General features: G+C 73.2%; 52 protein-coding genes, 1 pseudogene and 1 riboswitch (1 of these 54 cut by a window edge). Of the genes and pseudogenes, 24 read left to right on the forward strand and 29 right to left on the reverse strand.

Translation table 11 applies throughout. The features are described from left to right. A pseudogene (locus ABD901_RS41525) lies at window positions 1-301 on the forward strand (discoidin domain-containing protein); the annotation flags it as partial. A gap of 49 nt (window positions 302-350) precedes the next feature. On the opposite strand, the gene ABD901_RS41530 reads toward ABD901_RS41525, so the two are convergent. Genes ABD901_RS41530 through ABD901_RS41550 form a run of 5 tightly spaced genes read right to left on the reverse strand, consistent with a single transcriptional unit; the run spans window position 351 to window position 5,047 of the window. Further along, a complete protein-coding gene (locus tag ABD901_RS41530) occupies window positions 351-1,373 on the reverse strand; it encodes a M36 family metallopeptidase (RefSeq protein ID WP_345136177.1) in 1,023 nt (340 codons plus the stop codon). 38 nt (window positions 1,374-1,411) lie between these two features. Next, on the reverse strand, window positions 1,412-2,005 hold the full coding sequence (locus ABD901_RS41535) for a hypothetical protein (protein WP_345136179.1): 594 nt from the start codon (window positions 2,003-2,005) through the stop codon (window positions 1,412-1,414). Beyond that, window positions 1,995-2,591, reverse strand: coding sequence for an RNA polymerase sigma factor (locus ABD901_RS41540; protein ID WP_345136181.1), 597 nt, complete (start codon window positions 2,589-2,591; stop codon window positions 1,995-1,997). Before ABD901_RS41540 ends, ABD901_RS41535 begins: the two co-directional genes overlap by 11 nt. Before the next feature lie 8 nt (window positions 2,592-2,599). Further along, entirely contained in the window at window positions 2,600-4,705 is a 2,106-nt protein-coding gene (locus ABD901_RS41545) for a bifunctional polysaccharide deacetylase/glycosyltransferase family 2 protein (protein WP_345136183.1), read from the reverse strand. Window positions 4,706-4,708: 3 nt separating this feature from the next. Then, window positions 4,709-5,047 carry a hypothetical protein gene (locus tag ABD901_RS41550; RefSeq protein WP_345136185.1) on the reverse strand — a complete coding sequence of 113 codons (339 nt, stop codon included), beginning with the start codon at window positions 5,045-5,047 and terminating at the stop codon, window positions 4,709-4,711. Between the two features lie 132 nt (window positions 5,048-5,179). On the opposite strand from ABD901_RS41550, the gene ABD901_RS41555 reads away from it, so the two are divergent. Both ABD901_RS41555 and ABD901_RS41560 read left to right on the forward strand, forming a co-directional pair. Next, complete coding sequence (locus ABD901_RS41555) at window positions 5,180-5,608, forward strand: cupin domain-containing protein (protein WP_345136187.1); 429 nt, start codon at window positions 5,180-5,182, stop codon at window positions 5,606-5,608. A 17-nt stretch (window positions 5,609-5,625) separates the two neighbouring features. Then, the gene (locus ABD901_RS41560; protein ID WP_345136189.1) at window positions 5,626-6,363 is read left to right on the forward strand and encodes an SDR family oxidoreductase; all 738 of its coding nucleotides are present in this window, start codon (window positions 5,626-5,628) and stop codon (window positions 6,361-6,363) included. Between the two features lie 44 nt (window positions 6,364-6,407). Here the strand turns inward: ABD901_RS41560 and ABD901_RS41565 are convergent, their stop codons facing one another. Beyond that, window positions 6,408-7,277: an RNA polymerase sigma-70 factor gene (locus ABD901_RS41565; protein WP_345136191.1), complete on the reverse strand. Its 870-nt coding sequence runs from the start codon at window positions 7,275-7,277 to the stop codon at window positions 6,408-6,410. Window positions 7,278-7,355: 78 nt separating this feature from the next. Here ABD901_RS41565 and ABD901_RS41570 point away from each other — a divergent pair, with 78 nt between their 5' ends. Both ABD901_RS41570 and ABD901_RS41575 read left to right on the forward strand, forming a co-directional pair. Beyond that, a complete protein-coding gene (locus ABD901_RS41570) occupies window positions 7,356-7,808 on the forward strand; it encodes a hypothetical protein (RefSeq protein ID WP_345136193.1) in 453 nt (150 codons plus the stop codon). A gap of 48 nt (window positions 7,809-7,856) precedes the next feature. Continuing rightward, window positions 7,857-8,924 (forward strand): DUF2855 family protein, encoded by a 1,068-nt coding sequence (locus ABD901_RS41575; RefSeq protein WP_345136195.1) that lies wholly within the window; start codon window positions 7,857-7,859, stop codon window positions 8,922-8,924. On the opposite strand, the gene ABD901_RS41580 is transcribed toward ABD901_RS41575, so the two are convergent. Then, entirely contained in the window at window positions 8,921-9,940 is a 1,020-nt protein-coding gene (locus ABD901_RS41580) for a zinc ribbon domain-containing protein (protein ID WP_345136197.1), read from the reverse strand. The genes ABD901_RS41575 and ABD901_RS41580 overlap by 4 nt on opposite strands. A 574-nt stretch (window positions 9,941-10,514) precedes the next feature. Next, window positions 10,515-11,141 (reverse strand): hypothetical protein, encoded by a 627-nt coding sequence (locus ABD901_RS41585; RefSeq protein WP_345136199.1) that lies wholly within the window; start codon window positions 11,139-11,141, stop codon window positions 10,515-10,517. A gap of 202 nt (window positions 11,142-11,343) precedes the next feature. Here ABD901_RS41585 and ABD901_RS41590 point away from each other — a divergent pair, with 202 nt between their 5' ends. The 7 genes from ABD901_RS41590 to ABD901_RS41620 all read left to right on the forward strand — a co-directional run bounded on the left by ABD901_RS41590 (window position 11,344) and on the right by ABD901_RS41620 (window position 17,103). Next, complete coding sequence (locus tag ABD901_RS41590) at window positions 11,344-11,985, forward strand: helix-turn-helix domain-containing protein (RefSeq protein ID WP_345136201.1); 642 nt, start codon at window positions 11,344-11,346, stop codon at window positions 11,983-11,985. Beyond that, window positions 11,982-12,191, forward strand: a complete 210-nt coding sequence (locus ABD901_RS41595) for a transposase (protein WP_345136203.1) — start codon at window positions 11,982-11,984, stop codon at window positions 12,189-12,191. The genes ABD901_RS41590 and ABD901_RS41595 overlap by 4 nt, the downstream gene beginning before the upstream one ends. A gap of 248 nt (window positions 12,192-12,439) precedes the next feature. Further along, window positions 12,440-12,805, forward strand: coding sequence for a hypothetical protein (locus ABD901_RS41600; protein ID WP_345136205.1), 366 nt, complete (start codon window positions 12,440-12,442; stop codon window positions 12,803-12,805). A 57-nt stretch (window positions 12,806-12,862) separates the two neighbouring features. Then, complete coding sequence (locus tag ABD901_RS41605; protein ID WP_345136207.1) at window positions 12,863-13,396, forward strand: PadR family transcriptional regulator; 534 nt, start codon at window positions 12,863-12,865, stop codon at window positions 13,394-13,396. Then, window positions 13,393-14,160: an ABC transporter ATP-binding protein gene (locus ABD901_RS41610; protein WP_345136209.1), complete on the forward strand. Its 768-nt coding sequence runs from the start codon at window positions 13,393-13,395 to the stop codon at window positions 14,158-14,160. The genes ABD901_RS41605 and ABD901_RS41610 overlap by 4 nt, the downstream gene beginning before the upstream one ends. A 4-nt stretch (window positions 14,161-14,164) precedes the next feature. After that, a complete protein-coding gene (locus tag ABD901_RS41615) occupies window positions 14,165-15,979 on the forward strand; it encodes an FtsX-like permease family protein (protein WP_345136211.1) in 1,815 nt (604 codons plus the stop codon). A gap of 545 nt (window positions 15,980-16,524) precedes the next feature. Next, on the forward strand, window positions 16,525-17,103 hold the full coding sequence (locus tag ABD901_RS41620; protein WP_345136213.1) for a hypothetical protein: 579 nt from the start codon (window positions 16,525-16,527) through the stop codon (window positions 17,101-17,103). A gap of 158 nt (window positions 17,104-17,261) precedes the next feature. Here the strand turns inward: ABD901_RS41620 and ABD901_RS41625 are convergent, their stop codons facing one another. Then, window positions 17,262-18,590, reverse strand: coding sequence for an MFS transporter (locus ABD901_RS41625; RefSeq protein WP_345136214.1), 1,329 nt, complete (start codon window positions 18,588-18,590; stop codon window positions 17,262-17,264). An 84-nt stretch (window positions 18,591-18,674) separates the two neighbouring features. Here ABD901_RS41625 and ABD901_RS41630 point away from each other — a divergent pair, with 84 nt between their 5' ends. Next, complete coding sequence (locus ABD901_RS41630) at window positions 18,675-19,598, forward strand: LysR family transcriptional regulator (RefSeq protein WP_345136216.1); 924 nt, start codon at window positions 18,675-18,677, stop codon at window positions 19,596-19,598. 503 nt (window positions 19,599-20,101) lie between these two features. Here ABD901_RS41630 and ABD901_RS41635 read toward each other — a convergent pair. The 4 genes from ABD901_RS41635 to ABD901_RS41650 form a co-directional block, all read right to left on the reverse strand. Further along, window positions 20,102-21,853: a hypothetical protein gene (locus ABD901_RS41635; RefSeq protein WP_345136218.1), complete on the reverse strand. Its 1,752-nt coding sequence runs from the start codon at window positions 21,851-21,853 to the stop codon at window positions 20,102-20,104. A gap of 91 nt (window positions 21,854-21,944) precedes the next feature. Continuing rightward, complete coding sequence (locus ABD901_RS41640) at window positions 21,945-22,304, reverse strand: helix-turn-helix domain-containing protein (protein WP_345136219.1); 360 nt, start codon at window positions 22,302-22,304, stop codon at window positions 21,945-21,947. A gap of 91 nt (window positions 22,305-22,395) precedes the next feature. After that, window positions 22,396-23,319 carry an alpha-amylase family glycosyl hydrolase gene (locus ABD901_RS41645; protein ID WP_345136220.1) on the reverse strand — a complete coding sequence of 308 codons (924 nt, stop codon included), beginning with the start codon at window positions 23,317-23,319 and terminating at the stop codon, window positions 22,396-22,398. Window positions 23,320-23,381: 62 nt separating this feature from the next. Then, window positions 23,382-23,579: an alpha-amylase family glycosyl hydrolase gene (locus ABD901_RS41650; protein WP_345136221.1), complete on the reverse strand. Its 198-nt coding sequence runs from the start codon at window positions 23,577-23,579 to the stop codon at window positions 23,382-23,384. 32 nt (window positions 23,580-23,611) lie between these two features. Between ABD901_RS41650 and ABD901_RS41655 the strand changes: the two genes are divergently transcribed. Next, complete coding sequence (locus ABD901_RS41655; RefSeq protein WP_345136223.1) at window positions 23,612-24,457, forward strand: alpha/beta fold hydrolase; 846 nt, start codon at window positions 23,612-23,614, stop codon at window positions 24,455-24,457. On the opposite strand, the gene ABD901_RS41660 is transcribed toward ABD901_RS41655, so the two are convergent. Then, window positions 24,452-25,534: an ROK family transcriptional regulator gene (locus ABD901_RS41660; RefSeq protein ID WP_345136225.1), complete on the reverse strand. Its 1,083-nt coding sequence runs from the start codon at window positions 25,532-25,534 to the stop codon at window positions 24,452-24,454. The genes ABD901_RS41655 and ABD901_RS41660 overlap by 6 nt on opposite strands. 91 nt (window positions 25,535-25,625) lie before the next feature. Here ABD901_RS41660 and ABD901_RS41665 point away from each other — a divergent pair, with 91 nt between their 5' ends. Both ABD901_RS41665 and ABD901_RS41670 read left to right on the forward strand, forming a co-directional pair. Beyond that, window positions 25,626-26,903, forward strand: a complete 1,278-nt coding sequence (locus ABD901_RS41665) for a YbiU family protein (RefSeq protein ID WP_345136226.1) — start codon at window positions 25,626-25,628, stop codon at window positions 26,901-26,903. Window positions 26,904-27,095: 192 nt separating this feature from the next. After that, complete coding sequence (locus ABD901_RS41670) at window positions 27,096-27,761, forward strand: hypothetical protein (RefSeq protein WP_345136228.1); 666 nt, start codon at window positions 27,096-27,098, stop codon at window positions 27,759-27,761. Here ABD901_RS41670 and ABD901_RS41675 read toward each other — a convergent pair. Continuing rightward, window positions 27,714-28,595: a class I SAM-dependent methyltransferase gene (locus ABD901_RS41675; RefSeq protein WP_345136230.1), complete on the reverse strand. Its 882-nt coding sequence runs from the start codon at window positions 28,593-28,595 to the stop codon at window positions 27,714-27,716. The genes ABD901_RS41670 and ABD901_RS41675 overlap by 48 nt on opposite strands. A 41-nt stretch (window positions 28,596-28,636) precedes the next feature. Further along, entirely contained in the window at window positions 28,637-29,149 is a 513-nt protein-coding gene (locus ABD901_RS41680; protein WP_345136232.1) for a hypothetical protein, read from the reverse strand. 40 nt (window positions 29,150-29,189) lie between these two features. Here ABD901_RS41680 and ABD901_RS41685 point away from each other — a divergent pair, with 40 nt between their 5' ends. Further along, window positions 29,190-30,182, forward strand: coding sequence for a protein kinase family protein (locus ABD901_RS41685; RefSeq protein ID WP_345136234.1), 993 nt, complete (start codon window positions 29,190-29,192; stop codon window positions 30,180-30,182). Here ABD901_RS41685 and ABD901_RS41690 read toward each other — a convergent pair. Further along, window positions 30,171-31,067, reverse strand: coding sequence for an SDR family oxidoreductase (locus ABD901_RS41690; protein WP_345136236.1), 897 nt, complete (start codon window positions 31,065-31,067; stop codon window positions 30,171-30,173). The genes ABD901_RS41685 and ABD901_RS41690 overlap by 12 nt on opposite strands. A gap of 86 nt (window positions 31,068-31,153) precedes the next feature. On the opposite strand from ABD901_RS41690, the gene ABD901_RS41695 reads away from it, so the two are divergent. Next, window positions 31,154-31,717, forward strand: coding sequence for a TetR family transcriptional regulator (locus ABD901_RS41695; RefSeq protein WP_345136239.1), 564 nt, complete (start codon window positions 31,154-31,156; stop codon window positions 31,715-31,717). Here the strand turns inward: ABD901_RS41695 and ABD901_RS41700 are convergent. Beyond that, window positions 31,714-32,712 carry a C40 family peptidase gene (locus ABD901_RS41700; protein WP_345136242.1) on the reverse strand — a complete coding sequence of 333 codons (999 nt, stop codon included), beginning with the start codon at window positions 32,710-32,712 and terminating at the stop codon, window positions 31,714-31,716. The genes ABD901_RS41695 and ABD901_RS41700 overlap by 4 nt on opposite strands. Before the next feature lie 7 nt (window positions 32,713-32,719). After that, window positions 32,720-32,867: riboswitch (cyclic di-AMP (ydaO/yuaA leader) on the reverse strand. Between the two features lie 118 nt (window positions 32,868-32,985). Then, entirely contained in the window at window positions 32,986-33,429 is a 444-nt protein-coding gene (locus ABD901_RS41705; RefSeq protein ID WP_345136244.1) for a MarR family winged helix-turn-helix transcriptional regulator, read from the reverse strand. A 76-nt stretch (window positions 33,430-33,505) separates the two neighbouring features. On the opposite strand from ABD901_RS41705, the gene wrbA reads away from it, so the two are divergent. Beyond that, window positions 33,506-34,117: an NAD(P)H:quinone oxidoreductase gene (gene wrbA / locus ABD901_RS41710; protein WP_345136246.1), complete on the forward strand. Its 612-nt coding sequence runs from the start codon at window positions 33,506-33,508 to the stop codon at window positions 34,115-34,117. After that, window positions 34,114-35,490 (forward strand): MFS transporter, encoded by a 1,377-nt coding sequence (locus ABD901_RS41715; RefSeq protein WP_345136248.1) that lies wholly within the window; start codon window positions 34,114-34,116, stop codon window positions 35,488-35,490. The genes wrbA and ABD901_RS41715 overlap by 4 nt, the downstream gene beginning before the upstream one ends. On the opposite strand, the gene ABD901_RS41720 is transcribed toward ABD901_RS41715, so the two are convergent. The 3 genes from ABD901_RS41720 to ABD901_RS41730 are packed head-to-tail and all read right to left on the reverse strand — an operon-like array spanning window position 35,459 to window position 42,354. Beyond that, complete coding sequence (locus ABD901_RS41720; RefSeq protein WP_345136250.1) at window positions 35,459-36,187, reverse strand: class I SAM-dependent methyltransferase; 729 nt, start codon at window positions 36,185-36,187, stop codon at window positions 35,459-35,461. The genes ABD901_RS41715 and ABD901_RS41720 overlap by 32 nt on opposite strands. Next, on the reverse strand, window positions 36,168-37,364 hold the full coding sequence (locus ABD901_RS41725; protein ID WP_345136252.1) for a hypothetical protein: 1,197 nt from the start codon (window positions 37,362-37,364) through the stop codon (window positions 36,168-36,170). The genes ABD901_RS41720 and ABD901_RS41725 overlap by 20 nt, the downstream gene beginning before the upstream one ends. Before the next feature lies 1 nt (window position 37,365). Next, the gene (locus ABD901_RS41730) at window positions 37,366-42,354 is read right to left on the reverse strand and encodes a hypothetical protein (RefSeq protein ID WP_345136254.1); all 4,989 of its coding nucleotides are present in this window, start codon (window positions 42,352-42,354) and stop codon (window positions 37,366-37,368) included. 181 nt (window positions 42,355-42,535) lie between these two features. Here ABD901_RS41730 and ABD901_RS41735 point away from each other — a divergent pair, with 181 nt between their 5' ends. After that, window positions 42,536-42,922, forward strand: a complete 387-nt coding sequence (locus tag ABD901_RS41735) for a hypothetical protein (protein ID WP_345136256.1) — start codon at window positions 42,536-42,538, stop codon at window positions 42,920-42,922. Further along, a complete protein-coding gene (locus tag ABD901_RS41740; RefSeq protein ID WP_345136258.1) occupies window positions 42,919-43,470 on the forward strand; it encodes a hypothetical protein in 552 nt (183 codons plus the stop codon). The genes ABD901_RS41735 and ABD901_RS41740 overlap by 4 nt, the downstream gene beginning before the upstream one ends. A gap of 15 nt (window positions 43,471-43,485) precedes the next feature. Here ABD901_RS41740 and ABD901_RS41745 read toward each other — a convergent pair whose 3' ends face one another. From ABD901_RS41745 to ABD901_RS41770, 6 genes are all read right to left on the reverse strand, one after another. After that, window positions 43,486-45,312 carry a caspase family protein gene (locus ABD901_RS41745; protein ID WP_345136260.1) on the reverse strand — a complete coding sequence of 609 codons (1,827 nt, stop codon included), beginning with the start codon at window positions 45,310-45,312 and terminating at the stop codon, window positions 43,486-43,488. A gap of 3 nt (window positions 45,313-45,315) precedes the next feature. Further along, on the reverse strand, window positions 45,316-46,680 hold the full coding sequence (locus ABD901_RS41750; protein WP_345136262.1) for a hypothetical protein: 1,365 nt from the start codon (window positions 46,678-46,680) through the stop codon (window positions 45,316-45,318). 52 nt (window positions 46,681-46,732) lie between these two features. Beyond that, the gene (locus tag ABD901_RS41755; RefSeq protein ID WP_345136264.1) at window positions 46,733-49,132 is read right to left on the reverse strand and encodes a CHAT domain-containing protein; all 2,400 of its coding nucleotides are present in this window, start codon (window positions 49,130-49,132) and stop codon (window positions 46,733-46,735) included. Further along, window positions 49,129-50,217 carry a VWA domain-containing protein gene (locus tag ABD901_RS41760; RefSeq protein ID WP_345136265.1) on the reverse strand — a complete coding sequence of 363 codons (1,089 nt, stop codon included), beginning with the start codon at window positions 50,215-50,217 and terminating at the stop codon, window positions 49,129-49,131. Before ABD901_RS41760 ends, ABD901_RS41755 begins: the two co-directional genes overlap by 4 nt. A gap of 83 nt (window positions 50,218-50,300) precedes the next feature. Continuing rightward, the gene (locus tag ABD901_RS41765) at window positions 50,301-50,792 is read right to left on the reverse strand and encodes an O-acetyl-ADP-ribose deacetylase (RefSeq protein ID WP_425556792.1); all 492 of its coding nucleotides are present in this window, start codon (window positions 50,790-50,792) and stop codon (window positions 50,301-50,303) included. After that, complete coding sequence (locus tag ABD901_RS41770) at window positions 50,785-51,495, reverse strand: endonuclease/exonuclease/phosphatase family protein (protein WP_345136266.1); 711 nt, start codon at window positions 51,493-51,495, stop codon at window positions 50,785-50,787. Before ABD901_RS41770 ends, ABD901_RS41765 begins: the two co-directional genes overlap by 8 nt. A gap of 27 nt (window positions 51,496-51,522) precedes the next feature. Between ABD901_RS41770 and ABD901_RS41775 the strand changes: the two genes are divergently transcribed. Beyond that, window positions 51,523-52,461 (forward strand): GNAT family N-acetyltransferase, encoded by a 939-nt coding sequence (locus ABD901_RS41775; RefSeq protein ID WP_345136267.1) that lies wholly within the window; start codon window positions 51,523-51,525, stop codon window positions 52,459-52,461. Window positions 52,462-53,798: 1,337 nt separating this feature from the next. On the opposite strand, the gene ABD901_RS41780 is transcribed toward ABD901_RS41775, so the two are convergent. Continuing rightward, complete coding sequence (locus tag ABD901_RS41780; RefSeq protein ID WP_345136268.1) at window positions 53,799-54,992, reverse strand: hypothetical protein; 1,194 nt, start codon at window positions 54,990-54,992, stop codon at window positions 53,799-53,801. A gap of 74 nt (window positions 54,993-55,066) precedes the next feature. Between ABD901_RS41780 and ABD901_RS41785 the strand changes: the two genes are divergently transcribed. Next, window positions 55,067-56,191: the 5' portion of a CoA transferase gene (locus ABD901_RS41785; RefSeq protein WP_345136269.1), read on the forward strand. It continues 243 nt past the right edge of the window; only the first 1,125 of its 1,368 coding nucleotides appear in the window; the start codon lies at window positions 55,067-55,069; its stop codon lies off the right edge, out of view.

Below are 56,191 nucleotides of genomic sequence, written 5' to 3' on the forward strand. Positions count from 1 at the left end.
CGACCCGCCGTCCGCCGCCGCCTGGTCCCACGACGGGATCACCGGCTACGCCGCCTACAAGGTGTCCAACAACGTCACCTCCCACGAAGCGTGGGGCATGGGCAGCTACTGCGTCTTCACCACCGACCCGTCGATCGCGGCGTACCACAGCTACGAGGCGCCGGTGAACAGCAACGTGAAGTTCCACGACATCCTCACCGTGTCGCTCGGCAAGGGCTCGATCACCCACGTCATCAACGACACCGGGGACGCCGCCCTGCCCAGCAAGGTCACCCCGCACAACGTGGTCAGCTACCCGTAGCCGGCAGGTGCCCGGCGGCGGTCCGCCGCCGGGCACCGTCCCGAAGGAACTACAGGATGCCCCGGGCCGCGAAGGCGGCCCGGGCGGTGTTGGCGGCGGCGGTGCCGTAGAGCCGCTGCGCGGTGTCGACCGTGGCCTGCGCCGCGGCCGCGAACGTGATGTCGGGCGTGAACGAGAACTGCGCCTCGACGATGAGCGTGGTGGCGCGGGTGTCGCCCAGGCCGGTGCGGATGTCCCACAGCGCCCGCGACCAGATCTCGCCGTCGGCGTGGACCTCGCCGATGACGTCGGCCGGGTAGTGCTTGTTGCCGTCGAGGCGGCGCAGGCAGTGCGGGGCCGTGCTGGTGTACGAGGTCGAGTCCCAGTCGGCGACGCACGCCTCCGGGGTCAGCGTCGGTGTGCCCGTCGCCCAGCTGGTGACGGCGACGGCGAGGTAGTCGCCGAACGCCTCGCCGATGGAGCCGGACTCCAGCGTGGTGCCGAAGCCGGGCACCTGGCCGTCCTGCACCGAGTGGCCGTACTCGTGCACGATGACCTCGGCATCCTCGGCGTCGTCGACGCCGCCCTTGCCGAGGCTGATGTTCGCCTTGTCGTCGCGGAAGAACGAGTTGTCGCCGCCGTACTGGTCGATGCGCAGCTCGATCTGGCGCTGGTTGACCGGGCGCAGCGCGGAGCCGAACCCGAGATGCTGCAGGTACAGCTGGGCGGTGGTGACCCAGTAGTACCCCATGACCTGCTCGAACTGGTCGGCGTCGCGGTGCCAGGCGGGGAAGGCGCCGTCGACGGTCGTGGCGGCCTTGCCGGTGGAGCTCTTCACGATCACGTACCGCCCGGCCAGCCGGCCGGTGCCGTCGAGGTCGGTGAGGGTCACGCGGCGATACGCGCCCGCGAAGACCGGCAGGTCGGCGTCTTTGGCGTCGGTGAGGTCCTGCCGGCCGAGCGTCTGCACGGGGTTGGGGGCGAAGACGGTGGCGGCGGCGGTCCCGGCCGTGGTGCCGGCGGAGGCCGCTGGGGTCGTCGAGATCAGGGCGGCGGTGACCGCCACCCCGATCAGCGTAAGGCTTCGTCGCATGTCGAAGCAGCGGCGCAGGGTCCCGCCGGGTTACGCCCTTACTTGCGCGACGGATGTGCGGGATGGCTGGGTTTGGGCTTGTCGGGCTCCTTCGTCGCCGTGACGGTCACGCCGAGCAACCGTTGGCAGTAGGCCTCTATCACCGGCTCGCCCGAGCCCCCGGCCAGGCGGGCGAGCTCCTTACGCTCGTCGGCGGTGACCTTCCGGGCGTGCGGGTCCGCCTGGGAGGCCAGGAACGCCCGGCAGGCCGCGGCCGGTGAGATCGCCGCAGGTGAGCCGGTCGCCGTCGTGGCGGTGGCCTGCCCCGGCGGCTGCACGCTGCGCGGCCCGGACGGTAGGCTCGGCGCGGCCGCCGCCGTGGTCGGGTCGGGCGCGCTGTCGAACCAGGACCTGATCGGGGCGGGCAGGTGGCCGGTCTCGGCCGCGAAGGCGGTCCCGCCGATCGACGCCGCGGTGAACACGGCGACGGCGGTGGCGACGATGCGGCGGCGCAGCCGTTTCGCCGGCCGGTACGCCCGGGTGAAGGCGGCGACGGCGGCCACCTCGCCGGCCAGCTCGTGCGGCCGGCCCGGCGCGGCGGCCGCGCGCAGCAGCTCGCCCAGCCGGCCGTGCGGGAGTTCGTCAGGATTCATCTCGACCGTCCTCGGCGGCGGCGTTGCGGTAGTCACGAATCTGGGGGTGCTCGGCCAGCCTCCGCAGCCCGCGCATGGTGGCGATGCGGATCGCGCCCGAGCGCTTGCCGAGCACCCGGGCCGTGCCGGCCACGTCGAGGCCGGCCACGACGCGCAGCATGACGGCCTCCGCCTGCTCGCGCGGCAGGCTGGCGATCAGCCCGACGGCTCGGTCGGTGTCGGCGATCTCCAGCACCTCGGCCGCCACGTCCGGCACGACGGCGGAGGCCTGTAACCGGTCGACGGCGTCGTGCGGCTCCTCGTGGCGGCGCCAGGCGCGCCGGTTCTCGTCGATGCCGCGATGCCGGGCGACGCGAAACAGCCAGACCCGGAACGCCGTCGAGGTGCCGCGGAACCGCGACAGGTCGCGCGAGACCTGCAGCCACGTCTCCGAGGCGACGTCCTCGGCGGCGTCGCCGCACACCACCCGCAGGTACCGCAGCACGAGCGGGTGCAGCGCTCGCCACAGCACGGCGAACGATGCCGGATCGCCCTCGATGGCGGCGGCGAGCGCCGGAGCGAGGTCCTCGTCGAGTGCGCGCTGCATCGACACCGTCATCGGCGCGCCGCGGCCAGGCCGGCGCGCGCTATGGGCCGCCATCGCTGCCGACCGCCGAGCAACGCCGCTACCGTTCCCTGCACCACCACAAGGTAGAGCAGCTGCCGGTACACGATCTGCTGCAGGGGCACGCTCCACACGGACGAGACCGGCTCGCCGTCCAGGTGCAGCGCGTATGCGGTCGTGGCCATCTGCAGCGCGGTGAACCCGAACCACACGGCGGCGACCTGGGTCCAGGGCAGGAACAGCGCGCCGTAGAGCGCGTAGACGTCGACGAGCGGCGCGAACAGCGGCAGCAGCATCTGGAAGAGCACCAGGTACAGCAGGCCCCGCCGGCCGAAACGCCCTGCGGCGCCGCGCTCGAACACGGCGGCCCGGTGCTTCCAGGCGGCCTGCATGGTGCCGAAGCACCAGCGGTACCGCTGCCGCCACCACTGCCGCACGGTGCCCGGCGCCTCCGTCCAGGCCACCGCACCATCGGCGTAGACCGCGCGCCACCCGCAGCGCAGCACGGCCATGGTCAGGTCGGTGTCCTCGGCGAGGGTGTCGGCCGGCACGCCGCCGGCGTCGCGCAGCGCCGAGCGCCGGAAGGCGCCGATGGCACCGGGGATGGTCGGCATGCACTCGCCGAGGTCGAACATGCGCCGGTCGAGGTTGAAGCCGACGACGTACTCCAGGTGCTGCCACCGCCCGAGCAGCCCGTCGCGGTTGGCCACCTTGGTGTTGCCGCTGACCGCTCCGACCTCCGGGTCGGCGAAGGGCTGCACGAGCCGGCCGAGCGCGTCGGGCTCGAAGACCGTGTCGCCGTCGACCAGCACCAGCAGCTCGCCGTGCGAGGCGGCGATGCCGGCGTTGAGCGCGGCCGGCTTGCCGGCGTTGGCCTGGCGCACCAGCAGCAGCGCGGGCATGTGCAGGCGCAGCCGCTGGACGATGTCGGCGGTCGTGTCCGTCGAGCCGTCGTCGACGACGACGATCTCGACGTGCGGATAGTCGGAGGCGGCCAGCGAGCGGATCGTCTGCGCGATGTTGGCCGCCTCGTTGTACGCCGGGACGATGACCGAGACCGAGCCGAGGTAGCGGCGCTGGCCCGCGCGCTGCCGTGAGCGGCGGGCGTGCGTGCGCGCGGCGACGAGCTGCACGGCGAGCCGCACGAGGGCCAGGGCGAGGGCCGCGGCGACGATCCACCGGATCGCGATGGCGAGCACGTGGCCGGCCGACTGGCTCCAGCGCAGCGCGGTGCCGTACACGACCGCGCGGCGCCCGGCCGCCGGCGCCTGCGGCAGGTCCAGCCCCGCCGGCACGGTGATGAAGCGGGTGGCCTGCCCGCCCGCGAGGATCCGGCGGGTGGCCTCCACGGTCTGCGACCGCTCGCCGCCGCCGTCGTGCAGCATGACGACCGATCCGGCGCCGGGCGGACCCGCGAGCGCGGCCCGCACGATCGCGTCCGCGCCCGGGCGCTCCCAGTCGCGGGTGTCGCGGTCGGCCAGGACGGCGAGGTAGCCCTGCCCCGCCGCCGTGCGCAGCACCGCGGTCGAGGCGGTGTCGAGCGCGTCCGGCGTCGAGGAGTACGGCGGGCGCATCAGCCGCGGCGCGCGCCCGGTCGCCGACGCGATCGCGTTTGCGGTCAGGGTCAGCTCGAGGCGCTGCCGCCATTCGGGCTCGGCGGACAGGTCCGGGTGGGTGAACGTGTGCACGCCGACCTCGTGGCCCTCCGCCACCATCCGGCGCACGAGCTCCGGATAGCGGTTGACCTGCGCACCGATGACGAAGAACGTGGCGTGCGCGTGGTACTGGCGCAGCAGGTCGAGCAGCTGCGGCGTCCACCGCGGGTCCGGCCCGTCGTCGAACGTCAGCGCCATGGTGCCGGCCGGCATCCCGGCCGCGCCGACGCCGCCGTCCGGCGCGATGCGCAGGACCGGGGCGTCGGCGCCGACGGGTGCCTGCCCGGACGTCGGCGCCGACGCGTGCGGTGCCTCGCCGCCCGCTCCGGCGGCGTAGCCGTCGAGGCAGAGCTCGCCCAGGAGCACGAGGACGGCGAGGAGCAGCAGTAACCAGTGCGCCCGGGGTTCGCGGCGGGCGCGGCGGGTTCCGTGTGGTGCCATCGGCTACTTCGTCCGGCTCGGCTTGCCGTTGCCGGGGTGCACCGTCGGGCGGTTGCCCGGCTTGTCGGTGGTCGGCGTCGCCGCCGCAGCGGGGGTCGTAGCGCCGGCCCGCGGCCGTGCGGAGGTGGTCCGCGCGGCGGGCACCGGGGCCGTGCCGAGGCCGTCACCGTCGGTGTTGCCGCGCTGCAACACGCCGCGGCCGTTGTTCGGCAGGCCGGGCAGCGGGACGGGTGAGGAACCCAGCAGGCCGGCGATGAGCAGTCCGCCGACGGCGATCAGCAATATGCCGGCCCCCGCGCCGAGAACGGTGAACAGCCGCCGCCGCCGGCCGCTGCGATCCATGAACACAGGTTCCACACAGCAACAAGCGGCGCCGCCGGCCCCGGCGTTACACCCGGGTTTTCGGGAAGAGCTGTCACAACCGGGAGAGCTGCCCGGTCATAGCTTGCGACCGAACAACCAACGGAGGATCTCATGGCAAAGAGCTCTTCGACCCGCGCGGGCCCCACCGCGCTGGCCGACTCGTGGCGCACGGCGCTGACCGTGCTGCAGGAGGCGCAGCCCGCCATCCCCGGCGGAGCCCACGTGATGACGGTAGTCGTCGACTACCCGCCGGGCAGCCCCGGCGCGCCGCCGCACCGCCACACCGGCCCGTGCTTCGGCTATGTGACCGAGGGCGAGATGCGCTTCGAGCTCGAGGGCGAGCCGATGCGGGTCGTACGGGCCGGCGAGGCGTTCTGGGAGCCCGGCGGCGACGTCATCCACTACCAGGACGGAAACAACCGCGACGACGTGCCGCTGCGCTTCGTCGTGACCATGATGTGCGCCCCGGACCAGCCCATGCTCACGGTCGTCGAGGCGGACGAGCTCGAACGGCGCGCTTCCCGGCGCGCGAAGAACTGACGAAAGAGAAGATGGATATGAAGATTGCCGTGATCGGCGGGACCGGCCTCATCGGCTCCCAGGTCGTCAAAATGCTGCAGGCGGAGGGCCACGAGGCCGTCCCGCATTCCCCGTCGACCGGGCTGGACCTGCTCAGCGGCGCCGGCCTCGACGACGCGCTCAAGGGCGCCGACGTCGTGGTCAACCTGTCGAACTCGCCGACCTTCGACGACGCCTCGCCGGCGTTCTTCCAGGCCAGCATGGACAACCTGCTGGCCGCGGCCGGCCGCCACGACGTCGGCCACGCCGTGGTCCTGTCGATCGTCGGCGTGGACGAAGTGCCGGACCTGGTGTACTACCGGGCCAAGGCGCTGCAGGAGCAGCTCCTCGCGGCCGGCCCGGTGCCGTACTCCATCGTGCGCGCCACGCAGTTCTTCGAGTTCGTCGAGGCGGTGCTGTCCTGGACCGCCGACGAGCACACGGTCCGGCTGTCGCCCACGCCGATCCAGCCGATGGCGGCGGCCGACGTCGCCCGCGCGGTGGCCGACGTCAGCGCCGGGCGCCCCCTCGGCGGCATCCGCAACGTCGCCGGACCGGACGTGTTCACGCTCGACGAACTCGGCCGCATCACCCTCGAGGCGAAGGGCGACCCGCGCAAGGTCACCATCGACCCGGCCGCGGGCATGTTCGCGGCGGTGCCCGGCGACGCCATCATCGCGAAGGAGGGGGCGGTCATCGCGCCGACCCACTACCGCGACTGGCTCGCCAAGCACTGATTTCCATCGGTACCCTGAGGGCCCGCACGATGCCGTGCGGGCCCTCAGGCGCGGCCGGCGATCTCGGTGATCTTGTCCGGGTTCATCATCCACAGGATGTGCTCGATGCCCTCGTCGGAGGCGGAGACCGTGACCACGCCGACGAGCTCGTCGCCGCGGCGCAGGATCGCGCTCGTGCGGCCGTTCGTGCTCGTGAACGTCGCCTCCATGCCCTCCCAGAACCAGCTGCCGAACGCCGCGATGTAGCGGGCGACCCGGTCGGCGCCCACGACCGGCTTCCGGGCGATGCGGCGTGCGCCGTTGCCATCGGAGACGCTCGCCACGTCGGCGGCGAAGAGCCGCTCGAGCGCGTGGAGGTCGCCGGAGCGGGCCGCCTCGAGGAAGGTGGCGAGCAGCTCCCGCTGCGCGGACTCCGACGCCGGGGTGCGCCGCTCGCCGGTCACATGTTTGCGGGCGCGGCTCACCAGCTGGCGCACCGCCGCCTCGCTGGCCTGAAGGATCTCGGCGATCCGCGGGTAGGGGTAGTCGAACGCCTCGCGCAGCACGTAGGCGGCGCGCTCGGTCGGCGACAGCCGCTCCATGAGCATGAGCACCGCGAGCTCGAGCGCCTCGCCGCGCTCGGCGCCGAGATAGGGGTCGGCGGAGGTGTCGACCGGCTCGGGCAGCCACGGCCCGATGTAGGTCTCGCGCCGCGCCCGCGCGGACTGCAGCGCGTTGATGGCCAGCCGGGTGGCCGTCGTGGCCAGGAACGCGGGCGGGTTGGCCACGACGGCGCGGTCGGTGGCCTGCCAGCGCAGCCAGACGTCCTGCACAAGGTCCTCGGCCTCGGCGGCGATGCCCAGCATGCGGTAGGCGATGCCGAACAGGCGCGGCCGGATCTGCGTGAAGACCTCGGCCGCCTCGTCCAGGTCCACGGCAGCCCTCCCCAGTTTTCGTGTTTTCTCGGTGCTGACCACGATGCCCGCCAGTTCTCCAGGCTAGATCGTCGGGCTATGCGTACTCCCACTTTGCTCGTGGCCGCCGGCGCGCTGACGCTGACGCTGGGCTGCGGCTCCCTCCGCTCCGGCAACAACGACGCCGGCGGCGCCCCGCCGCCGCCTCCACCCGCGACGGCCAAGCAGACCACGGATGCGGTACCCGTGAAGCCCGCTGCCACCAAAACGGAGCGCACCGGCGTCCCCGCGCAGCCGGCCAAGCTCGGCGGCTGCACCAAGGTCCCCAACGGCAACACCTGCCGCATGCAGGGCAGCGGCTTCGGCTACAACGAGCAGGTCAACGTGGCGGTGGTCGGCGAGGGCCGCCCGAAGTGGACCGTCTACGCCGACAACAACGGCGCCTGGACCTGGGACTACGCGATCCGCAGCGGCCCCGGCACGGTCATCACCGTGCGCGCCGAGGGCGCCACGTCGGGCCGGCACGCCGAGTTCTCCTACACGCTCACGTGAGATAAATCTGCACTGGCGGTGCTTATTGTTACCCGGTACCGTCACGCCATGACGCCGACGTGGACCTTCGCCGTCGATCGCGACGACCTTGCGCACACCTCCATCACGGCCGGCGACCTGCCGGGCCTCGCCGGCGGGGAGGCGCTGCTGCGGGTGGACCGCGTCGGCGTCACCGCCAACAACGTGACCTACGCGGTGCTGGGCACGGCCATGCGGTACTGGGAGTTCTTCCCGCCCGCCGCCTACGGCCTCGGCCCGCAGTGGGGCCTGGTCCCGCTGTGGGGCTTCGCCGAGGTGGTCGCCTCGTGCGTGCCGGGCGTCGAGGCCGGCCAGCGGCTGTACGGATACCTGCCGCCGGCCGGCCACCTCGTCGTGCGCCCCGACCGCGTCGGCGACACGGGCTTCCGCGACGCCAGCGCACACCGCGCCGACCTGCCCTCGCCCTACAACGCGTACCGCCTCACGACCGGCGACGAGGCGTACCGCCCGGAGTGGGAGGACCTGCTGGTCCTGTACCGCCCGCTGTTCTTCACCTCGTTCATGCTCGCCGACCAGGTCCTCGACCACGACGCTTACGGCGCGCGCACGGTCGTGCTGTCCTCGGCGTCGAGCAAGACCGCCTATGCCACCGCCTTCGAGCTGCAGGGCCGCGGCCCGCGCGCGGTGGGCCTGACCTCGCCGGGCAACGTCGAGTTCACGCGGTCGCTGGGCTGCTACGACGACGTGCTGTCCTACGACGAGATCGGCGGGCTCGAGGCAGTACCGACGGTGTATCTGGACCTGTCCGGCTCTCCCGAGACGCGCCGGGCGCTGCGGTCACACCTGGGCGAGCACCTGGTGCGCGACATCGCGGTCGGCCTGACCAACCAGGCCCCGAACATGGACGCCGCGGACGAGTTCTTCTTCGCGCCCAACCAGATGCGCAAGCGCGCCCAGGACTGGGGCCGCGAGGCCCTGGACGCCCGCTTCGCCGAGTCCTGGCAGCGCTTCGCCGCCGCGGCTCCCGCCTGGATCGACGTGCACGTCGGCTCGGGCTCGGAGGCGCTGCGTTCGGCGTGGCTGGAGGTCGCGGCCGGCCGGACGCCACCGCGGACCGGCCACGTCATCCGCCCCTAGTGCTGTGACCGCAAACGTTGACCGGGTTGGGTGGGTGTTTGTGGTTCCTCGCCACGTGGTTGCGGTCGAGCGACTCCCCACCGTGGTGGGGCGGGCCTCAGCCGGCCAACTGACCCTCCTACCGCCGCACCCACCACCGCTGTTGCCAGTGGTGGGTGTGGTCGGCGGGGGTCACGCCGGGACGGTCCGGCACCGGGGAGGTGCCGTCCCGCTCGACGGCGCGTGACCACCTGCGGCAGCACGGCTGCCGTGGTGGTGGTGCCGCCGCCCGGGGTGCGGGTGGCGATGGTGGCCGCCGCGAACAGGTCACGGTGACCGGAGATGCCGCAGGTGGTGCAGGTCATCGTCCGCCCAGCCGGTTTGCGGATGCGCCGGCGGCAGGCGGGGCAGGTGGAGGACGTCCCGCGCTCGCCGACGAGCGTCACAGTGATGCCGGCGAGTTCGGCCTTGTCGCGCAGGATCGCGATGGCCCGGCCGATCTGCCACCGCCGCAGCCGCAAATTGTGCCGACGCCCCGCATCGTGGTCGAGCACGCCCCGCGGGTCGCCGACGGTCAACGTCCCGACCCGCCGCTGCACCGCCCAGCCGATCACGGCCTTGGCCCCCTCATGCTGCGCCTGCCGTACCCGGCGGCGGTGCCGGCCCTCGACGAGCCGAGCGCGGCGGCGCATCTTGCGCCACCGCCGCGACCCACACTGCCCAGGCTTCGGCGCGTGGGCCGCAGTGGCGCGGCGGCGGGCCTTGATGTCGGCCAAATGCATCCGGTGCTCGGCGCGGATCGCCCGCCCGGACACCAGCAGCCCGTGGCCGTCCGGGCCGGCGACCGCGTAGGGGTGGATGATGCCCAGGTCGACGCCGGCGACCCGGGCCGGGTCCGGTCCGGCACCGGCCGGGTAGGCGGCGATCGGGACTTCGGCGGTGACCTCCACCCACAGCCGGCCACCATCTGCCAGCAGGGTTATCGACCGGACCTGCTCGGCCGGGTAGGGCACCACCCGGTCCAGCCACAGCCACACCGGCGGCCGGCCGGCAGCCGAAGCCGTCGGCCGTCGGCCGTCGGCCGTCGACGGTGAAGGTGCTGTGATACCAGCGCACCGGCACCAGACTGCGCCGCCGCCGCCGCGGGAACCGCGCCGTCACGTCGCCGCCGCGGCGGCGTTGCGCCGCGGCGAACCAGGCATCGGCGTAACGGCGCAGCACCGAACGGGCCCCGACACTGTCCAGGTCGCCGAACGTGCCCGGCCCGGCCGCGGCCAACTCCCGGCACAACGCCTGATACGACGCGAGCAGCGCGTCACGGCGCTGCCGCCGCCACGCGTTGACCTCCACCACGCACGCCCACACATCACCAGCCGACCGCAACAGGCCGAAACACCGCTGCCGCTGACCCCGAGTCAGCCGCAACCCGACCCGGGCAGTGCGATACACCCCGCGCGCAGCTTCCGGGTCCCGGCGGCGAGGCATACCCACGGTTTAGCACACAGGTGCCAATTCCTCAGTTCCTTTGGGTGGGTTGGCAGGCTCGCCAGGATGTAGCGGTGGCACGGCTGGAGTAGTTGTGGGGATGAGCGTTGGGTGATTCTTTGGCCCTTATGGGGATGACCAACGGGTCAACCGGGTGGCCGTCTCGTAGCCCGGCCGCACGGGGTCGGCGGACAACCAGGTACTGTCCGCGCCGCTGTAGACCTGCAGGCCGCGGTCGCCGAATTCGATCCACAAGCCGTCGATGTCCCAGCCGGCAACCGCGTGCATCGGTAGGCCGTTGGTGAAGTCGGCGTCCTCGCCTCTGAAGTACGGAGTTTCAATCGTCGCGAACCCAGTCAGGGTGCGTCCGGCAATCGCCGCGACGGGAGCGGGATGCGATGACCGCCACTCGTGCGGCGAGCCGGTGATCTCGGGTGGAGCGGTCAGATCGATGGTGTTCCAGGTGATTGACACGTGGTCGACCGCGTGCGACTCCCAGGCGAGTTCCAGCTGGACACCGTCGTCGAACACGAGCACGAGCGGACTGCCCGGATTCCATTTCTCGCGTTCCAGGTGCCAACCCGTCCAGCCGGCCATCAACCGCCGGCCGATGAGTGCGAGCAGTTCGGCCTGCTGATAGCGGAACTGTACCGCTGGGGGTCTGAAGTTGGGCCGCCAGCCGGATATCGCCTCATGCCAAGGCTTCGACGCCGCTACGCCCTGCGCACCCGGATCCGACGGAGTGCCACTCATGCCGCGAATCATAGGCAGTGAGGTCGCGCCCAGTCGTCCGCGCGGAATCTTGCCTCGACGATGGGCGATCGGAGTGTCCGATGCAACGCATTGACGCGCACGTGCTACCTGGATGGAAGTCGACCAAGATCTTCTACCCGAGGAGACGCACGTGCGCGTCAATGCTGCATTCAACCGCCTGTTGGGCTCTTGCGGAACTGTCGTGGAGAAGGTGGTGTTCAGCGCCACCCAGATCCTGGTGAGCGTGCGGTTGCGGTCCCGGCGGCTGCGTTGTCCGTGCGGACACGTCGGCAGGGCCAGCTATGACCGGTCGCAGCGGTCGTGGCGGCACCTGGACCTGGGCCGGTTCAAGGTTGTCGTGCGGGCGCAGGTACGGCGAGTGGACTGCCGTGGCTGCGGGCGGGTGCGCACCGAGCAGGTGCCGTGGGCTCGGCCCGGAGCCCGGCACACCAGGGACTTCGAAGACACGGCGGCGTGGCTGGTGCGCCGGATGTCCAAGGCCGCCGTGGCCACACTGCTACGTACCTCGTGGAACACGGTCGACGCCTTGGTCCGACGCCTGGTCGCCGCCCACCTCGACCTGCCGGCCACGGCCGACCGACTACGCCAGCTGGCCCGGATCGGGGTGGACGAGATCGCCTACCGCAAAGGCCGCAAGTTCCTGACCATCGTCACCGACCACGACACCGGCCACGTGGTGTGGATACGGGAAGGCCGAACCCAGACCGCGCTGATCGCCTTCCTAGACACCCTCGGCGCGGCCGGGCGGCAGCGGATCCACGCCATCAGCACCTCGACAAGTGGTGCCACGCCGCCACCCTCTCCAACATCAACGCCTTCATGACACTGGCCCGACGCATCCGCCACCACTTCGACGGCATCATCGCCGCCATCACCCACCGGCTATCCAACTCCCGCATCGAAGGCATCAACGCCGGCATCCGGCTCATCCAACGCCGCGCCAACGGCTATGCCAGCCTCGACAACCTCATCGAAATGATCCACCTTTGCCACGGCGGCGTTCCGACCCGACTGCCAATCCACCCATAGAAACCGAGGAATTGGCACACAGGTACGACAGAAGCTGTGCGACACGCCAAACCCGGCCAACGTTTGCGGTTGTGACGACCGAAGTTAGTTGGCCATTACCGGAATTAGTTGGCCACCGCTTGTTTGGGGTGGTGCTCGCCCGTTGAGCCGGGACACGGTGGTTGGAACCTGGCCACGATGGTTGGAACTGAGATCAGTTGAGGCGCTGAAGCGGCTCAGAACAAGCAGTTGCGGGTGTCGCCTCCGTCTTGGCCGCGTGCGCGGGCCTGCTCGCTGACAGTGGGGAACTGACCCGCGCGCCGCTGGTCCTGGGGCATGTCCTGCCCGCGGACGAGACCACCACCCGGACCGGCGCATTCGCCATCCTGCTCGGGGCCGATGTGGTCCGGCCGGTACTGGCCTGGCTGTTCACCGGCGGGACGAAGCGCAAAGTCGCCCGAAACATGATCTGCTCCCGCGCCGTTGTGATCATCGCCGCCACGGGCGGGCCACTGGCCGAGATCACGATCGGCGGCCTTCCGGAGTCCTTGGAAGCCGGGCACGGTCTGCGCGGAGAGTGTCGGCTGGGCTCGGCGGCCCCCTGGCTCATCTCTCCTGGCGGGCAAGGGTGTTGACAGGATCGTTGGATAACCGCTATCTATATAGCTAACCGTTATATTGGTGGAGCCGACATGCAGGAAGTCGTCCTCGCGCTCCTCGCGAAGGAGCCATCGCATGGATACGAGGTGCGGGCACGGCTGCGGGAGGCGCTGGGCCCGCTCGGGGAGGGGCTCAATCCCGGGCAGGTCTACGTGACGCTGACCAGGCTCGAGAAGGCCGGTCTGGTGGGTTGGGAGCACGCGGAAGGCCGACCGGACCGGCCGGATCGCAAGGTGTACGTGCTCACGCCGGCCGGCCAGCAGCGGGTCGCCGACTGGATCACGGATGTGGGCTGGCCGCGGCTGACCCCGACGGAGTTCCACCTCAAGTTGGTTGCGGCCGCAGCCGCCGGGCTTGCGGACCCGATCGCCATCGTGGGCGCGCAGCGCCGTGAGCTGCTGCGCTGCCTGCGGGACGCCCAGTGTGCCGTGCTGGATGAGCCGGACGGCTCCCATGCCGCACTCTTGCTGGAAGGACTCGTGCTGCGGCTCCAGGCGGATCTGCAGTGGCTGGACGCGTGCGATCGCAAGTGGAACAGCGGAAGCAGGGGGAGGTCTGGATCATGACGGCGACACGTTCGCAGGCGCTGGGTTCGGCGACGGACTCGGTGCTGTACACCCGTGGGCTGCGCAAGAGCTTCGGCCGCGCAGAAGGGCTGGTGCGCGCGGTCGACGGCGTCGACCTCGATGTGGCCCAGGGGGAGACGGTGGCCGTGATGGGGCCGAGCGGCTGCGGCAAGTCGACGCTGCTGCATCTGTTCGGCGGGCTGGAACGGCCCGACGGCGGCGAGGTCCGGCTGGCCGGCCGCCGGGTCGACCAGCTCAGCGAGAAAGCGCTGGCCCGGCTCCGGCGCGAGGCCGTCGGCTTCGTCTTCCAGGCGTTCCACCTCGCCGACGAACTCACCGCCGTGGAGAACGTTGAGCTGCCCACGCTGCTGGCGGGGACTTCCCCGCGCAGGGCGCGGGCCCGCGCCACCGAGCTGCTGGAGCGAGTCGGCCTCGCCGACCGAGCCCACTTCCTGCCCTCGGCACTCTCGGGCGGGCAACGTCAGCGGGTCGCCGTCGCCCGCGCACTGAGCAACCAGCCGCAGGTCGTCCTCGCCGACGAGCCGACCGGAAACCTCGACACCGCCGCCACGGCGGAGGTGTTACGGCTCTTCAAGAGCCTGCATCAGGCCGGGCAGACACTGGTCGTCGTCACTCACGACGTTCGGATCGCAGCGACCGCGGACCGGCTGATCACGATGCGCGACGGCATGTTCGTCGACGAGATCAGGATGACCGGCGGAACCAAGGGCGATCTCGGCAGCTTCGTCGGACTGGAGGGCTGAGGCCGTGAGCCGCTTCCTGTTGATCAGCCGCCTCGCCGCCCGCGACCTGCGACGGCACCCGGGTGAGGCGCTCATGGTGCTGCTGGTGATCGCGGTCTGCGCCGCCACGCTGACCGTGGGCCTCGCGCTGAACGGGGTGACCGACAACCCCTACCAGCAGACCAGGGAGGCAACGGCCGGCCCGGACGTGCTGGCGGTCATCTCGCCCAAATGGATGAGCGGCCAGTCCGCCGACCCCACCCGGCTCGACCAGCTGGCCGACGCCCCCGGGACGACCGGCCACAGCGGCCCCTACCCCCTCGCCTACACAGTGATCCAGGCGGGCGGCCACACCGTGGACGTGACCGCAGTAGGACGGGACCAGTCGCCGACCGCGATCGACCAGCCGAGCGTGACACAGGGCAGCTGGGTAGGCGCCGGAGGGGTCGTAGTCGAGCGCGGTCTGGCAGACGCCCTCGGCATCCACGTCGGGGACCAGATCACCGTGGGCGGCCGACCACAGCGGGTAGCCGGGATCGCGGTCACCGCCGGCATCCCCGTCTACCCCAGCAGCCTGTGCCATCTGATCTGCTCCCTGCCCCCCTCGATGGACGTCCCAGGGCAACGGGGCGCACCCGAGATGGGCCTGGTCTGGCTCGCTCGACCAGACGTCACCAGCCTTGCCACGCCGGACAACCCGCTCTCGTACGTCCTCGGTCTACGCCTGACGGACCCGGCCGACGCCTCGGCGTTCGTCGCCGCGCACCGCCCCACCGGCAGCGGCGAGCCGTTCCTGTACGGGTGGCAGAGCATCCGCAACGAGGACAACTCGGTGGTCATGCTCGAACAGGTCGCGGTCGAGTTCGGCGGCGGGCTGCTCAGCCTGCTCGCGGCCGCGGGCATGACGGTCCTGGTCGGCCGCCGAATGGCGGAGCAGACCAGGCGGGTCGGACTTCTCAAGGCGGTCGGCGGCACGCCCGGGCTGATCGCCGCAGTGCTCCTGGCCGAGCACCTGGTCCTGGCGGTGTTGGCAGCCGGAGCGGGACTGCTGCTCGGTTGGCTCGCCGCGCAACCGTTCAGCACTGTTGGCTCCGGCCTGGTCGGCACGCCGGGCGCGCCCGCGCTGACCGCATCCACGGTCCTGGTCGTGGTGGCCATGGCGCTGGCCGTGGCCTTCGGCGCCACCCTCGGCCCCGCCGTCCGAGCCGCCCGCACCAGCACGGTCAGCGCGCTGAACGACGCGGCCCGCGCGCCACGGCGCCGGGCCTGGGTGATCGCCCTGTCGGCACGGCTACCGGTCCCGCTCCTGCTCGGCCTGCGACTGCTCGCGCGACGACCGCGCCGCGCTGTCCTCACCACACTCAGTATCGCCGTCACGGTCACCGGGATCGTCGCAATGCTGGCCGACCGCGCCTACAACGCCGGCACCGACTCCGGGTTGAACAACCTGCGGATCAGCCGGCTCAGCGAGCTCACGGCAGCCCTCACCGTACTGCTGGTCGTGCTCGCCGCAACCAACACAGTCTTCATCACCTGGGCCACGGTGGCCGACGCGCGCCGTCCCTCGGCGCTGGCGCGGGCGCTGGGCGCGACCCCGCAGCAAGTCGCGGCGGGCCTGTCGACGGCTCAGGTGCTCCCCGCGCTGGCCGGCGCCGCCCTCGGCATTCCGCTGGGTGTCACGACGTACCACCAGTTGGCTGAGGGGCGGAACGTGATCCCGCCGCTGTGGCAGCTGCTCGCCGTCCTGCTGGGAACGTTGCTCGTGGTCATCGGGCTCACCGCGGTGCCCTCGCGCCTTGCCGCGCGCCGTCCGGTAGCGGTGATGCTCGAGGCCGACTGACTGGTACTCCAGCAGCGGTTCGCTTTCTTCGCTGGTCAGGCGCGTGGTTGTGAGGGTAGTGAGCTGATGGTTCCTCGACTGGAGAACTGTGGGGACCTCCAGCCGAACGAGATGCCTCTTTGCCGGGAATCGCTTCACATTTACCTTCTGGGGTGCGCGCTCTGTCCGGACTGCTCCGCGGGCCATCCAGGAGACGTCGGCCCTCTTGAACTGGTTCCAACAAGGACGGCAATTCACCACAGGTCGTAAGAAGCATGATCATTCGGCTCCAACCAGCGTGTCCTGCGAGGCCCGAACCGCCAGGCCACCGCACCCTCACGGTTCCAACTACCGCGTCCCCTCACACCCGTTGGCGGTGGCGGCAAATAGCGTGAGCGCGGTGAACGCGAGCCCCGTGTAGGCTGGCTCGCACATCGCTGGCTGGGTATAGCCGGCTCGCCACTACGGCAGCGTCGATGTCTTCCTCGAAGCCCTCGAACACGCCGAGCTCGGCGACGTGCTCGTGTCCTTGGCGTGGGATTGACCTCGATGTGTATGAGCAGCACATGAGTGATGTGCGGGTCGGGCAGGTTCAGCGGCTCCGCGACATCACCGCGGAACAGCTCGCGGCGTATCCGTCTCGTGCCATTGGGGTGCTGGGGGTCGCGGGAGGCAACGGACTCGACCTCATCAACCCGGAGAGCACGGATGTCGTGTACGGGTACGACATCAACGCCGACTATCTTGCTGCCTGCGAGGCCCGGTATCGCGACGGCCTCGGGCATCGCCTCCACCTGGTCGAGACGAGCATCGACCGTTCCGTGACGATCGAGCGCGTCGATCTGCTCATCGCCAACCTCATCATCGAGTACGTGGGCGCCGAAGAGTTCGCCGCCTTCGCTGCCGCAAATGCCGGCTCCATCGGGGTGCTGTCGTGCGTGATCCAGCGCAACGACGCGGCGGGCTTCGTCAGCTCGACGGACTATGCGTCGTCGTTCGACGCTCTCGCGTCGGTGTCATCGGACATCGACCCCGAGACGCTGGACTCAGTGATGTCGGATGCGGGGTTCGCAGTCTTGGGTCGCTGCGAGTATCCCTTGCCGAACGGCAAGACCCTCATCCGGCAGGACTTCCGCGCGACCTAGTGGGCCGAAGAGGTTGCCAGCGACCATCGTGCCTATCTGCATCGGGTACGGACCGACGAAGAGGAAGCCGCTCGCGGCCGTTTCGACCACGGCACCCAGCAGGTCTTGCCCTGATCGGCCCGCGGGATCGACGCACATCGCGAAGTTGGCTTGCCGGGCTACTGCTGGGACGCGGCCGCGACACCTGGACGCGAATCTCGGACGCTCGCGCGAGGCTGGGTAGTCCGTAGCGCGGGGTCGTCGTCTGGGCCCGACCCGAGCAGTCGCCGACGCCCGAGCAGGGTCGTGCAGACGCACGCGAACGCGGTCAGCACGATCGCGATCGCCATGGTCGCGGTGCCGGCCCAGCCGAGGGTGAACGCCAGTCCGCCGATCCAGCCGAAGAGGCTGGAGCCGGCGTAGTAGAACAGCGTGTACAGCGAGGTGGCTTGCGCGGTGCCGGTCGTCGCGGTCGGGCCGACCCAGCCCGAGGCGATCGAGTGCGCCGAGAAGTACGCGGTGCTGAAGACCAGCAGCCCGAACAGGACCGTGGGGAGCCGGTCGGGGATCGTCAACGCCGCGCCTGCGGCCATGGTCGCCGAGGACCACATCAGCACGGGTCGCCGCCCGTACCTCGATGCCAGCCGGCCCGCGACCCGGGCCGACACGGCGCCGGAAAGCCCGGCCAGGAAGATCAACGCGGTCACCGCGGGCGGCAGCCCGAAGGGCTGTTGCTCGAGCCGGTAGCCCAGGTAGTTGTAGATCGCCACGTGGGCGCCCATCAGCAAGCAAGCCTGGGCGTAGAGGATCACCAGGGCCGGGTTCTTCAGGTTGGCGATCAGACCGGTCCACAGCGGGCCGCGCCACAGGGAGCCGTGCTGCGTCTTCGCGTGCCGGTGAGCGTGCCGCTCGGCAGGCAGGAGCAGGACGGCGAGCAAGGCCCCGACCGTCGACAGGACCCCCACGACGAGGGCGCCGGTACGCCAGTCGGTGAGATCGGCTACGGGCGCGGCAACCAGCCGTCCGGCAAGCCCGCCGATCACCGTGCCGGAGATGTAGGTTCCCGCCGCCGCCATCGCATCACGCCGGTCGACCTCCTCGGCCAGATAGGTCAGCGCCAACGCCGGGGTCCCACCCAGGGCCACGCCCTGCAGGACGCGAACGACGATGAGCACCTCGAACGACGGCGCGAACGGAACCAGCAGGCCGAGGACGACCGAGGCGACGATGGCGATCTTCATCACCGGCGCCCGCCCGAACCGGTCGGCCACCCACGACCATCCCAGCACCGCCCCCGCGAGGCCGATGGTCGCCCCCGAGATGGTCAGCGCCGCGTCCGCGGCAGTCACATCGAGATCGCGGCTGATCGCCGGAATCAGCGCTTGGGGATAGTACAACTGGGCGAACGTCGTCATCCCCACCACGCCGAGCGCGATCAGCACACACCGGTACGACGAACTGCCCTTGGCGTGACCGCCCACCGCAACGTCGCGACTCGTATCACTCATCCCGGCCACGCTAAGCGGGACGCAACAAGCGCGTCCAATGCATAGGAAGCGGCTGACCTATGCGCGTGTGGATACGATGAGAGCGTGGATGTCACGACCCGTCAGGTGCTGCCGATGCTGCCGGTTCTCGTCGCGCTGGCCGAGACCGGCCAGACCACCGCGGCCGCCGACATCCTCCAGATACCCCAGTCGACCGTGAGCCGGACCCTGACCCGGCTCGGCAAGGAACTCGGCGTGCCCGTCGTCGAACGCCACGGCCGCGCCCTGCGGCTCACCCCTGCCGGCGAGGCGCTGGTCCCGCACGCCGCGGCGGCCATCGCCGCAGCCGGCGCCGGTGTCGAGGCCGTCCGCTCCCGTGAGGCCGGCGCCCGTGGCACCATCACCCTGGCCTTCCAAAGCACCCTGGGTGAGCGAGTCGTGCCGGCCCTGGTGAAGACCTTCCTGCAAGAACATCCCGGCGCCACCTTCGAGCTGATCCAGACCTCGCGTCCACGCTGCCTGGCCACCCTGGACGAGGGAACCGCTGAGATCGCCTTCGTCTCGCCCCTGGCGGAGCGCCCCGGCCTGACCACACTGCGCCTCCACACGCAACCCCTCGTGCTCGTCGTCCCGCACGGCCACCGCCTCGCCACCCGACCCAAGGTCGCCTTCGAAGAGACCGCCTCCGAGACCTTCATCTGCATGAAACCCGGCTATGGCATGCGCACCTACCTGGACGACCTCGCCGCCACCGCCGGCTTCAGCCCGATGATCGGGTTCGCGGGCGACGACCTCGCCACCCTGCGCGGACTCGTCTCCGCCGGACTGGGCGTGTGCTTGGCACCACGCGACCCCCACGGCGCGCCCGGATGCGCCGAGATCCCGATCACCGACCCCGAGGCAGTCAGGCACATCGGAGCCTGCTGGCTCGACCAGCCACCATCGGCTCTCGCAGCTTCCTTCCAAGCGTTGCTGCGCCGCCGCGGTCGACGGCTCACCGAAATCGGACTTCGCCCCCACCACGGCTAACCAGCCTGCCTCCTCGCTTCGGCGCGCCCAGTCTGGGGCGCCCCTTGGCGGCAGGCTTCGTCAACTCGACGGACTACGCATCGTCGTCGTGCTACGCCCTACGGCTGAAGCTCACGGGGGTGTGCGGCGGGGTCGAGTGTGGTCGATCTGCTGGGCGGGCGAGTTCGTCTAGGAGCTGGCTGAGGTGGGGGTAGTGCCGTCCGGGCTGGTTGGTGCGGGCGCGGTACCAGGCGCGGTCGATGCTCAGCCCGCGGTCGTCGGTGCTGCCGGGCCGAAAGCCGGGCGGTGAGGCCCGGTGCGGGGCGAAGAGGTGTTCGCCGCTGGTGACGGTGGTCCACACCAGGGCGGAGGCCGTGTTGTGTTTACGCTCGCCGAGGTCGGTGTGGCGGCCGCGGTGAACGTGTGCGGTGATGGTCTGCCAGTCCTCAGCGGGAATGCGCCAGCCGGCCAGGGCGGCGCGGCGGTGCTGGTAGTCGACGAGCCGGTTGCGGTTCGCCGGCAGGTCAAGCGTGTCGGCGAGGGTGGCGTCTGGGGCTCAGCGGCAGTATGCCGACCGGTGGCCCCGGCAGCCCCGGCGCCGGTCGCCGTGGCCGGGGCAACTGGTGAAGGCGGGCGCTCGCCGGGTGCTTGGGGCTGACGGTCCGTCGGGTGCCAGGCGGTCGGGACCGGTAACGGGCGATGTGCGGTGCGATGGCGGCCACTAGCCCGGGCGAGCAGTGTGCCTCGGCACGGATGAAGTGTGCGGCCCAGCGGCGTCCGTCCGGGCCGTCGGTGAGCGCACCGAGCAGCAGCTCGGCGTCCGAGCGGGGTCGCAGCCCGCGGTGCCGGGCCGCGGCGAGCAGCTCGCTGACCCGGGCGTCGCTGAACGAGGGCACCTCGTCCTGCGGCGGCAGCCCGGTCCAGCGCAGCTGGTGCCAGTCGTGCGTGTTCGGGTCCTGGAAGAACACGATCCGGGCGTCGCGTGGATCACGGCGGATCACCCACCGGCCCGCGTACCGGCCGCCCTTCGCCGAGCGCTGCTCGCGGTAGGCGTCCAAAGCCGGGCCGTCGTACCACAGCCCGCGGATCTTCACCCCGCGCCGACCGTGGATCGCCACATGATGCGCCGGCAGCAACTCGTAGTAGAGCTCCGGCGCCGGGATCTGCAGCGCGAACCCGCCCTGGGCCATCGCCGCGGCGAACAGCGTGTTCGGGCTATGGTCGCCGGTCGGATCCCAGCACGGGGCGTGCTCGCCCAACCTGCGGTTCTGCCAGATCTGCACCACCCAGGTCGCCAGCAACTGCTCCATCGCCCCGATGGTCAGCGTCGCATCCGCCGCCGGGTCCGCGCCGCGGTCCGCCACGTCGACGCCCTGGTAGCCGAGCAGGAACTCCGACAGCAACGACGGGATGCCGCCGAACGCCCGCTCCACCGCCTGCTTGTCGGTCGGGCGCAGCACTCGGGCCTGCAGGATGTTCGCCCCGATCACCCGCTGCACCTCGACCAGGTGGTGGTTTTTGTAGACCGCGCCGTGATCGGTGGTGATCGTCTCCGGGGTGAAGAACGGCAGCCCGGCCACCCGATGCCCGGCGAACTCGGCCACCACCGCGGCCGGCACCCCCGGATACGGCGACTCCATGTCCTCGCCCCACTCCGGGCGCAGTGGCAATGGCATCATCACGTCCCGCAGCAGCATCGCCACGTCGACCGACGTGTCCGACACCGGCGTCAGCCGGAACGCCACCGGCGAATGCGTGTAGACGTCCAACGCCAACGTCAGATGCACCGACACCGGCTCGCCGAACACCGTCTCGCGGACCTTCACCGGCAGCACCGTCGTGTCCAGCGCCACGACCTGCCCCGGCCGGTGCACCACCACATGCTCCCCCGTGGCCTGGACCCGCGCGGCGCTGCGCGCATATCGCTGCCGGGCGCCGCCCGGCCCGAACCACTCCGCCCACACCGTGCGCAGCGTCTCGTAGGACGGCACCGCCACATCCTGGCCGAACCGTTCCCGTACGTACTGGTGGATCATCCGCTCCCGGGTCTTCATGCTCACCCGCGACCGGTGCAGCGTCTCCTGGCGGACCGCCCAGATCGCCTCGCGAAGCTGTTCCGTCATGCTCGGCCGCGGACCCCGCCGGCGAACCCACCGCCCCACGATGCACCCTGCCACTCCGAACCGGCGGCAGTCGTCGACCAGCCGGCGCAGCGTCCGCTCGCTCACCCCGGCGAACCCGAGCAGCCGCAGCTGCTCCACGCCCAGCGCGCGCAATTCCGCCGCCTTCGCCGCCCGCCGCTGCCCGATCGTGGTCGTCGCCGGGTCAAACCCGGACCGCGGCTCTCCCGGGGCCGGCCACCGCGGATCACCGCTGGGAACCCGGTTTCCGCCTCCTGCACGTGCGGAAACGGGGGTCGCACCAGGCGATGGCCCGGATCTTCGTCCGGGTCGCCTCATCCACCTTCTTGGGTGGACCCCCGCTCCATTTTGGGTCCAGCGCCGCGAACCCCCGCTCGTTGAGCGCATGGATCACGTCGCGGACATAGTCGTCGGAGACCTTGAGCAGACGCGCGATGTCAACCCGCTGGCTGCCCTGCGCGGACATCAGCACCACGATCGCCCGCCGCAGCTTCACCGGGTCCTTCGCCGTGCGGGTGATCCGCTGCAGCTTCTGCCCCTCCGCCATCGATACGTCCCGGACGAACACGTCGGGCTTGCGCCCCATCGACCACCTCCAGCACCGCAACCGTTGGAGACAGCCTGCCCGACTCAGCACCAGGACCGATGGATTACCCGATCAACGTCGTGTCGAGGCACTAGCGCATGCCGCGGTCGTGGCTTCGCCGCAGCCGGATCCAGCGGTATCCGTATCCGTCGAGCTCCAGGTCGCGCAGATCGCAGCACTGGTACTCGCGGTCGCTGAACACCTCCACCGGGTGGTCGTCGTGGTCGAGCTCCGGCGGCAGGCACACCCGCACCGGCTCGTCGGCCAGGTTGTGCAGGAAGACGATCGACCCGCCCGGCGCCTGCGCGCGATGCGCGAGCACCGAGGCAGGCCCGACGGGCACGACCTCGTGGTCGCCCACGCCGATCTCCGCGCACTCGCGCAGGGTGTGCAGGACGCGCTCGAACCACAGCAGCAGCAGCGAGTCGGGGTCGGGGCGCTGGTCGGTGACGTTGACGCGCTCGTAGGCGTACTGGCCGTCGGCGACAAGGGGCCGGATCAGGGCGTCCGGGTCGGCGTTGGAGAAGCCGGCGTTCGCCGTCGCCGACCACTGCATCGGGGTGCGGATCGCGTCGCGCTCCGGCAGGCTCAGGTCCTCGCCCATGCCGATCTCGTCGCCGTAGCGCAGCACCGGGGTGCCCGGCATCGTGAACTGCAGGCTGTAGGCCATCCGCAGCCGCCGCTCGTCGCCGAGCATCGACGCCGGCCGCCGCCGGACGCCCCGGCGATACAGCTGCTGGCGGCGCTCGGGGCCGAACGCGGCGAACACCGCGTCGCGCTCGGCGATGCTGAGCCCGGACAGATCTACCTCGTCGTGGTTGCGCAGGAACGTGGCCCACTGCCCGTGCCGGGGCAGCGCCGGCAGCGTCTGCAGCGCCTCCACGACCGGCGCCGGGTCCTGGCGGGCCAGGCCCAGCATGAGGGCCTCGTTGAGCCGGAACGCGAACAGTATCTGCAGCCGGTTCGCCGCGCCGTCGGCGTCGCCGAAGAACAGCCGCACCTCGTCGGAGGGCACGTTCGCCTCGGCGAGGAAGACGGCGCCGCCGCGACGCCACGACGTCTGCTCGCGCAGCTCGGTCAGGAAGCCGTAGTCGCGGTCGCGGGGATCGCTGCCGGGCGCCGTCGCTCGATGATGAACGGCGCGGCGTCGACCCGGAAGCCGCTCACGCCGAGCCGCTCCCAGAAGGCGACGATCTTGGCGATCTCGTTGCGGACCTCGCGGTTGCGCACGTTGACGTCGCGGCACGGGCCGGGATGGATCGGCCCGAGCCACAACGCCTCCGCTCGGCACGCCGTAAGGTCGTCCCATGACCGCTGACGACTGGGGCTCCGACGCCAAGGGCGTGGGGCAGTACGCCGACGTAAACGGCATCAATCTCTACTACGAGACGCACGGCGAGGGCAGCCCGCTCGTGCTCCTCCACGGAGGTCTCGGCTCCGGCGAGATGTTCGGGCCCGTGATCCCCGCGCTCGCCGAACGCCACCAGGTGATCGCCGTCGACCTGCAGGGGCACGGGCGGACCGCCGACGTCGACCGGCCGCTCGACCTCGGCATGATGGCCGCAGACATCGCGGCGCTCGTCGAGTTCCTCGGGCTGGGCAAGGCCGCGCTGGTCGGCTACTCGCTCGGGGGCGGCGTCGCGCTGCGGGCCGCAATCGACCATCCGGAGGTGGTCGAGAAGCTGGTGGCGGTGTCGGCGCATGCGCGTACCGATGCCATCTATGCCGAAATGCGGGCGCAGCAGGGGCAGGTGAGCGCCGCCGCGGCGGAGTTCATGAAGGACACGCCGATGTACCAGCTGTACCAGCGGGTCGCGCCCCGGCCGGAGGACTTCCCGCGGCTGCTGGACAAGATCGGGGCGTTCATGGAGCAGGACTTCGACGTCACCGAGCAGATCCGCGGGCTGCAGGTGCCGACCATGTTCGTGGCCGCCGACGCCGACATGGCGCCGCCCAGCCACTACGTCGAGGTGTTCGAGCTGCTCGACGGCGGGCTGCGCGACGGCGGCTGGATGAACGAAGGGCGGCCCAAGGGCGGGCACGCGCTCGCCATCCTGCCGGGCCTGACCCACTACAGCATCTTCAGCTCGCCGCTGCTCGCCGCCGTCACGCTGGCCTTCCTGGACGCTCCGGCCCAGCAACTCCCGTCATAACGCCACGATCGCCTCGCGCAGGCGGGCCACCGCCGCAAGGCGGGCGCCCGTCAGCGCGGGCTCGTTCGTCACGGCGGCAGCCTTCAGCGGTACCGCACGAGCGAGCTGCGAAACCGCCCCGTCCACGGCGCCGAGCAGCGCCGGACCCCACGTCCCGCCGATGACGACGAGCCCGGGATCGGTGAGCGCGACGATCGCCGCGACGACGCCGGCCACCGCGACGGCGACGGCCCGGCGGTCGGCGGCCAGCAGCGCCTCGGCGTCGATCGCGGTCGAGCCGGGCAGGCGCACGCCCAGGCGGCCGATCGCCTCGATCAGCGGCATCGCCCGGCCCTGCGGGCCGACGGTGACCAGGTGCGCGATCTCCCCCGCCAGGCCGTTGCGCCCGCGGACGACCTCGCCGTCGGCGACCACGGCGCAGCCGAGGCCCTCGCCCAGGTACAGGTAGGCGAAGTCGTCACCGGCGTGCTCCCGCTCGGCACGGGCGGCCCAGTTCACGTCGTTGTCGACGGTCACCGGCCCGGCCACGTGCGGCGCGAGGACGGCGACCGGGTCGAGCTCGCCGACCAGGAACGGCGCGTCGGGCAGGTGCACGAGCCGGCCGGTGGCGCGGTCGACCGGGTCGGCCGCGGAGACCACCGCGAGGCGGGGCGCGCCCGGCGAACCAGTGATCTCCTCGCACACGCCGCTCAGCGCGGCCGCGACGTCGGCGGGGGCGGCGGGGCGGCCGACGGCGCGCTCGGCCCGGGCCGCCGTCTCCCCGTACGCATCCACGATCTCCCCCACCACGCCCTGCGGCGCGATCGAGACCGCCAGGGCGGTGCCGGCGGCGCCGGAGAGCGCGTAGTACGAGCCGACCCGGCCCCGTCCCCGCCCGCCCGGCGTCCGCTCGCCGGTGTCGGCGACCAGGCCGCGCTCGGCGAGGCGGCGCACGCTCTCCCCCGCGGTCGGCTTCGAGATGCCGATCTGCGCCGCCAGCTCGGCCCGGGTCAGGCGGCGGTGGCGCATGAGGGCGCGCAGCACGTGCTCGTCGGTCAGGGACCGGAGCAGCTCGAGTGAGGGGTGCGCGGCGTCCATGTGCCGATTCTAGTCAGGACTCTTGCCTAGAAGTCGGCGCCCGGGGTACCGTCGATTCAAATAAGGAGTCCTAACTAGAAGGAGTCGCGCCGTGTCCGCACCCGCCCTGCCGCACTGGGAGGAGACGCCGGCCGACCTGCCGGGCGCCGTCCGCGAGATCAAGGCCGCCATCCGGGCGCGCATCGCCGCGTCCGGGCGCACCGTCGAGGAGGTCTTCGCCGTCGTCGAGCGGCGCATCGAGGCCGAGGTCGAGCAGGTCGAGGCGGCGCTCGAGCGCGGGGAGCCGGTGTGGCCGGTCATCGACTACGCCGACATCGAGGCCGGCACCGTCCCGGCCGAGCAGCTCGACCTGCTGCGGCGGCGCGGCTGCCTCGTGGTGCGCGGGCACTTCGAGCGGGAACAGGCGCTGGGCTGGGACCGCAACATCGTCGAGTACGTCGAGGGCAACCGGTTCTTCGAGACGTACCGCGGGCCCGGCGACGACTTCTTCGGCACCGTGGGCTCCAAGCCCGAGATCTACCCGATCTACTGGTCGCCGGCCCAGATGCAGGCCCGGCAGAGCGAGCGCATGGCCCGGGTGCAGTCGCTGCTGAACCGGCAGTGGAAGTACGACTCGGAGGGCGTGCGGTGGTTCGACCCGGACCGCGACTCGCTCTACCCGGACCGCATCCGCCGCCGGCCCGAGGGCGCCGACTCCGCCGGGCTGGGCACCCATCTCGACCCGGGCACGCTCGACCTGTGGATGACCCAGGCGTACCAGCGGGCGTTCCGGCACCTCTTCGACGGCAGCGTCGAGCAGTACGACCCGTGGGACGCCGCCTACCGCACCGACGGGCCGCAGTACCCCGGCACCACCATGTGCTCGGCCTTCCGCACCTTCCAGGGCTGGACGGCGCTGTCGGACATGGACCACGACCAGGGCGTGCTCCACACGGTGCCGATCCCGGCCGCCATGGCGTACCTCATGCTGCGCCCCCTGCTCGCCGACGTCCCCGACGACGAGATGTGCGGCGTCACCGTCAACCAGGTGTTCCCGGCCAATGAACGCTGGCACCCGCTGCTCATGCGCGCGCAGGCCGGCATCCCCGACGTCCGGGCCGGCGACTCGGTCTGGTGGCACTGCGACATGATCCACAGCGTGGCGCCGGTGCGGGACCAGCGCGGCTGGGGCAACGTCATGTACATCCCCGCCGCTCCCTGGTGCCCCCGCAACGAACGTTATGCGGCCAAGGTGCGCGAGGCGTTCGAGACCGGCTCCAGCCCCGCCGACTTCCCCGAGGAGCACTACGAGCGCGAGTGGCCGGACCGCTTCCGCCTCGCCGACCTCAACGAGACCGGCCGCCGCGGCCTGGACCTCGCGACGATCTGACGCCCGCGCGGCCCCCGCCGAGCGGCGCCGCCGGCGCCACGGCAGACCGGACCGCTTCCGCCTCGCCGACCTCAACGAGACCGGCCGCCGCGGCCTGGACCTCGCGACGATCTGACGCCCGCGCGGCCCCCGCCGAGCGGCGCCGCCGGCGCCACGGCAGAATCGCCTCCGGGCGCGAGGACGGGGCGGGTTTTGGCGGATGCAGTGACGCCGTGGTGGCAGGCGGTCGACGAGGCCGTCGAGTCCCTGGTCGCGGCGCTGACCGCGGCGGCCGCCCGCGCCGCGCGCCGCTCGGAGCGGCGCACGGGCCGCAAGCGGGGCCGCACCGGTCCGAAGAACCGCACGCAGGGCATCCGCCGCCATCTCGCCGACGTCATCCGCGCCCGCCGCCTGGCGCCGGGGCTCGCCGTCGACCACAAGACCGTCTCGGCCCTGTTCGCCGGCCACCGCGGCCTGGTCACCGACCAGGCGCTCGTCGTCGCCGTGGCCCGCGCGTGCGCGCTCGTCGCGGGCCGCAAGCTGACGTCGAAGGAGGCCGACCGGCTGCGCACGGCGAGCGCCCGGATCGCGAAGCTCATCGCGCGCGCCGAGGCCGCCGACCGCGCCGCCGCACCGCCGCCTGCGGTCGCGGCGCCGACACCGCCTGCGGTCGCGGCACCGACGCCGGCCGTCGTTCCGGCGCCCGCGCCGCCTGCGGTTCCGGCGCCCGCGCCGCCGCCCGTGATCCTGGTCCCGGAGCCGGCGCCCGCGCCGGTCCCGGTGGTCGTGCCGGTTCAGCGCCCGCGATGGGTTCTCATCGCTGTGGTACTCCTAGTGCTGGCCGCCATCCTCGTCGCCCTCGGCCTGACGATCGGCTGACGGCCGCCGCCACGTCCGGATCTCCGTCGGCGGCAGGTGCTCGGCGAAGCGATCGTCCGGCGCCTCCTCGCGCAGCAGCGCGCGCAGGTCCCGCTCGAAGTCGCCGAACCGGTCCCCGAACAGGTGCGGCGCGGAGCCGGAGTGCGAGAGCGTCCACGCCACGACGTCGTCGGCGCTGCGCTCGAGGACCTGCCCGCCCGCGACCAGGTGCCGCTCGAACCCCACGAACCCGGCCCGCGCGAGCACCTCGTTCTCCCCGCTGGGCGTCTCGCCGCCGGCGATCACACCCTGCCCGGCGCGGCGCTGCGGCCCGAGGTACGCGCGGACGAGGCCGGCGATCCGCTCGCGGGGCGGCGCGGGCCGCGGCAGCGCCGTCGCCGGCGCGGGCGCGTCGTGCTGCTCGGCCAGGTGGACGAAGGCGCCGCCCGGCTCGAGCATTCCCATGACGGTCGCGGCAACCCGGTCGCGATCCATCCAGTGGAACGAGTTGGCGAAGGTCACCGCCCGGAACCCGCCCAGCCCGGCGGGCAGGTCCTCGGCCCGGGCCCGGACCCAGCCCGCGTTGCCGACTCCGCGCCGCTCGGCCTGCCGCGCCGCCTCGGCCAGCATTTCCTCGTCCGGGTCGAGCCCCACGACCTCGGCGAACCACGGCGCGAGCGCAAGGGCCACGTTGCCCGGCCCGCAGCCGACGTCGAGCAGCCGCCCGCGCCCGTCGAGCCCGAGCGCCTCGGCGAGGATCTCGGCGAAGCCCGGCGCATAGGGCAAACGCCCCTGCATGTAGTAGTCCGCGGTCCCCGCGAACAGCGTGCTGTCCCACCGCCAGCCCTGAATCACCGCGGAAAACTACCAGCCGCGGCGCAAGATCGCCGGCAATATCAGGACCCGAGCACACGCAGGAGCAGTTCGACGGCGCGCGGGCCGTCGCCGGTGCCGACCTCCCGGCGGTCGGCGGTCCGCACCAGGTAGGAGTCATCGGCGACGCGCTGCGCCGACGGCCTGCTCCCGCCGGGCAGGTGCAGGCGCAGCACCGTGTAGTGGCTGATGAGCGACGGCTGCACTGCGCGCAGGCGCGGCTCGGCGAACGCCGCGTCGATCAGGGTGCGCATCCGCTCCAGGTACCACCAGCGGCCCGGGTTCTCGTAGTAGTCCCGCCATTGGTACTCGGTGATGTCGCCGCGCTCGCGGGCCTCGGCGAGCTCGACCGAGCCGAACGCCGGGAACTCGGCCGCCATGGCCGGCAGCGACGTGCCGGACTCCCACCGGTCCGCGATCGCATCCTCGTCCGACCCGCTCGCGACGCGTGTCGCCAGCATGGACATCCCGCCGAGGCGCAGTACCACCCGGATGGACCGGCCGTCGGGGAGCAGCCGCAGGTCGGTGGTCCGCACGCACCGAACGATAGCGCGCCGGGCTGGCATGATGGGCTTGATGATCGATGCCCGGCGGGACCGCCATGACCGCGCCTCCGGGTGGCTCGCGGCCCGCAGCGACGACGAGCTCGCGGCGATGATGGCGGCCGCGCCCGCCGGGCCCGTGGGCGTTGGCGGCGACTCCGCGGTCATCGACGCCGGCGGGGTGCCGGTGTTCGCCAAGCGGGTCCCGATCACGCAGCGCGAGCTGGACCGGCCGCACAGCACCGCCGACCTGTACGGGCTGCCCGCCTACTGCCAGTACGGCATCGGCGGGCCGGGCTTCGGGGCGTGGCGGGAGCTGGCCGCGAACCTCGTCGTGACCGAGGGCGTGCTGGCCGGCGAGGCGGCGTCGTTCCCGCTGCTGTACCACTGGCGCGTGCTACCCGGCCGGGCGCCGATCGCCGACGAGCACCGCGACATTGACGCCGCCGTCGCGCGGCTCGGCGGCGACGCGGCGGTGCGCACCCGGCTGGTCGAGCTCGCCGCGGCGCGCTCCAGCCTGGTGCTCTTCGGCGAGTACCTCCCGCACGACCTCGCGGCCCGGCTGGCCGAGGACCCGGTCGGTCAGGCCGAGCGGGCCGAGCACCAGATGTTCGAGGTGGTCGGGTTCCTGCGCCGCCGCGAGCTGCTGCACATGGACGGGCACCTCGGCAACCTGCGCGCCGACGGCGAACGGCTCTACCTCACCGACTTCGGGCTGGCCACCTCGCCGCGGTTCGAGCTTTCGGCGGCGGAGCGGGCTTTTGCGGTACACCATATGGAACACGACGCCGGCTATGCGGCCATGCAGCTGGTGAACTGGCTCGTCACCGCCGTGTGCGGCGCGCCGACGTCGCCGGCCGAGCGCAACGCCTTCGTGCGGCGGTGTGCCGGCGGCGGCGTCCCGCCGGGCGTGCCGCCGCACATCGCCGCCATCCTGGCCCGGCACGCGCCGGCCGCGGCCCGGATGAACGACTTCTACTGGCAGCTGTTCGGCGGCGACGTCCACGCGCGGTGGTCAGGACTTTGAGTAGGCGCCCGCGTCGATGTCCTCGATGAGGGTCGGCCCGGACGGCTCCCAGCCGAGCAGCTCCCGCGTTGCCGCGCTCGTCGCCGGCAGGTCGCGGGCGAAGAACATGCCCATCCAGCCGAAGTGCTCCTGGACCCGGTCGGGGTCGACGGCTGCGACGGGCAGCTCGAGCGCGCGGCCGAGGGCCTCGGCGATCGCACGGGTCGGCACGCTCGTCTCGGCCACGGCGTGCAGGCGGGTGCCCGCGGGCGCCTTCGCGAGGGCCAGGGTGACCATGCGGGCGGCGTCGGTGCGGTGCACGGCCGCCCAGCCGGTGGTGCCGTCGCCGGGGTAGCCGGAGACGCCCTTGTCGCGGGCGGCCGCGGCGATGACCGCGACGAACCCGTGGTCGCCCATGCCGTGCACGGTCGGCGCGAAGCGCAGGCTGACGGTGTGCACGTCGCGCTCGACGAACTCCAGCGCGAGGTTCTCGCTGCCGCCGCGCGGCGTGTCCGGCCCGTGGAACGGCGAAGCGTCGGCCTCGGTGGCGGGCCGGCCCTGCGCGACGGTCATGAGACCGGAGGCGAGCAGGAACCGCCGGCCGCTGCCGGCGAGGGTGTCGCCGATGGTCTGCACCGCGGCCCGCTCGGCCGCGTTGGAGTTGGCCGGGTTGGCAAAGTCGTGCTTGTTGGCCAGGTGGATGACGGCCTCGGCGTCATCCGCGCCGGCGCGGATGCCGCCCAGGTCGTCGAGGTCGCCGCGGCGGACGCGGACGCCCTTGACCTCGAGGGCCGCGGCCGAGGCGTCGGAGCGGGCCAGGCCCGTGACCTCGTGGCCGGCGGCGAGCAGGTCGTCGACGACGGCGGAGCCGATCCAGCCGGAGGCCCCGGTGACGAATACGTGCATGACGTGCACTCCTCGAAGTGTTGATGTCAGTGACAGACATACCGTAGCCCGTAATGTCAGCCGCTGCCATCACTACACTGGAGCGCGTGGTGCGATGGGAACCGGGAGCCCCGCAGCGGCTGCAGCGGGCCGCGCTCGCGCTGTTCGCCGCCCGCGGCTTCGAGCAGACGACGGCGGCGGAGATCGCGCAGTCGGTCGGGCTGACGGAGCGCACCTTCTTCCGCCACTTCACGGACAAGCGCGAGGTCCTCTTCCACGGCCAGGAGCGGCTCGTGCAGGCGTTCGTGGAGGGTGTGCAGGCCGCACCGCCGGACGCCGCCCCGATCGAGATCGTCGCGGCGGCGCTGCGCTCCGGCGCGGACTTCTTCACCGACGAGCAGCGCCCGCACTCGCGCACCCGCCAGACGATCATCGACCGGAACCCGGCCCTGCAGGAGCGCGAGCTACACAAGCTCGCCACCCTCGGCGCGACGCTCGCCGACGCCCTGCGTGCGCGGGGCGTCGGCGACCTCACGGCCGACCTGGCCGCGCAGACCGGCATGACCGTGTTCGCGATCTCGTTCGCCCGTTGGATCCGCGAGGGCGAGGAGCGCCCCCTCGAAGCCATCGAGACGGACGTGCTGGCCGAGCTGCGTGCCCTAACCGCCTAAGGGCGGCCGTATCCGTAGAGCGTGTCGATATCGATCGGCGAGACCTTGACCACTGTGCGGCTGTTCGGCGCGTGGATGATCTGGTTGTTGCCGATGTAGATGCCGACGTGCCCGAGGCCGTTGTAGAACACCAGGTCCCCGGGCTGGAGCTGGCTGCGGGAGATGTGGCGCACCTTCTGGTACTGCTGGGCGGCGTTGTGCGGCAGCGTGACGCCGGCCGCCTTCCACGCCATCATGGTCAGCCCGGAGCAGTCGAAGGTGTCGGGCCCGGCGGCGCCCCAGACGTAGCGCTTGCCCAGCTGTGCCCAGGCGTAGCTGACGGCCTTGCCCGCCGCGCCGTTGACCTTCGGCGGCGGACCGGGGTTCGACACCGGGTTGGTCGTCGGCGCCGGCTTCTTCGCCGCCGCGGCCGCGGCGGCCGCCGCCTCGTCGGCCTTGCGCTGCATCTCGTCGAGCCGGGCGATGTCGCCCTCGATCTGCTTCTTGCGGGTCTCGAGGTCCGCCTTCTGCCGGCTCTGCGCGGCGAGGACCTCGTTGAGGCGGCGCTTCTCGGTGTCGAAGGCGTCCTTCGCCTTGCCGTACGCCGCCAGGTCCGCCTGCTGGCTGCGCGAGATCTGCTCCAGCGTGCCGACCCGGTCCACGAAGCTGCCGGAGTCGGCGGCGCCGAGCATCAGCGACCACGTGCCGAGGCTGCCGCCGGTCTTGTAGGCGCTGACGGCGACCGCGTTGGCGTCGGCGTGCGCCGCGTCCATCCGCGACTGCAGCGGCACCAGGTCCGCCTCCAGCGACGTCAGCGACGCCTGCGTCGCGGCGAGGTCGCCGGTGACCTTGTTGTACTGCTCGACGACGAGCTCAACTTGTTTGTTGCCCTTGTCGATCTGGGCCTGGATCTCTTCGGGGCTCGGATCGGCCTGCGCGGCACATGCGGGCGCGACCATGGCCGCGACCACCGCCCCGACGATCGCGGAGCGCAGCGCCGTTCGTCCGTTGAACACGGCAGAGTCCTTCTTCGCGGACCGCCTACCGGGTTAGCTGACGGGTTCGGGCGAGAAGGAGGCGCGCCCTACCGTGTGTCACGGATTCACCCCGGGGTCGTGCTGCGGTGGGTCCCCGGCTCATGCACCGAACGCCAGCTCGGCGCCCGACAAACGACTCGGCGGCGCCCGCCCGGGCCACCCGGGCTGGATGACGACGGCCGGCGGACTAGCACCCAACGTAACGGCCGGGTCTCGACCACGAAACCGCCCGACGGGGTATCTAAGCAACACTTAACGAGAACTAAAGCGCGCGTCGACATTGCCGGTCATGATCGCGAGCGCGCCCGGCAGTTCGGCCACGACCGATGCATCCAGGCCGGCCACGGTCTCCTCGGCCAGCGCGCACCAAACCTCCTTGACCCGCTCGACCAGCGCCGCGCCGCCCTCGGTGAGCTCCACGACGGTCGCCCGCCTGTCGGTCGGCGCGGGCGCCCGGCGGACGTGCCCGGACGCCTCGAGCTTGCGGATCATGAGTGTCACGCTGGGCGGCTCGCAGCCGAGGGCGTCGGCAAGCTGCGCCTGGATCATCGGCCCGGTCCGCGCGAGTTCCAGCAGCAGCGCCTCCTGCCCGGGGTGCAGCCCGAGCGGTGCCAGCAGCGCGGCGGCACGCGCCCGGTGCCGCAGGCTCAACAGGCGGATGGCCTGGTTGATGGCATCGGCTCGCACGAAGTCCACGGACCCTCCTTGACGGGATCGTTATGCGCATAACATTATGCGCATAACTAAATTCTACACGAGCAGAGGGGCCGACATGACCGTGAAGGTCGCCGTTATCTACTACAGCGCAACGGGCACCGTGCATGCGCTGGCCCGCGCAGTTGCCGAGGGGGCCGCCGGGGCCGGGGCCGAGGTGCGGCTGCGGCGGGTCGCCGAGCTGGCGCCGGACAGCGCCATCGACGAGAACCCGCTGTGGCGCCGCCACGCCGACGCCGCCGCGGCGGTCGAGCAGGCCGAGGTCGAGGATCTGGCCTGGGCCGACGCGTTCGCCTTCGGCACGCCGACCCGCTTCGGCGCGCCGGCCGCGCAGCTCAAGCAGTTCATCGATCAGGCCGGCGGGCAGTGGCGCGCGGGCCGCCTGGCCGACAAGCCGGTGACCGCGTTCACGTCGGCGATCAACCGCCACGGCGGCAGCGAGGCGACGATCCTGTCGCTGTCCAACGTCTTCTACCACTGGGGCGCCCTGATCGTCCCGCCTGGCTTCACCGACCCCGCCGTGTACGCCGCCGGCGGCAACCCCTACGGCACGTCCTTCGTCACCGGCCCCCCGACCGGCGCCGCCCCCGACGCCGCGGCGCTGGACGCCGCGCGTTACCAGGGCCGCCGCCTGGCGAGCATCGCCTCGCGCCTGCTGGCGGCCGCGTGATCACCGCCGACGTGCCCATGCGCACGCGCGCCGGGCTGGTGCTGGCGCTGGCGTGTGCCGGCCAGTTCATGGTGATCCTCGACGCGTCCATCGTGAACGTCGCCCTGCCGTCGATCCGCCGCGACCTCGGCTTCACGCCCGCGGGCGTGGCCTGGGTGGTCGACGGCTACCTGCTCACCTTCGCCGGCTTCATGCTCGCCGGCGGCCGCGCCGCCGACCTGTTCGGCCGGCGCCTGATGCTCGCTGCCGGTCTGGCCCTGTTCTCCGCCGCGAGCCTGGCCGCCGGCCTGGCCACCGCCCCCGGCCTGCTCGTGGCGGCGCGCGTCGCGCAGGGCGCGGGCGCGGCGCTGCTGGCCCCCGCCACCCTCGCGGTGATCAACACCGCCTTCACCGATCCGCACGCCCGCGCCCGTGCCTTCGGCGCCTGGTCGGCCGCCGGCGGCGTCGGCGGCATGGCCGGCGCGATCACCGGCGGCGCCCTGACGTCCGCCCTGTCGTGGCGCTGGGTGTTCCTGATCAACGTGCCGATCGGCGCGACGCTGATCGCCGCCGCGCTGCTGGCGCCGCTCGCGGACCGCCCGGCCCAGCGCGACTCGCTGGACCTGGCCGGCGCCGCGACCGCGACGGCGGGCCTGGCCGCCCTCGTCTACGGCGTCATGAGCAGCGCCGACCACACGTGGACGTCGGCCCGGGTGCTCGTCCCCGCGGGTGCCGGCCTGCTCCTGCTGGCCGCGTTCGCCGTCGTGGAGGCCCGCGTCGCGTCCCGCCCGATGCTGCCGCCGCGCCTGCTCGGCATCCGTGGCGTCGCCGCCGGCAACGCCATGCTGCTGCTGTTCGGGGGCATAGCCATGGCGATGTGGTACTTCACGTCGCTGCTCCTGCAGAACGTCCTCGGCTACGACCCGCTGCGCTCCGGCCTGGCGCAGACCCCCGCCGCGGTGACGTTCGTGGTGGCGGCCCGCCTGACCGCGTCCCTGCTGCCGCGCACGGGCGTGCGCCCCTTGGTCCTGGCCGGCTGTGCCTGCTTCGTGGCCGGCTTCGCCTGGCTGTCCCGGACCGGGGCCGACGGCGCCTACCTCACCGCGATCCTCGGCCCGACCCTGCTGGTCGCCGTCGGCATCGGGCTGACGTTCCCCACGCTGATGGCGGCCGCGACCGCCGGCGCGCCGGAGGCCGACGCGGGCATCGCCGGCGGCCTGGCCAGCACCGCGAGCCAGGTCGGCGGCTCGCTGGGCCTGGCGGCGCTGGCCGCCGTCGCCGGTACCGCCCCCGCGACCGATGCAGCCGGCTACGACCGCGTCTTCCTGGCCGCGACCGTGCTGGCACTGGCCGTCGCCGCCCTCAGCGCCCTGGTGCCACGCTCCGGGCGGTGACCGCGATGTTCCACGGCACCACCCGCCCGTCCCCGCCGTCCGGGCGCCACGGCCGCATCGCGGTGTCGAGCTCCTCGAATGCCTGCAGCCGCAGCGCGGGCTGGGCCAGGAACGCGCCGAGGAAGGTCGTCAGGGTGAGGTTGCGCGCACCGACGCGGCTGCGGATCGGGAACCGGCCGGTGGGATCGAAGCGCAGCCGCTCCTCCCCGTAGCCTTCGGCGAGGCGCAGCTGCCGTTCGCCGACCTCGTCGAGGCGGTCGGCGAACGCGCCGACGTACGCCGGGTGCAGCCCGAGGTAGACCAGCCGCCCGCCGGGCCGCAGCACCCGGGCCGCCTCGCCCACGACGGCGGCGAAGTCGTCGACGTCGGTGTGGATGAACGTCATGGTGACGGCGCCGACGGACGCGTCCGCCAGCGGTAGCCGGGCGGCGTCGGCCCGCACCACCCTGGGGTTGCGGCCGGCGGCGACGCGCAGCTGGTCAGCGGAGAGGTCCGCGCCGATCACGTCGTAGCCGCGGGCCCGCACCGCCGCGAAGTGCAGGCCGGTCCCGCACCCGATGTCCAGGCAGGTCGGGTCGCCCTCGCCCGGCGGCCCGAGCAGCTCGGCCAGCAGCCCCGCCGAGCCGTCCTCGTTGCTGTAGCGCCGGAACGTCTCGTCGTACCAGTCCGCGTACCCGTCATATCGAGCCCCCGCCATGCCCAACATCCTGGCCCAGGCGGGCGCAGGCGGCCACCAGGCGGGCCTGGTCGTCCAGCGGGAGGGTCTGCAGGTGGGCCAGGCGGTTGCGGGCCGCCTTCAGCTGGCGGCTCGCCTCGCGCCAGGCCGGGGCGTCCGTCGTGGGCAGGGCGCGGACGACGTAGAAGAGCTGGCCGACCTCGATCGGGGTCGGGTCGTCGGCGGCGCGGGCCGCCGCGGCGTTGACCTTCGGCTCGCCGAAGCGCTGCACGAGCGCCTGCACCAGCAGCTGGCGCTTCGACTCGATCCAGGGCAGCAGGACGCGGGACTGTGCCGCCCAGACGCACTGGTCCAGGGTGGGGATCAGGGAGTGCGGGCTCGGGCAGTGCTCGTTCTGCCACAGCTCGAGGTGGCCGCCGTCCCACAGGTGGGCGACGTCCCCGTGCGGGCGGGCGGTCCACGCCGGATGGGACAGCACCATCGGCGGGGCCAGCTCGCCGGGGCCGGCGTCCTTGACGGTCGCGGCCAGGGTCTGCGGGTCGCCGTCCCAGGCCCGGACGAGGTACTGCGCCAGATCGAGATCCCAGCGCGACACCTCCACGATCGTCTCCAGTCGGACGTCGCGCAGGATGCCCTCGCCGGCGACGACGGGTGCCAGGCGGCAGGCGACGTCCCAGCGGGTCAGGCGGCCCCACCACCAGACGGCCTCGAAGGTGACGTCGGCGGTCTCCGGGCCCAGCAGCGGGAGCATGTCGCGGGTGCCGACGACGACCACGCGCGGGCGGGTGGCCGCGGGGCGGGGGCGCGACGCCAGCGTCAGGCGGGTCAGCAGGTCGGCCATGGCGGCGGGCGGCGGGGCGTCGAGGCCGGTGCAGTCCAGCACCGCGGTGCGGGCGGAGGCGTCCTCGTGGTCGAGCAGGTCGCCGACGACCGCGGGCAGCTCGTCGCCGAAGACCAGGCACTGGGCCAGCCAGCGCAGCGGGGACAGGCCGGGCTCGAAGGGGCGGGGGCGGCGGGGCTCCTCGCCGCACGCGCGCAGGGTGTGCACGATCGCGGACAGCAGGCCCTCGACGAACGACGGCTCCGCGGCGCGCTGTGCGGGGAGGACCACGGCGACGTGCCGGCCGCGCTGGACCTCCCCGGTCACCTGGGCGACGAGCCGGTCGGGGCCCGGCAGCCGCCACACCGTGCCGTCCATCTCACCCTGCCACGGTGAGGGCCTCGGCGACGACGGCGTCGAGGACCCAGTCGGCGCCGTTGGACTGGGCTGCGTCGAGGAGCTTCATGCGGTCCAGGAACTCGCCGGCGTCGCCGAGGATCGGGGCGAGGTCGGTGACGCTGAAGGCGACCAGGTGCGGGCGATCGCCGGGTTCGCTGCTGTTCTCCGCCCAGGACCGGGCCAGTGGGCGCAGGTGCTCGTCGATGCCGACGTCGTCGAGGAAGCGGCGGGCCCGCTCCGCGGTGGCGAACGGGTGGCGCAGGCCGCTCAGCACGTCGTCGGTGGACCGGCCGCCGTTGACCTGCTCGGCGGCGCGCTCCAGCAACATCGGCCAGCCCGACGTGAGCTCGTGCACCGTGCGCCGCAGCGCCACCGTCTCGAACGGGAAGTCGTGCCAGGCGCGCAGGGCGTCCATCGACCACCGGCCCAGGCGCACGTGCAGGAACGCATCGCCGGCGGGCACCTCGAGCGGCTCGGCGGTGTGCAGGCGGGCCACGACGATGACCCGGACGATGACGCGGTCGCCGATCAGCCCGGCGATCTCGGCCAGGGTGCCGGCCAGGCCGGCGCCGGGGCGGTGGTCGGCCTCGACGAGCAGCAGGCGATGGTTGGTGTCGGCGCTGGAGAGCTGGCGGCGCAGGTCGGCCAGCGGGGTGCGGATCAGGTGCAGCTGCTGCTGGCCGGCGACGCGGTCGAGCACGGCGCAGACCCGGTCGACGCCGAGCGCGGGCGTGCCGGTGACGACGGCGACCTTGTACTGCCGGCCGGCGCGGCGCACCCGGGACAGGTTGTGCGCCGTGTCCTCCTTCTCCCCGACCAGGTCCGCGAGGTCGGCGTCGGTGAGCGGCGAGCGCTCCCACTCCTTGCCGATCACCATGCGGCTCATGTTCGGGTTGTACTCGTACGGCAGCTCGAAGTGCGTGGACGCCTCGCGCAGCTCCTGGTCGAGGGTCTTCTTCGTGCCGAGCAGCGCGACGACGTTGGGCGAGCGGATGCCGTAGTCCTCGCCGCTTCGGTGCAGCACGCCGAGGCCGACCATCTCGTCGAGGTACCGGACGAAATCCTTGCTGCGAAGCTCATCCTCGGCGAAGCCTTTGGGCCACGACGCGGCGCAGTAGGTGCGCAGGTCGTCGACCGGGAACGTGCTGCCGGGCTGCCCGTCCTCCAGGCTGAGGACCGTGACGACGAGGGCGATGACGCGGTACCGCGTGTCGAGGTTGATCGTCCACCGGAACCGCTGCGCGATGAGCTCGCGCACGGCCCGGTTGGCGTAGACCCCGTCGACGTCGTCGCTGGTGATGACGATCCGGCCGGGCCGGCGTACCGCCCGGCGCTGCAGGTCGTCGATGAGCGCCTCGCAGAAGATCTGCACCAGGCTGGCCTGGTAGTTGGTGAGCGCCGCGATCCGCCAGACCAGGTCGTCGGACTCGAAGTCGTAGCCGATGGCCCGCATCGGCCGTTCGACGAGATCGCGGACCTCGAGCGGGCGCAGCGGGCCGATGAGGATGTCCGCGCCGCCGTGCGCGACCGGGGTGTTGGACAGGTCGTAGAAGCGCTGGACCTGGTGCAGGCCCGCGAACACCGGCTTGAACCGGCGGCCGTAGCGCTCCATGAGGTTCTTGAGCCGCTGGAACGTGCGGAACTGGCCGGTGCCGTTCTCGTCCGGCACGGCATCGGCGGCCAGGAACATGTCGGCCTCGTCGAGCAGCAGGAGCAGGCTGTTGGCGTCGTCGCGGTCCAGCCACTCCGCGATGAGCTGCGAGACGCGATCGGGCTGCATGTTGACCTGGTTGCCCGGCAGTACGCCGAGATGGCTCAGCGGCCGGATCAGCAGGCTCCACAGCTCCTCGGGCTTGCGGGCCTCGCCGATCGACTCCGACTTGAGGTCGAGGTACAGCGCCACCCGCCGTCCGGTGCGGCCGCGGACCAGCGGCTCGGTGTACAGCTTCTCGATCCGCCGCAGCAGCGCGGACTTGCCCAGCTGCCGGCCGCCGTAGACGAACATCGACCCGGAGGCGCGCTCGACCGCCTCCCGCTCGCGCTCCCGGCCGACGAACACCTCGCTGGGCACGTCGCCGCCGGCGAACGGCGTGTACGGGTTGATGGAGGTGAACGGCAGCGTCACCTCCTGCGTGGCCCGGAAGCCGGCCTCCTGCCGGGTCGCGAGCCAGCCGATGACGGCCTCGTCGATCACCAGCGTCGGCGAGCCCTTGCCCGAGGTGGGGATGCTGTGCTGGCGCAGCTTGAGGCGCTGGTCGACGTCGAGGATGCCGAAGTACAGGATGAGGTTCGCCGACGTGCGCCCGCGCTCGGGCACCAGGTCCAGCAGCCGGCCGGGGCTGGTGGAGCGCTCGAACATCAGGATGACCGTGTAGCGGCCGTTGGCCTGCGTGCCCAGCTGCGGCACGTAGGAACCGTCCAGGGGCCGGGCCCGCACCTCGTAGGCCGCCATGCGCAGCCGCGGCGCGTCGGTCACGTCCTGGAAGGAGCTGTGGTCGCTGACCGGGTTGAGGCCGAGCATCCGCAGCACGTCGGCGAGCGCGTTGCGGAAGCGGACCTCGCCCTTCTCGCCCCGCTCGCGCTTCCTGGTGTAGTACAGCTGATAGAGGTGCTTCCACGCGCTGAGCCCTTCGCGGAGGCTGCCCACGGTCGGCTGCCGCCCGCCGAAGCGGTCGATGACGCTCTGCAGCGCGGCCTCCTCCGGGTGCTCGTGCGGCCCGGCCTTCGCGGCGGCCTCGGCGGCGTGCTCGACCACGGCGGGGAAGAACTCGTCGAAGTCGCCGCGCCGGCCGACGGACACCGCCTCGGGCAGCGCCTCGCCGCTCTTGAGCTTGGTGATGAACTCCTCGGCCGTGACCTCGTCGTTGCGGTCCAGCACCCGCCGGACCCGCTCGATGTCGTCGCGCGGCGCCGTCAGCGCGGCGAGCCGGCCCTCCAGCTCCGCCCGGTACGCGGTCAATGCCTCCGTGGCCCGCGCGGTGACGCCGGCCAGCGGCGCCCGGGCCAGGTCGTAGCGGTCGACCGGCGCGACGCGCCAGTCGTCGAGCTCGCTCTCCAGCTCGCGCGCCAGCTCGTCCAGGCCGAGGGAGCGCAGCTTCGCGATCGACACGTCGGCGGCCTTGACGGCGGTGACGTGCTCGCGGCCGAGCGCCTCGGCGCGCCGCTCGACGGCGTCGGACTCCTCCTCGCCGAGCAGCTCGCGGGCGGCGCGGACGTTGCCGCGGTCGAGGAACCCGCCGACCGCCTCGATGACGGTCCGCCCGTGCAGCGCGCCGTCGAGGTGGTGCGGGCGCAGCCGCAGCGTCGGGTCGCCGGCAGCGTCGCGCTCGACCTCGTACACCAGCCGCAGCGCCTCCCGCCGCACCTCCCGCAGCGTCCGTGGCCCCGCCGGCCCGGGCTCCTGGCGGATCCACAGCGCCAGCCGGTGCAGCGCGGTCTCCCCGACCGTGCGCGGCGCCGCCGGCGGCTCGTAGCTCTCCCCCGCCCGCCGCAGCGCGTCCATGTCGAACAGTTCCTCGGGGCGGCGGGCCTGGCGCAGCTTGGCCGCGACCGCGAGCGCCTCGGCGAGCACGGCGCGGACCTCGTCGACCATCTGCAGCAGCCGGGTGCGCGCCTTGGCCTGGATCGGCTTGCGCAGCTGCGTCGGCGAGCTCAGCGCGTGGTCGGCGGCGGTGATGAGGGCGTTGACGGTCGCCGCGTTGCCCAGGATGTGCGCGACGTCCTTGATGCCGTCCAGGCGCGGGTCGGCGCCGGTGACCGCCGACGGCCCGGCGGCGGCGAGGTCGGCGACGTCGACGAGCGCCCGGCCGAGCCGCTCGTTGTCGCGGACGAGGTAGTGCAGGACGTTGCTGGCGCGGGGGAACACCACGTTGGCCGCGCTGAGCCGGTCCTTGAGCGACTGCGCCTGCGGCCCCAGGGCCGCCCACCGCTTCAGCAGGTCGTCGTAGCCGCCCTCGTCGGCGAAGGTGCGCCGGCCGCCGTGGTTGACCGCGTCCACCGCGACGGCGACCACCGCGCGCAGCGGCGGATGCTGGATGTCGGCGCGCTCGACGAGCCGCGGCAGGCCGACCGGCGAGTATCCGGCGTCGAGGCCGAAGCGCAGGCACGCGGCGAGGAGCACGGCGGCCTCGTCCATGCCGTCCGGTACCTCCTCGGGCAGCACGTCGGGCAGCGAGCCCTCGAGGCTGTCGGGGTCGCAGCGCATCGCGCCGGCGAAGAACGCGAGCGCGCGCTGCCGGGCGCGGGACTGGTCGTCGGCCTCGGCGGTCAGCCACGCGAGGTCCTCGCGCCCGCGGTCGATGAGTTCGGCGATCACGACCGGCCACACGCCGGAGTCGTGCGCCGGCATCTCCGCTGCGGCCTCGCCGGCCGCCGCCGGCGCCACCGGCTCCGGCTGGGGCTGTGGCTGTGGCTGTGTCAGCGCCTCGAGGACAGGCGGCGCAACCACAACGGGCGGCGCGACGGCAATTGCGGGCAGCGCAACGGCCGCGGCAGGCGGCGTGACCGGCACGGGCGGCGCAGCGGCGGCAGCGGGCGGCGGGGTCAAGCCGGCGACGCGGATCGCCTCGTCGGGGTCGTCGTCGCCGAGTTCGCTCAGGCGGCGCCGGGCCTCCTCGAGGATCTCCTGCCGGCGCCGCTCGCGGTCGGCCTCGGCGCGTCGCCGCGCCTCCTGCTGCAGCAGGTCGTGCTCGGCGGCGTCCAACGCGGCGCGGGCCTCCCCGAGGCTGCCGCACACCGCGCCGGTGCCCTCGGCGACGCCGTCGAGCAGCGACCGGACGGCGGCGAACCAGCGCACCGGCTCGTCGAGCAACCCGGCCGCCGGCTCGCCCGCGGTGACGCGCCGCTCGGCGGTGGCCAGCGCCAGCCGGACCGCCGGCTGGCCCGTGTCGAGTTCGTCGATTCGCCGGCGCAGGGCGTGCAGCGCCTCCCGGCGCCGGGCGGAGGGCTCGTCCAAGTCGACCGGTTCCATCCACCAACGCTATTGGTTCCGCGGCCGCCGCGGGCATCGACGGAAGCATTGCCCGCCCGGGCCGAACGGCCACCGGCATCGGCGGACGTCCGACCCGGTCGCGTCGGACGTCCCACCGGGTCCGGCTGTGCCCCGGCCAACGGGGTGGCGGCCCGCAACGGGGGTCGCTACAGTGCGGCGCGTGATCTCGATCAAGACCGAGCTCGTGATCGCCGGCGCCCTGCTGGTCGCCGGCCTCGGCGGGTGGGCGGCGCAGGCCGCGTTCGCGCCGGGGCCGCTCACCGCGGCCCAGGTGGCCGCGGCCGCCGGCTGCGCCACCGTCGACAGGTTGCACCCCGATCCGGGCGTGCGGGAGAGCGCGGCTTGCCAGCTCGACCACAAGCGCCTGACCATCGTGACCTTCGACGACGGGCGGCAGCGCGACGGCTGGATCGGCAAGATGCACACCGAGGTCGCGGTCTCCCTTGGCACCGAGAAGGTCGTGGCCGGGGACGGCTGGGCGGTGCTGACCGACAACCTCGCCGCCGCGAACCGGCTCGCGGTCAAGGCGAACGGGTGGTGGGCATGACGACCGCCGCGCCGCCGCCGGCCTTCCGGCACGCGGCGGGCGGCGTCGCCGCGCGGCTCGAGGCGGCCATGTGGTTCGTGCTCGCGACGGCCGCGATCTTTGCGTTCGTCGCCGTCGCGGACGTGGTCGCGCTGCTGCGCATCATCCCGGCGCTGCCGTCGCCGCCGCTGGGCGGCCTTCAGCTCGGCCAGCGCCTCGGCGGCTACGAGACGTTCCTGTTCTACGGCCACCTGCTCTTCGCCGGGGTGTGGTACTTCCTGTGCACCGCGCTGGTGCGCAGCCGGGGCGCCGACCCGGGGCCGGTGCTCACGACACGCGCGGTCGTGGCGTGGCGGATCGGGATCGCGGCCACGGTGGCGGCCGGGTTTGCGCTGCCGCACGCCGGCCTGGTCGACGGGCACTGGTTCGAGCTGCGGCTGGAGTGGATGATCCCGCTGCTGCTGGCCCGCCTGGCGCTGACGGCCCTGTTCGTCGTGGCGGTCTTCGGGCTGCGCTGCCGGATGCACGAGCTGCTGCTCGGACTGCCCAGCCCGAGCAGCAGGGTGTAGGGCCCGCGTTGCGGGCTACTGCGGGCCGGCGGTCACGACCTCCAGGACGCTGGTCCACCAGTCGCCGGTGAGCGCGTCGTGACCGTCCTCGGGCTCGATCTCGCGGCGCGACTGGTCCAGGGCGGGCAGCTCGTAGGGGCGCGCGTCGAGCTCGTCGGTGGAGACGATGAGCATCAGCCAGTCGCGGTACGTCGAGCCGGGGCGGTCCTCGAGGTCGGCCGGCAGGAAGAAGTCGACGATCTGCCCGTCGTGGGCCGCGGCCGTGTCGCCCGGCTCGATGCGGCCGGAGCGGAACAGCTCCCCGTCGATCTTGAACCGCTCGGTGAGGTCCAGCAGCACGCAGTACAACGGCCGGTCCGTGGTGTTGCGCAGCCGCAGGAAGCGCCCGGGCGGCACGGGCTCGCCGCCCTCCACCCCGTATGCCAGGCGCAGCGCGCCGTCCGGGCCGAGCGGGGTCGCGGCGCGCTGCCGGGGCACGATCGCCTCGCCGAACCGGGGCTCGACGACCTCCAGCAGCACTCCCCCGGCGATGCCCGAGTCGCGGTTGCGCAGGCTGCGGATGCGCCACCAGCGGGCGACGTGGCGCAGGTCGGCCACGGTCGGCGGCAACGGGACGTCCGCGATGACCTCCCGGTTGCCGGTCGTGAGCCGGACGCCGCGGTGCGCCGGGCCGATGAGCAGCTCCGCGTCCTCGGCGTCGGCGACGATGCGCACGTGCGGGTCGCCGGCGGCGACGGCCGCGCGCAGCGAGGCGGCCAGGCCGGGCGCCAGGCCGGCGGCGAGCCCGAACAGGGTGGGCCGCGACGGGCGGCGGAGCTCGACGGCGTACACCCGGCCGGTGTCGGGCACCCAGCCGACCGGCGCGACCAGGCTGCGCCCGGCCTCGGCCCGCGTCACGTCGACGTTGCCCGCCGGGTCCGGCCCGCCGACCGCGAAGCGCGCCGGGCCCGCCTCGACGCCGTGCGCCGCGCCGGCGTTGACCTCCCAGCCGTCGCGTCCGTAGCGCATGAGGGTCGTCGGCGGGTCGCCGATCGCCTCGCCGCCGAGCAGCCGGCGGTCGGCGGGGCCGGTGCCGGGCGGGAAGACCAGCGGGCGCTGGGTGGCCGAGCGGCGCTCGACCTCGCCCTGGGCGACCGCGAGCAGCTCCCGGTAGGTGGTTTCAGGCCCGGCCCGGCGCAGGGCGCGCAGCAGCGCCCACGTGAACCGGCCGTGGTGAACGTCGTCGAGCTCCTCTTCGGCGGCCAGCTCCTGCTTCTGGCACGCGGCGAGGGTGACGTGGCGCGCGGCGGGCGCGCCGCCGGCGTAGCGCTCGGCGAGGTCCGGCACCAGGTGGCACTCGAAGGGCTCGCCGGCCGGGTCGGCGGAGCGGACCCGGTACTCGCGGCGCATGGCGCCGCCGGAGTGGCAGCTGTCGAGCACGGCGACGACGTGCGCGCCGCCCTCGCAGACGTCGTCGAGCAGCAGCGCGAGCTCCTTGTCCAGCAGCTCGGGCCGCCCGTCGACGCGGCTGTCGGCGCACACCAGCGTCTCCATTCGCCCGTCGGGCTCCAGGTGCCAGTACGCCTCCGGCACCGGGTGCGTCGAGCCGTGCCCGCTGAACCAGAACAGCGCGACGTCGCCGGGGCCCGCCTGCGCCAGGTGGGTGCGGAATCCCTCGACGATCGCGGCGCCGGTCGCCTCGCCGTCGAGCAGGGTCACGTCCCGCACCTCGGTGCCGGCGGCGGCGCGCCGCCGCAGCACCTCGGTCGCGGCCAGCACATCGTTGCGGCAGCCGAGCAGGTCGGGGATCTTCGGGTTGTCGTACCGGTCGATGCCCACCATGAGGGCGTAGATGGTGCCCATGGGTCACTGCCCGGGCCGGCCGCCGAGGATGGGCGTCATCCGCTCGGCGCGCCCCTCGGTGCCGGCATAGCGGTCGAGCACGAACCAGCGGCGCCGCCACACGCGGTAGTCGGCGGCGGTGCCGCCGTCGGTCCGGCACGCCTCGACGGAGGCGATGAAGCTCGGCTTGGAGGCGGTGCCGATGATGTTGGCGTCGCCGCGCTGCCTGCCGTCCGCCCCGTCGGCGGCCAGCCACGCCGAGATCGCCTCGACCGCGTCGTCGTCGAGCAGGTGCAGCGTCAGCTCGCCGTCGACGACGAGCTCGCTGGAGAGCCGGTGGTTGGGGATGAGCAGGGCCAGGTGCAGGCACAGCTGGACCATCGAGCGGAGGTGGTCGAACAGCAGACCCCAGTCGCTGCCGTCGGCCCGCAGGACCGTGCGGCGCAGGTACTCGAAGGCCCGGTCGAACCGCGCGATCAGGTTCTCGCGGAACTTCGCCCAGCTGTCGGCGCCGATCGGGTCCTCGCCGAGCTCCTCCATCTCGGGGCACATGGAGTACACCAGCAGCAGCGCCCGGCTGGTCATGATCGCCGGGTTGCGGTAGGCGGTCGGCATGGCGAGCCGGTCGGCGGTGACCTCGTAGGTGAAGCCGTGCTCGCGCTCGATCTCCTCGGCGACGCTCAGCGCGCGCTCGCCGATCGAGACCCCGTCGTACAGCTGCCGGAACATGCGCTTGGTCCACTGGCCGCTCTCGTCGTCGGTCCAGGCGGCCTCCCGCGGGTCCTTGTCCAGCTCCTCCACCCACAGCCCGAGGACCCGCTCGGCGGTGCGGCAGGCGGTCCCGGTCTCGGCCAGGGCCAGCTGCAGCAGCACCTCCTGCAGGTCCAGGACGTACTGGTCCCGGTCGGGCTCGTCGCCGTGGCTGTCGGCGAAGCTCTGCTGCTTGGTGCGCGCCTCCTGGTGGAAGATGTAGGCGGCGTCGAAGCCGAGCTCGGTGTCGCGCTTGGACTCCACCAGCGCGTGCGCCCGGATCGCGCCGAGCGCCCGCGGCGCGAACTCCGGCCACGGCAGCTGCCGTGCCGCGTCGGCGAGCCGCACGACCAGCGCGGCGTCGGCGCGGGACTGCTCGCCCTTGTCGCCGTCGAGGGACTCGAAGGCGGGCGCGATGTCCCACAGCAGCCCCATGGACGCCTCGTAGATCAGCCAGCCGATCATCCGCAGCGGCTCGACCAGCTCGGCCGCCGGCCGCTGCGCCGGCGCCCGCTCCAGCACGTCGCGATACGCCACGACCTCGCGCTCGATCGCGGTCACGAGCTCGTCGTCGATCGCCTGCGTGCGCCGGCGCACGCCCTCGGCAAGCCCGCCGATCTGCTGCGCGCTCAGTCCCATCGTCCTTTGCCCCTCTCTCGGCCCCGCTAGGTTCTGACGGACGGCTCCGGGCTCACCGCACGTAGGCGGCGAGCAGCGCCCACCCTGCCTCGTCGGCGTCGCGCGCGATCGCGGCGAGCTGCGCGGCCCGCAGCGCCTCGTCGAGCGGACGCCCCGCGCCCCGGATTGCGTTGACCATGTCCCGCGCGACGTTGCCGGTCTCGCGGTCGCCGATGGCCGCCATGCCGGCGACGACGCATTCGGCTCCGCCGGTGAGCACGGCCATGACGAAGTTCAGCGGCTCGGCGTCGCGGGCGTTGACGACCTGCCCGACGTGGCAGGAGGCCATCAGCACCGACGTCGGCCAGTGCAGGCTCAGCGCCCGGGCCGCGGTCAGCCGCTGCTCGGGCAGGCGCAGCTCCTGGCGCAGCCCGTCGTGGTCGCCGCCCGCCTCCTGGCCGACACCGCGGCCGCCGTGTGAGGCGACGTGCAGGAACGCCCAGGCCCCGCGGCCGGTGAGGACGTCGGCGAGCCGGGGCGTGTCGGCCAGCCGCTCGGGCGCCTCGGCGGAGCGAACCTGCGCGGCGCTCAGCGGCACGCCGGCCGGGCCGGCGGGCAGGCCCCAGGCCGTGCGCTCCTCGGCGACGTCGACGCCGTGCTCGCCGGGCGCGTCGGTGCCGACGAGCCGCACCAGCGCCCGGCCGGCGACCGGCGGCGCGCCGGGGGTGGTGAGGCAGGTCAGCACCGGCGTCTGCGTGATCAGGGCCCGCTCGACGAGCCGGGCGCCGTCCTCCAGCGTGACGGCGGCCCACGGGACCAGGCTCAGCCAGGAGTGTGCCGAGACGACGAGCGGGACGGGCTCGTCGCGCCCGGCGGCCAGCTCGTCGCGCAGCGCCGCCGGCAGCAGGCCCGCCATCGACCGCCAGGTCGGCCGGGCGGCCCGCGCGCCGCCGGAGCGGCGCACCCGGGTGTCGCGCCCGACGCCGTCGACCAGGTCCCGGGCGGCGCGGTGGTCGGCGAAGAACTCGGCGACGGCGGGTGCGGGCTCGAAGCGCTCGAAGACGGCGGGGCGGCCGGGCCGCAGCAGCGAGCGGTACAGCGCCGGGCGCCCGCCCAGCGAGTCCGGCAGCTCGAGGTAGTCCAGCGCGTACCGCTGCCCGAGCGCCCCGGTCAGGTCGGCGAGGTTGACCGGCGAGGGCAGCACGGTCTCGGCGAGCATCGCCGACACCTTGTCGCCGAGCTTGAAGTGCAGCTGGTCGAGGCGCTCGGCGCGCTGGTGCGGCGTGCTGGCGAAGTCGGCGCCGGCGTCCAGCCGGTTCTCGATCTCGACGATCTCGTCGAGCACGCCCTGCACGTAGCCGTTCATCAGGCCGCGGTCGGCCCGGATGCGGGCGGCGAAGCCGGTCTGCTTCGCCGCGAGGGCGACCTCGAGGCCGAGCTCGGCGGCGCCGGGGGTGCCGGCGGCGGCCAGCCGGTCGGCGAGCAGGGCGATGTCGCCGTACAGCCGCCGGAACGCCGCGGCCAGCGGCGCCCGGGACCGCGCGATCACGCGCATCCGGCCGCGGACCCGGTTGGCGATGCCCAGCGCCCACCGGCCGAGCCCCGCCGCCTCCTGCCGCGCCGCGTCGCTCCGGGCGGTGGCGGCGAGGAACTCGGCCTTGGTCAGCGCGACGGACAGCTCGCGCACGCCGTGGTCGGTTGCGGACTCGCGCAGGTCGCCGGCCGCGGTGAGCACCGGCACCGGCGCTCCGTCGCGCAGGCGCCCCAGCGCGGCGTCGAGCTGCTCGCGCACCTCCCCTTCGCCGTGCTCCTCGCTCTCCCAGTAGACGAGCGCGCGCAGGAAGTCGAAGCGGTACCGCGTGGAGTAGCCACGGGCCCGGGTCCGCTCCCAGTAGCCGACCCACTCCAGCAGCGCGTCGGCGACCTGGTCGGCCTGCCCCTGCGCGAGCAGGCCGGCGCCGCGCTCGAAGAGGTAGTGCGCCATGTGCGGCTCGGCGCCGGTGCCGTACAGGTCGGTGCGGGGCCGCATGACCAGGTCGAGGGCCCCGTCGAAGTCCCCGGCCAGTCGCAGGTTGCGTGCCGCGTGGTATCGGCCGATCACGCCGAGCGCGAGGTCCTTGTCGAGCCGCGAGCCGGCGCCGGGCGCGAGCTCGGCCAGGGCGTTGGCGTGCATCTGCTCCGGCGTCTCGGCGCAGTCGGGGCGCATGTCGACCATCTCGCCGAAGCGGACGATGACGGCGGCGCTGTCCCACGCCTGGGCGCGCGCCGACCACAGCCGGCCGCCGCGGGCGACGGCGAGGTAGCGCTCGAGGGCGATGACGTAGAGGCTGGGGTCGTCCTTGGTCCGCCGGGCCAGGGCCACCTGGTTGCCGACGATGCTGACCGCCTCGTCGGCGGCCGCGGCCATGGTCAGCAGGTCGTCGCGGGCGACGACGCGGCGGACCTCCTCGGTGGCGAATCCCGGCTCGCTCATCGGGCGATCGCCTCCGCCAGCCCGCGCAGCTGCTCGAGGGTGTGGCCGGTGAACCGCTCGTCGGCGTGGCGCAGGCTCTCGCGCAGGGGGCGCCTCGGGCGGTACCCGCTGCGCCGCGCCGCGGGCAGGACCCACACGATCCGGTGCGCGACCCGAGACAGCCGGGCGACCTGGCGCGGCATCCGGCCGGGGTCGCTGTCCTCGTCCTGGCCGTCGGAGCCGATGACGACGACCGCCGCACGGGCGGTGCGGTGGCCCGCGTAGCGCCGCAGGAACGACTCGAGGGAGTGCCCGAGCCGGGTGCCCTGGTCCCAGTCGGCCTCGACGGCGGCGATCGAGCGCATCGCCGCCTGCGGGTCGCGGGCCCGCAGCGCGGCCGTCACCCGGGTCCAGCCGGTGCCGACGACGAACACCTCGGTGCTGCGCGGCCCGGCGGCGACGGCGGCGTGCGCGAAGAGCAGCAGCGCATCGGCGTACGCGGACATCGACAGGCTGACGTCGATGAGGAACAGCAGCCGCCGGGGAGTGCGGCCGCGGCGACTGCGCGGCAGCCGGACGATCTCGCCGCCGCTGCGGATCATGAGCCGCACGGTGCGGCCGCGGTCGACGCGCCCAGCGCGGGCGGGCACCCGGTGCGGCGCGGGGCGAGCCCGTGCGGCGGGCGCAAGGCGGGCGATGAGGGCGGCGACGGCGGCGCGCTCGGCGTCGTCCAGCGTGTGCAGGGCACGCGTGGCGAGCTCGGCGACGTAGTCGGCGCCGGCGGCGCCCGCGGTCGGCGTCTCCGGGTCGCGGGCGGCCGGCGCCTCGCCCTCGTCCGCTTCGCCGTCCTCGCCGTGCTCCGCCGCCGCAGGGTGCTCGTCCGGGGCGGCGTACCCGCCGTGGTAGACGGCGTCGAAGACGTCCAGGTCGCTGCGCCGCCCGCACAGCGTGAGCCGCAGCGCCCAGTACGGGTCCGGTTCGCCCGCCCACGGCCGCAGGCCCAGCGCCTCGGCGGCGGCCGCCAGCCGCGGCGGCTCGACGCGCATCCCGGCCGCCCGCAACCGGCGGGCGAAGTCGACCAGTTCCTCGCTCAGCACTGCATCCATCGGCGCTCCCCGCTCCGGCGTCCCGTCCATCTTCCCTCTGACGGACAAACCGCCCGGCGAGGGCGTGGGCGGGACGGTTCGGATCAGGCGCCGGCGTCGAAGAGCACCAGCCGAGCGACCTCGACGGTGGCCGGGGACGCGGCGCCCAGGGCGGCGAGGGCCTGTGCGATCGCGTCGTCCTTCGGCCAGCGGTACAGCCCTGACGAGATCAGCGGGAAGGCGATCGAGCGGGCGCCGAGCTCATCGGCGACCCGCAGCGCGTTGGTGTAGCAGCCGCGCAGCACCGGCGAGCGGTCCTCGGTGGCGCTGTACACCGGCCCGACCGTGTGGATCACCCACCGGGCCGGCAGCCGGCCTGCGGTGGTCGCGACGGCCTGGCCCACCGGCAGGCCGCGGCCGTAGTGGCTCGCGCGCAGGGCGCGGCACGCCTCGAGGATGGCCGGGCCGCCCTTGCGGTGGATCGCACCGTCGACGCCACCGCCGCCGAGCAGGGAGGTGTTGGCGGCGTTGACGATCGCGTCGACCTGCTGCGTGGTGATGTCGCCGGTGACCACCTCGATGTTCAGACTAGGCATCGGCGCTCTCCAGGCTCCCCCGCACGACGTTGTGGTCGGACAGGCCGCCGGCGTCCTCGACGCTCGCCGCGCCCGCGCGGGCGCAGTACACGACGACGTGGTCGATGTTCGGCGTCCGCCCGCCCGGCCGGGTCGGCGGCGCGCCCTCAGGAAGGACGGCGACGGCAAAGCCCGGCCCGAGTCCGGCGGCGACCGTGCCACCGTCGGCGTTGAAGTCGCCGAGCAGCACCGCCGGCCCGCCGGCGCCGCGGGCGAGGTCGCCCAGCCGGGCCAGCTGCGCGGGCCGGGCGGCGCCGTGGCTCACATGGGTGGCGACCACGAGCACGCCGTCCATCGCGACGGCGAGCAGCCCCTTGCCCGGGTCGTCGGGGAACGCCTCGGCGGCGACCGGTTCGGCATCGCCATCGACGAGCAGCACGAGGTACTCGTCCGGGTCCGCGAGGATGCTCGCCCCGTTGTGCGGCCGGGGCACCCGAGGGTAGCGCAGCGCGTGGATCGAGCGCTCCGGCAACTCGCGGCGCAGCGCGGCGAGCTGGTCGCCGCTGACCTCCTGCAACGCGACCGCCCGCTCGGTCCGCCCGGCCAGATGTGCGGCGACGGCGGCGATCCGCGCCGCCTCGTCGGGCCAGCGCGCCACCGCCTCCTCGCCCCAGTTCTCGGCGTGCACGCGGTGCAGGACGTTCCACGTCGCCACGGTGATCACGTCAACCGACCCTATACGGTGGTACGGATGGATGGACTCCGAATACGCGCCTACGAGGCCGCCGACGCCGGCGCGGTCGCCGCCCTGGTCAACGCCGTGTTCGCGGCGGGCGGCGTGCGCGCCGACCACTCCGCCGCCGAGATCGAGGAACTGGTCGAGCACGAGATCCGGGACCCGGCGACGGACACCCGGCTCGTCGTCGACGCCGACGGCCGCCTGGCCGCCGCCGCGTTCGTGCCCGCGCCGCCCGACGGCGGATACCGCCTCGAGCTGATCGGCGGCGTGCTGCCCGAGCGGCGCGGCGCCGGGATCGGCCGGGCGCTGCTGGCCTGGCAGCTGGAGCGCGCCGCGTCGCTGCGCGCCGAGGTCGCGCCGGACTCTGCGTGGACGGGCCAGGTCGTGACCGGCGTCCCGGACGCGTCGGCGATCCGGCTCTACGAGCGGCTGGGCTTCGCACCTGCGCGCTACTTCCTGAAGATGGTCGCGCCGGTCCCGCCCGCCTCCGGTGCGGCGGTTCCCGAGGGGGTGCGGCTCATGCGGTACACCCAAAGCCTCGAACGCGACGTGCACGCCCTGCACTCGTCGGCCTTCCGCGGGTTGTGGGGCCACCAGGAGCGCGCCTTCGAGCCGTGGGCGGCGCAGACCGTGCGCTCCGAACGGTTTCTGCCCGACCTGGCGCGGGTCGCGTTCGCCGGCGACGCGATCGTCGGCTACGTCCTGCCCTACAGTCAGGACGAGCCCGGCCGCCTGTACGTCGGCCAGATCGGCACCGCCGAGTCCTGGCGCCGCCGCGGTGTCGCCGGAGCACTCCTCGCCGACATGCTCGCCGCGGCCGCCGGGCCCGGCTACACGGCCGCCGCACTCGACGCCGACGCCGACAACCCGACCGGCGCCGCCGCGGTCTACCTCCGCGCCGGCTTCAAGATCGACCAGCACCTCGTCGCCTACACCAGGGCCGTGTCGTAGCATCGCCGAGCACGCGGTCTCCGTCGCCCCCGGCGCCGACCAGGAGTTCCGCAAGACGACCGCCTCGCCTTCTACCGCCGCACCCACCCCGGCTACGCCTTCGGCCTGATCCCCTTGGCCGAGCTCCTGCTGCGCCGCGGCGACGCCGCCCAGGCCCGTCACGTCGTCGAGGAGGCCGTCGGCAACCTGTGGCGCAACCGCCACGAGCATGTCGCCGACGCGCTGGCCCTGCGCGCCGCGATCGTGCCGGCCTACGGCTCGGGCGGCGCCGCGGTCTTCCCCGACCTGCGCGTCCTGCGTCATGGCCCACCTGCCGGCGGATCTGCTCGCCCGCCTGGACGTCACGGTCGGTCGCGGACGGCGGCTTCCACCTCCAGGTCCACCTCAACGGCGAGCCGACCCAGGAGGAGCTGCAGCGCTTCAACGGTGTCATGCAGTCCGCGTACGCCCGAGTTCCGCCGCCGCTGACGAGCGCATGCCAGGAGGCGGGCGGCGGAGGCCGTCACGTCGCGAGCCGCGGTGGACCGTTCGCATATTGGCGGATGTGAGCGACGAATGTCGTCATCCGCCGGCACCGGCGAACATACCATCCGACCGCGCGCGACATATTCGATGGCGGTCGGATATGCCCCGGCGGCCGCGAATTCCCGAGTTGGCAGATGCTGTTGTTGCGGCAATTCTGGCGCGGTGCGGAATCGTGGTCGTTCGGGCTGCAGCCGCTCGCCGCTCCGTCGGCCGGCTCGGGCACCGCAGTCGGCTCAGGCACGACGCCCAGCTCAGGCACGGCGCCCAACTCGGGCTCGGGCAGCGCAGCCAGCTGTGGAGGCGGGGCCTGCGGCGCCGGGGACGGGACCGGCCCGTCTCCTGCACGTTCCTGCTGTTCGCCGCCGGGGGTCACCGACGAGGCGGCGCCATGTGCGCGGCGAAGTCGTTCGGCGTGTCGCCGGACCAAGCCCCAGGTTCAATGCCGTTCATGTTCGCGGCGGAACTGCTCACCCCGCGGAGAATAGCTCCACGACCTGGTTCGGTCGCGCATGGCGGCCAGTTCGATCCTGCTGAACAATTCGAGCTGCCGCATGCATTGATTGTCCCAGAACCTTGCCGACCCCGCCGCCCTGAACCGCCGTGACGCACGTCAACCCGAAACGGGCAACACGCGACAACTCATTGATGTGTTCTCAACAAGATTGCAGTAGGTAGCGGTATTCGACGTGGGTGAGATGCAGCGCTGCGGCGACGATGTCGCCGAGTGCGCAGGGGCCCGCGGTCGCCGCATCCTCGATGCGCTGCCGCACGTGCCGCGGGCCGGCGCGTTGGCCAGCGAGCGATCGTGTCCGCTACCGCTCATCCCGAAGCGCGTCGCGCCAGGACATGTCGCTGCCGTAGTTGGTGGTCGTGCCGTTGCGGACCACGCGCTCGTCGCGTTCGGCCAGTGCGACGAGGTCGGGAACGGCGGCGACGGCGTGCATGTCGACGAGGAGTGTCATGGCGTCGGGTTGGTCGGACTGCGCGATGGCCGTCAGTATCGGCGTGACCAGGTCCTGGACGGGCGTGCCAAGCCGCCACAGGGCAGCGCCGCGTCCGGCCTGCTCCATCGGCTGCCGTCGGTGAGCAGGCGCCACAGGCCGGGGGCGAGGTCGGTGCCGGCGAGTGGCAGGGACGCGGCGAGGCGGGCGGCCGCGGCGGCGCCGTGCAGGGTTGCCGTCGAGGACGTCGGACACGGTCGGCAGCGCTTCCACCGGGTCGTCCGTTGCGCGCCACAGCATCTCGGCGAGTGCTACCCGGTCCGCGGCGTCGGCGATCGTCGGGTCGGCCGACCAGGCGCGCAGCTGCGGTACCAATGGCGCCAGGTCTTGCCCCGCCTCGGCGGCCAGCCGGAAGTCCCAGGCCAAGCCGCGACGGCGCCGCGAACCGTAGGTGGTGACGGCGCCGAGCAGAGGGGCGGCGTCGCCGGTGAGGCGCCAGATCGCATGAGCGGCTCGGATGTCGCCGCGGGCGGCGCGGTCGTGCAGCGCGGGCACGGCCGAAAGCGCGGCCGGTCCGATCGCCGCGAGCGCGCCCGCCGCCACGCCACTGGCGAGCTCGTACGCCGCGACGATCTCGGGCACCCCGTCCGCGGCCGCAGGTCCCCGCCGGTGCAGCAGCTGGATGAGGTGGATCGGCGCGGCGGCGCCGGGATCGCTGAACTTGGTGCTGCGCCGCTCGCTGCCGGTGGCGCAGTGCGCGGTCAGGCGCCGCCGGACCATGGCCAACGCGTCCCGGTCGAAGGCCGGCGGAGCCGCGTCGGTCAGCGTCGCGACACTGTCGACATCGAGGAGCCGCGCGAGACCCCACGGATCGCTCTTCACGTCGTCGTCCCACGGCCCTCGCCAGGGCTCGCCGTGCTCGTACGCCGCCGCCACCGTGTGCAGGTCATCGGCGCTCATCGGCAGCCCGGCCCTGGCGAACGCGAACGCCGCCGCCGCGGGCACGGGGAACGGTTCGGCCAGCGCCGCGCGCAGCAGGTCCGGCGACGGGGGCGTCTCGTGCAACGTCGACAGCGTCCCACCCGTTCGTCACGGCGAAAGCCTACGGCCGGTGGCGACGGGCTCATTACGATCAACGGGTGAACGTGCGAGCAGCCGTGTTGGCGGAGCTGGGCCTGCTGGATGTGGACGGTCCGCGTGTCGTGGGTGACCCGCGGCCGGCCGTGCTCTCCTCGCCGCTCGCCGTCGCAGACTGCGCCGTGGCGTCCGTGTCCGGCTGTCTCGCCGCCGCGGCGGAGCTGGCTCATGCGCGTGGCGGCCGGCGGCCCGACGTCGTCCTCGACACCGACCATGTGGCGGCGGCGATGCGCAGCGAGGTTCTGCTGCGCGATCCGGCGGGGCGGGCCATCGAGGGGTTCGCGCCGTTGTCGCGGCTGTGGCCGACGGCGGACGGCTGGGTGCGTACCCACGCGAACTACCCATGGCACCGGAAAGCTCTGCTTGCGGCGCTCGGCGTGGACGACGGTCCGGACGGCGACGTCCGGCCCCGGCTGGCCGATGCGATCGCCGCCAGGGCGGCGGCTGAGGTCGAACGACTGGCGTACGAGGCCGGCGGGCTCGCCGTCGCCGCGCGCACCCGAGCCCAGTGGCACACCGACGGGCCGGGCACGGAGGCTGTGCCGCTGGTCTCCGTCGTGCCGACCGGCGCCGGGGTACCGCTGCCTCGGCCGGGCCCGCTGCCGATGTCACACCTGAGGGTGCTGGACCTGACCCGGGTCATCGCCGGGCCGGTGGGCACCCGGATGCTGGGCGCGCTCGGCGCCGACGTGCTGCGCGTCGACGACCCCAACCGCCCGGAACTGCCGTTGCACGCCGTCGACGGCGTCATCGGCAAGGCGAGCACCACGCTGGACGCGGGCACCGAGCAGGGCAGGCAGGCCCTGCAACGGCTCGCCGCCGAGGCCGACGTGGTGGTGACCGGCTACCGGCCCGGCGCGCTGCGCCGGCTGGGTCTCGACCCGGACCAGATCGCCGAGCGGCAGCCGGGCACCGTCGTGGCCACGGTCTCGGCATGGGGAACGACCGGCGAGTGGGGCCGGCGCCGCGGCTTCGACAGCCTCGTGCAGATCGCCACCGGTGTCGGCTGGGCCGCCACCGCCGACGGCACCCGCCCCGGCGCCCTGCCGTGCCAACTGCTCGACCACGCCTCCGGCTACCTCCTGGCCGCCGGCGTCCTGACCGCGCTGGCCCGTCGCGCGCGTACC

Origin of the sequence: Dactylosporangium darangshiense, assembly GCF_039537565.1 — a bacterium.
Lineage (GTDB): Bacteria > Actinomycetota > Actinomycetes > Mycobacteriales > Micromonosporaceae > Dactylosporangium > Dactylosporangium darangshiense.

Bases quoted from the DNA above. Each gene is read 5' to 3' on its own strand.
- ABD901_RS41610 (WP_345136209.1), top strand. From the start codon at position 13,393: ATGACGGCGACACGTTCGCAGGCGCTGGGTTCGGCGACGGACTCGGTG.
- ABD901_RS41555 (WP_345136187.1), top strand. From the start codon at position 5,180: ATGGCAAAGAGCTCTTCGACCCGCGCGGGCCCCACCGCGCTGGCCGAC.
- ABD901_RS41545 (WP_345136183.1), bottom strand. From the start codon at position 4,705: ATGGCACCACACGGAACCCGCCGCGCCCGCCGCGAACCCCGGGCGCAC.
- ABD901_RS41655 (WP_345136223.1), top strand. From the start codon at position 23,612: ATGACCGCTGACGACTGGGGCTCCGACGCCAAGGGCGTGGGGCAGTAC.
- ABD901_RS41605 (WP_345136207.1), top strand. From the start codon at position 12,863: ATGCAGGAAGTCGTCCTCGCGCTCCTCGCGAAGGAGCCATCGCATGGA.
- ABD901_RS41550 (WP_345136185.1), bottom strand. From the start codon at position 5,047: ATGGATCGCAGCGGCCGGCGGCGGCGGCTGTTCACCGTTCTCGGCGCG.
- ABD901_RS41765 (WP_425556792.1), bottom strand. From the start codon at position 50,792: ATGCCTAGTCTGAACATCGAGGTGGTCACCGGCGACATCACCACGCAG.
- ABD901_RS41530 (WP_345136177.1), bottom strand. From the start codon at position 1,373: ATGCGACGAAGCCTTACGCTGATCGGGGTGGCGGTCACCGCCGCCCTG.
- ABD901_RS41760 (WP_345136265.1), bottom strand. From the start codon at position 50,217: ATGGATGCAGTGCTGAGCGAGGAACTGGTCGACTTCGCCCGCCGGTTG.
- ABD901_RS41540 (WP_345136181.1), bottom strand. From the start codon at position 2,591: ATGCAGCGCGCACTCGACGAGGACCTCGCTCCGGCGCTCGCCGCCGCC.
- ABD901_RS41725 (WP_345136252.1), bottom strand. From the start codon at position 37,364: ATGGACGGCACGGTGTGGCGGCTGCCGGGCCCCGACCGGCTCGTCGCC.
- ABD901_RS41740 (WP_345136258.1), top strand. From the start codon at position 42,919: ATGACGACCGCCGCGCCGCCGCCGGCCTTCCGGCACGCGGCGGGCGGC.
- ABD901_RS41690 (WP_345136236.1), bottom strand. From the start codon at position 31,067: ATGCACGTATTCGTCACCGGGGCCTCCGGCTGGATCGGCTCCGCCGTC.
- ABD901_RS41570 (WP_345136193.1), top strand. From the start codon at position 7,356: ATGCGTACTCCCACTTTGCTCGTGGCCGCCGGCGCGCTGACGCTGACG.
- ABD901_RS41625 (WP_345136214.1), bottom strand. From the start codon at position 18,590: ATGAGTGATACGAGTCGCGACGTTGCGGTGGGCGGTCACGCCAAGGGC.
- ABD901_RS41575 (WP_345136195.1), top strand. From the start codon at position 7,857: ATGACGCCGACGTGGACCTTCGCCGTCGATCGCGACGACCTTGCGCAC.
- ABD901_RS41535 (WP_345136179.1), bottom strand. From the start codon at position 2,005: ATGAATCCTGACGAACTCCCGCACGGCCGGCTGGGCGAGCTGCTGCGC.
- ABD901_RS41750 (WP_345136262.1), bottom strand. From the start codon at position 46,680: ATGGGACTGAGCGCGCAGCAGATCGGCGGGCTTGCCGAGGGCGTGCGC.
- wrbA (WP_345136246.1), top strand. From the start codon at position 33,506: ATGACCGTGAAGGTCGCCGTTATCTACTACAGCGCAACGGGCACCGTG.
- ABD901_RS41660 (WP_345136225.1), bottom strand. From the start codon at position 25,534: ATGGACGCCGCGCACCCCTCACTCGAGCTGCTCCGGTCCCTGACCGAC.
- ABD901_RS41685 (WP_345136234.1), top strand. From the start codon at position 29,190: ATGATCGATGCCCGGCGGGACCGCCATGACCGCGCCTCCGGGTGGCTC.
- ABD901_RS41595 (WP_345136203.1), top strand. From the start codon at position 11,982: ATGACACTGGCCCGACGCATCCGCCACCACTTCGACGGCATCATCGCC.
- ABD901_RS41730 (WP_345136254.1), bottom strand. From the start codon at position 42,354: ATGGAACCGGTCGACTTGGACGAGCCCTCCGCCCGGCGCCGGGAGGCG.
- ABD901_RS41775 (WP_345136267.1), top strand. From the start codon at position 51,523: ATGGATGGACTCCGAATACGCGCCTACGAGGCCGCCGACGCCGGCGCG.
- ABD901_RS41745 (WP_345136260.1), bottom strand. From the start codon at position 45,312: ATGGGCACCATCTACGCCCTCATGGTGGGCATCGACCGGTACGACAAC.
- ABD901_RS41755 (WP_345136264.1), bottom strand. From the start codon at position 49,132: ATGAGCGAGCCGGGATTCGCCACCGAGGAGGTCCGCCGCGTCGTCGCC.
- ABD901_RS41640 (WP_345136219.1), bottom strand. From the start codon at position 22,304: ATGGGGCGCAAGCCCGACGTGTTCGTCCGGGACGTATCGATGGCGGAG.
- ABD901_RS41585 (WP_345136199.1), bottom strand. From the start codon at position 11,141: ATGAGTGGCACTCCGTCGGATCCGGGTGCGCAGGGCGTAGCGGCGTCG.
- ABD901_RS41620 (WP_345136213.1), top strand. From the start codon at position 16,525: ATGAGTGATGTGCGGGTCGGGCAGGTTCAGCGGCTCCGCGACATCACC.
- ABD901_RS41560 (WP_345136189.1), top strand. From the start codon at position 5,626: ATGAAGATTGCCGTGATCGGCGGGACCGGCCTCATCGGCTCCCAGGTC.
- ABD901_RS41720 (WP_345136250.1), bottom strand. From the start codon at position 36,187: ATGGCGGGGGCTCGATATGACGGGTACGCGGACTGGTACGACGAGACG.